Source organism: Fictibacillus nanhaiensis (assembly GCF_023715445.1).
GTDB lineage: Bacteria > Bacillota > Bacilli > Bacillales > Fictibacillaceae > Fictibacillus > Fictibacillus nanhaiensis_D.
Map to the genome: position 1 here is coordinate 113939 of NZ_JAMBOD010000006.1, position 57671 is coordinate 171609.

Sequence of the window (57671 nt, forward strand, 5' to 3'; positions counted from 1 at the left end):
GAGGAAAATGATTCTTCGGATAGCTGATATGCAGCTTGTCACCAACTTTCATATTTTGATGCCAATAACGTGAACCGCCCCTGGAAGAATCGCTTAAACGGACACCGATTTGATAGTGTTTGGTATTATCGGGACTGCTAGTTAACGAGTATTGTCTGACAAGCAAATCTCCATCCTCAATATATGTTGAAATATGAGCACCCCCGCTAAACTTCGGGAGTGGCTTGCCATCAACTGAAGCAAGCGTGAACCTTTTTACAAATTCAGTTTCCTTCTTTATATCTTTTATCATTACAGGGATCGTTTTTTCTTTATACAAAGCATCCACTCCTAAAGTTTTGCCACATACCCTAAGACGGCGTTATGATAAACCGAGTAATGGTCCGAAACGGATAGCTCCAGTCCGCATTGATTACACAAAATTTCTTCCTCAAAGTTTTTCGCTTCGTTTATTCCATGACACCGGCAGCAAAAAATCCTTTTAAGTTCTTCGCCATACCCAATGAACTGCGTTTCTTCTTCTGTTAAGCCTGCTTCTTCAGCTGTTTTTTCAACTCTCTTAAGCTCAGTATGCGATAACGCAACATAAAGATAAGTCCCCATCTTTTGTTTCTTTAAAAAATCAGATAGCTGCAGACTTTCCTGAATGTCATCAATTACGACTATTTCATAAGGGTGCCCCTCTTCTTTCACCCGCTCTATTACCGCGAACAACAGCTTCATGCCCTCTTGGGCGCCACAAAACAGATACTTTCTTTTACCGGAAACAAAAATGGCTTTCCTCATAAAACTTTCCCGCTTTCTAACTGCTCACATAAGTATTCCAGAACTTCATTTTTATATAGAGAAATACCCTTGTAATCGGTAATATGCGGTGGAAGTTCAGATAGAATCTCATAAAACTGCTTCAACCATTCCGGGTTAGAAGCTAGTTTTTCAAGAGACAGCAAATGGGTATGAATCGTAAAAAGAATGCCGTTTGTTCGGGGCAAACGGAATAACTTTTGTACTTCTACACGGATATGGACAAGCTCACCAGCATTCTTCTTTGTTACCTGTTTACGAAGTTTCCCCCACTGATCAAACGTTTCAAGGGATGTATCCAGCCTGTCACCAGCCATCAGTGACCAGTTCTTCCGCTCCCACGGGTTGCCTGCCTCAAGCCTCATAAGGAATTGGAGGATTCGATCATCAAGTCCTTCCTCCTTAAACCCTGGAATCGGATGATGGATACTTTTAAACTTCATACCTAGGTTAAACGCTAACGACCAATTAGCTGGAAAACAAAGCTGTCCTGCATCGAGAAACAAATCACCGTCACGCTGCATCATAAAAATCAGATCCTCTTGCACATGCTTGCTTATAAAGGCTAGAGGCTCATCTGGCAAAGTGGTTTCATCACCAAATGTAAAATCGTGCTTTTCTTCCAAAATTTTATTATGAAATCTCCATTGCCGGCCTTTTTTTTCTAATGAAAATTGGTTTGGATACTGTTCAGCAAGATGATCCATAACTAGTTCAACAATCTCCCACTGCCCTGTTAACGTATGCGGAAGTGATTGATAGCAGCGTTCGGGATGATGCGTTAAAAGATCACGTTTCAGTTTCATCTCTTCTAAATAATCTGGGGTGACTTCTATACAAAATGGTTTTTTCATGGGTACAGAGTTGTTTGAATAGCGGTAGGTTGAACCTTTAAACGGATATGGAAAATTTTCAAGATTATCAGTCCACTTCATCTTTTCACCCTTTACAGAATATTCTTATAACTTTAATTGTATAGATTTTAAATGTGAAAGACTAGGAATTTACGAAATACGCTGATTCATTATCAGCACATGTACTCTTCGTGTTAATCCCATGTAAAAAAACGATTAATAATCCATATTTATCCCATGAATTAAATATTATCCTACGAAAACTTTTATTAAATTATCTGAATTTTAGGGAAAATTTCCTGTCGTTACAAAATAATAAAAAAGGAGAAAAAAATGAAGAAATTAATATTACGTAGCTACATACTGAAATTATTCTTATGCTCTGGATTAATATCATCGTTCTTTCCAGCTATGAGCATAGAAGCCGCATCGCCTCCGCCTTCTAGCTCAAGCTATTACATGGACACGATCGATACCGTCACTCTCTACGACATGGGTTACCAAAAAGGACGTGCAGATCTTAGAAAAGCTGGGACACAGGAAAGTATCGTCATTCTTGACTTTGGCGGTCAGCCTTCACCAACTACAGTTTCACTCAGGGGAATGCCTGATGCTACCCTCGATCAAGTGAAAAATGCCGTACAAGCCTACTCCCGTGGTTATTGGAAAGGAACGGGATCTGATAACTATTCGACGGTTCAAGTGATCGTTGGAACGAATAATTCGTATACCGTAACAAATGAAGGCGGACAAAACTTTGCAAATATGATTGATGCCATCAATGCCCATAACACCGCAAATTCCTATTCTGACCAGGTAGAAGTAGATGGCGGGAACGATATGGAACCTGGCTATGATGATACGGTCAGCACGAAAGACTGGGTAAAAGGTTATGATGCTGTTAATAGCTATTCTCTTTACAATTATGGAAGTGCCGACGGATGCTACCATGCTAACACGACATCCGGAACGACCAATTATTCTTGTAATAACGGATGGACCTATAACGATATTTATTACATTTCATGGGGAGCATCTCCTTCTTGGCCACTTCCACAAATTTATGATAATAGCGGCGATATGGCAGAGCAGTGGCAAAACATCAACAAGTACTCCGCTGTTTCGCAAAACAACCGGATGAAATTTGGAGCTTCCTTAACCCAAGCCGGAGCCTGCCAGGACGTTGGCTGTCATTGGGAACTTGACAATACACCAAGCCAGGGCTGGACACAATTAATCAATGAGCTCAACAGTGATGCCATTACAGCCGAATCAACTAAATTTCCTATTCTATCAACAGATATTCAGTGGCACTAATATATAGGTAAAGGAGTGAAGGAAATGAATAAAATTTGGATCGCATTACTAACTGTAGGAGTACTATCTTGTGCGGGAATAAGCTATTATCATGTTTCTGCTTCTAATACGGAATATGGCGCATTGCCAAAAGAAAAAAGAGAGATCCAGGAACGACAAGACAAAAATAAGATCAAAGCAAAAAATGACAGTATTACAAAAAAAGACACGAATGATGGTCCGCTTGTTATCCAAAAAGACCGTACCGTTACACCTCAAATCCTCGATCATATAGAAGATTCAGTAAATGACCAACGTATTCAGTTCACGAATGGCTGGGTCAGTCCGGTTAACCATCAAGAAATGAATGCACGCGTGGTGACTGTAGAGACTGGAGCTCTTAAGTCAGACCCATCCCAAGGAATCGTCGTAGTCTTAACAGATGGAGAAAAAAGAAAGTTTGTCGATTCCAAGGAATATAAGACACCTGCCAAACATGGAGAAGTTAGAGTTATAGATTATGATGGATTTGATCTCACTTTAGAGGCAGAAGACAAAACTAGATGGACTTTTAATGTTCCGACAGGGACCTTTAAATAGGGATATTTTATAAGGACTGATTTTTTCCCAAAAGAAAGGGACCCAGGAATGTATTTTCCTGGGTCTTTTTTCTCATAAAATAACATTTTTCAATTTATTCAACTAAAGAAACATAATCACATAGTTCAATAATCTGCCCTTGTGAATGAACCGGATTCATATAAATCAATCTGCGGCCATAGGGGTTAATCCGGTATGTGTCTTTTAAGAAAGTGTATCCTCTGCTCTCAAAATCTTTTATCGTTTCAAGCAAATCATCGACTTCGTATGCCAAATGATGTACACCTTTACCGTTCTGCCTGATAAAACGCTCAATCGGCGAGGTCCTGCTCGTAGGTTCCAGAAGCTCAATGACCTGATTCTCCATCTCGATTACGGCAATATGCGTTTCGACACCGGGTTTTTCGCTCGTATAACGTTCAGTCAATTTCCCGCCCAGCACATTAGTATAAAATTCGATCGCCTCATCTATTCTTCTTACGGCAATGCCTGTATGATCCAGTCGCATTACAGTCACCTCTTCTCTTGTTGACTAGAATTATAGAGTGTAACCAGATTTTTCGCAAAAAAGGTGTCTTCTTTAAAAAAACCGCCGCATTGAATTATTTTATTCTTATTTTCTCGTTACCTTTTATCCAGGACGGATAATAACTAATTTTAAGTTTTATAGGTTCTTTGCGGCTTGAAAGACCAGGTATATAAACTCCACTTTCTTGCACGTTATCGGATGAAGTAGTTATATAGTTTGAACCTACCTCTATCTTTTCACCTGACATTTCTAAGACCTCACTAAACATACCAAAAGGAAACTCCTCAACTTTGAGGGTAATTGCTAGATCATTACCTGCTGCTCTAATATCCTTAATCATATTTCCTTCAGGCTGTTTTAGTATCTTTTGTCGTTCTGGATCAACTACTACATACAACTCTTCTTTATTCACGGCCTGAGCCTTATTTAGTTGTAAGTAAAGTTCTTTCGGTTCATGAAAGTAGTTACTTTGCAGATAAATCTCCTGCTTTTCATCGTAGGATCCTTTTCCTGTAACACCATTTGAAATCTTCCCCCAAACCCCACCTTTTTCATCGACAATTCGAAGGTCATCAAGATGAAGAACCTGTTTTTTATTATCAGGGTCTGTCTCTAAATACACAGCAATTCTTAAGGGATAAACAATTACTTTTTCTATATTTATTTTTTGTCCTTCCAGCTCTAGAGTTTTATTAAGAAAGTATTCCTTCTTCTTTTTAAAATCATTTAGAGTAAAAGGCAATGAGAATTCCTTTCCTTGAACTTCGATATCAATTACATAATCCTTTGCGGTTAAAGGAGCCTCAAAATAATAATCAATTTCCCCACTGTAAGAATGCTGCCCTTTCTCGGATTCATGAGGAGCGCCATAGGAAATGGATGCCTCGTCAAGTGCAGTACCATCTTTTGCTCTTAATTTTACTTTTTCCACCATCATTGATTTCTGCTTTTCTTCAGAGTGTAGGGTATAGTAAAGAACAATTCCCATTTCATCAGCGATTGTTCCGTCCAAAGTAACATTCACACCATCTTTAACTTCAGAAGAGACTTCTAGTTCTTGATAATATTTATTTTCTATTGCAGCTAATCTTCCTTTATCATCCCGGATGAGTTCAACGATTTTTTCCATTCCGGGAATCTCGGAAATATAACTAGCAAATACAGGAGAAATTCGAATAGTTGAAAATAATCCAATGAGTAAAAGAGCTGCTGCTATGAAACTATATATACTTCTCTTTTTCCGAATAGACTTCCGTTCTTCTGTTTTCGCTTTATTGAAGCCTGACAAAATGGCTTGATCTAATGATTCAAGTGATACTGGAATGTTGTCAAATTCATTCTTATAACCGTTTAGTTGTTCTTCTTCTCTTTTAAACATTCAGATTACCTCCTTTCTCCTCAAGCTTTTCCCTTAGTGCCTTCAACGCTTTGTTCAACCAAGTCTTCACTGTTCCTTCTGGACACTGCATCGTCCCAGCAATATCTTTTATCTTCAAGTCATGGAAATATTTTAAAGTGAGAATCTCACGAGATCGGTCGTCGAGGCCAAGCATCGCGTCTCGGAGTTCCATCTCTGAGTGATTCTCTGACACTCCTATTGATTCCAGCATCTCATCATTAATAACTACTCTCTTTTGTTTTTTGAGCTGATCATTGCAATAGTTAATCATGATCCGAATGAGCCACGTCTTGAAATAAGAAGCTTCTTTAAGCTTTCGAATTCCTTTGTATGCTCGATACGTAACTTCCTGAATAGCTTCGAGAGCTTCCTCTTCGTTTCGTAAAAAAGAGATCGCCGTTTTATATAAATCCACTTTAAATATGTGAATAAGCTGCAAAAACGCATCATCATTGCCTTTTATCGCTTGTTTCACTAACTGTTCTGTATCCAACCTCTCGCCTCCTAACCCCTTACCTATATATTAGACCTTGGAATGTGGAAAAAGTTTTTGAAAAACTAAAAAAGAATAGAAATTTTATAGATAATGAATCCACAAAAAAACTCAGCCTAGTTCTAAGGCTGAGATTAAATTATAAAATATTCTTGTTAGCTTTTGGCACAAGGTATGGAGGCATATCCTCATTTAATTTCCAAGTAATGCTCATTGGTTTACTTCCATAGTGACTTACATGTTCGACTGTACCTAAAAAAATAAAAGGTGACGTATATCCATTTTCTTTTTTATACTCTCGAACGAACAAAGCTATTTGATGGTTATTTTTCCGATGGTTAATGTAACGGTCTGCTGTTTTGGTTCCTTCTGCTACAGTACTTTGTGTTTGCCAATGGAACAACCTTTCATTAATTGCATAATCATCATAAAGAGTTGATGGTGAGAAATCCTTTTCAGACTTATTTAATGTCGTAAAAAAGATATCAAGATTTTTATCAGTAAAATGTTTCACACCCTCACGAAACGCAGGGCTTTTTTCTTCGTCAAAATATCCAAGTGCTGCAAGCACTTGAGATGTAGAATATTTACCATGAACACGTAATGGACATTCAAATGGGAAATCATTTTCATGTTCCAGAGTTTCTAAGGAATGATAAAGAAATTTGAGAATCTCTAGGATTTCATTTTTGAATTCAGGTGTTGAAATAATTTTCTGTATTCCTTCTTCAATTGAGGATAATTCTTCTTTTTCAGGATTTGATTTATAAAATGAATAATAGAACATAGCTAGCATTAGTCGTTCTTCCTCATTTTTAGCAGTTTCTCCATCTATGTATTTAATTAAGAACTTGAGTAGATAGCTAGAATTTAAATGTAAAAGAGAAGGCAGACGTTTTGTTATCATTTTTTCAACATCAGATTTTAATTCAGTTCTAACACCTGCTTCAACTAATAATCTACTAAATGTTCGATCGGCATTTTTCCCATAAAAATCATTTAACGTTAAATGATGATGAGTTAAAAAATTCCCTAAAGTTAAACTCAATCCAGTATCTTGTTCGAAGTGCTTTAACTTTGCGATTAAATTACCTCTTGTGTTAGTGGATGATTTTATATTTCTTAGAATATATTCTTTTGCTTGTTTTTCAAGCTGAACAAAACAACCTTTTGGAAGATTGAAGAAACCATTCTCAACATAATATTGGACTGAATGTTTCGTTCTTCCGATCAGTGCACGAAACTTTTCTTCAAAATTATAATTTTGATGAGCTTGTCCTACAAAATCCAAAACCGTTAAACAATCTTTCCCTTCACTTAGACGTAAACCACGTCCTAACTGTTGCAAAAATACCGTTAAACTTTCGGTTGGTCTAAGGAAGAGTACAGTGTTTACCTGGGGTATATCAATCCCCTCATTGTATAAATCAACGACAAAAATAAATTTCACTTCACCAGTTACAAGCTTACTCTGAGCTTCTCTTCTTATCGTACGATCTACATTTCCATGTAAGGAAATTGAAGGAATACCTACCTGATTGAAAAAGTTAGACATGTACCTTGCATGTTCTACAGATACACAAAACCCTAGTCCCTTTACATCATCTATATCAGTTACATATTTTTTGATTGCTTTAACAATTAAATTGCTTCGAATTGTGCTTGAGGTATACACATTTTCTAATTCTTTCGTTTCATAACCTTTACGGCTCCACTTTAATTTCGAAAGATCAACAGAGTCACTTACACAGAAGTATTGAAATGGACTTAATAATTTTTTATCAACAGCTTCAGTTAAGCGCATTTCCGCAGCAATTGTTTCATCAAAATAGGATAAGATACTTTTTCCATCCATACGTTCGGGAGTAGCTGTTAAACCTAGTAAAATTTTTGGTTTGTAATGCTTTAACAGTCTTTGATAAGAATCTGCTGCAGCATGATGAAATTCATCTACAATAATAAAATCATAGTAATCATTGGTTGTTGTTTCATAGAGCTTCTTACTGTTGAAACTTTGAATGCTCACAAAAAGGTGATCGATTGAAGATGGCATATTAGAGCCAACTAGCATCTCACCAAAGTTTGCATCTTTTAATATTGCTCTAAAGGTATCTCGACTTTGTTTTAGAATCTCTTCACGATGTGCAACAAAAAGTAGTTTTGCAGAACCCCTATTTTGTAACTTATACCTTTTGTAATCAAATGCTGAAATAACCGTTTTACCTACGCCTGTAGCTGCTACAACTAGGTTCTTAAATCGTCCATGAATGGTTCTCTCAACCTCAAGTTTATCTAACATTTCTTTTTGATAATAAAACGGCTGAATGTCAAACATAAAAGTTATATCCAGCTCATTTCGCAACTTTTCTCTAGAAAGAGCAAGTTTTAATCGTTCTTGATCACTCTGGTTGTCTATATTAAATAATTTAAATTCACTATCATTCCAATAACTTTCAAAAGTTGCCTCAAACTTTTTAAGAATGTCAAAAGAATCTTTCTCGGTAACTTTAAGATTCCATTCCAATCCAGAAGTTAGGGCAGGATTTGAAAGATTAGAAGAGCCTATATAAGCAGTGCTAAACCCTGTATCCCGTTTAAAAAGATATGCTTTAGCATGAAGTCGAGTACGTTCTACATCATATGATATCTTCACTTCAGTATTTGATAGTTTACTTAACTCAATAATAGCTTTGTAATCAGTAGCTTCCATGTATGAGGTGGTAATTACACGCAATTTCTTGCCTTGTTTAGTAAATGTTTTTAACTCTTCTAAAATACAACGCAATCCACTCCATTTAATAAAAGAGACAAGCATATCAATTGAATCCGCTGATAAAATTTCCTTCTTTAGTTCTCCCAGCATGTTAGGTTCATAGTTGGATCCTGTAAAAAGAGAGCTTTGCGAAATAGGTGTTACTGGTCTTATCGTTTCACCTTTTTTCAGACTTCTAACTGAATTTATTTTTGAATAAATCGAATGTAAAACTTCTCCTTCTTCCTCTATTTTCATTGCTTTAAATTCTTCATCATCCAAACGTTCGCTTAAAATGGTAATAATATCGTTACATGTTCGAATTTGCTGAAGGAGTGCAGTTTTATCATCTTTTTCATTATCACGTACAAATTTTAAAGCTCTTCTTGTAACAGTCGAGATATAAGAAGAGAGCATTTTCCTCGCTTCTTCAACATCTAAGGTATCCTTTTCGATATCAAATGAATTCTGTCCAATTTCAGAGAGTTCATGTTTTATCTTTTGAGTAATTATCTCTTCATAAATTCCTTGCTTAAGCATAATACACCTCAGTAATATGTCTTTTAATTTAAGTTTAATTGATAAAAATACCAAGTTTTCACTCTAAGCCCCTCGACTAACAAAACGGCATTTCGGATAATTGCTGCATCCTTTAAAGTAACCGTACTTTCCTTTTCGATTAACCAAAGCACTCCCGCATGTGGGGCAGATATCTTGAAGGATTTGTTGTTTCTTTTCACTAAGGTCGGCTTTAATTGCCTGAACATGCTCTTTTCTAATTCTTCTATCCTTGGTATTTTCTTTCCTTAGTAATTCCGCAATGGAATACATTTGTGAATGGGTTATAACAGGTTGAAAATGACTACGAATAATTGTTGATATATATTTTATATACACAACTTTTGTTTCTGTTTATTCTAACTTCAACTTACAATTATTGCTAAATGCAATAATGGATTTAACAGGTACAGAGGGGTCTGAAATAAGTTCATTTATTGCCTTTACATGTCCTTTATTTTGTTTAATTGGATTATAAAACTTAGTTTTTTCTTATATATTACTTGTGTCCAATACTGACTTTTCTCACTACCAAAAATCAAACCTTGGTAGTTCTTTGTCTCAATTACAAAAATCCCAAATATTGAAACAATGATGTGATCAACTTGAGTAGTTTGACCGTTATTTTTTGTTAAAAGAACATCCCTTAATAAAATATAATTCGCTGGATCTAGCTTTTTAAGCTGGATGTTAACAAGTACTTCACCAATATACCCTTTAACAGATGGGGACTTAAGAGTAAGTGCAATAACCAAAACAGTAGCTAATAAAAAATAACTCATTCTTGATTCCTCCAAACTGGTAATCATTTATGAGTTAAATTTTACCATTTAACAACTAAAAAAGTTTATATTTTTACAAAATAGTTTAATTATAGACAAAAAAGAACCCATAAATGAGCTCTTTTTTTAAACAGTTGTTTAATTAAAACATCCCCAACGCCTTCTTCGTCGCTGGTCCTACAATTCCATCTACTGTTAGCTTCTTCGCTTTTTGGAACTTTCGTACGGCTGCATCTGTATTAGCTCCGAATACGCCATCGATTCCTTTAGTACTATACCCTAAGTTAGTCAGTCTACGTTGAAGCTCCATGACTTCAGCTCCGCGGCTGCCCTTTTTCAGATTCACAATCGAAAATACTGGTACTGTTGAACCGTTTGTCACTTTATATCCATTGGCTGCTGCAAGTGCTGGAAACGTCTTACTTGAAGTCGTAATCACAACTGGTGTATTTACAGGAATTCTCGCGTACAGCCATTGAACGTCGTTATTGTACATACGGATACAGCCTGCACTTACGTATTTTCCAATGGAATCTGAGTTATTGTTTCCGTGAATAGCGTATGTGGTCCCCCACGTTCCTCTAGCATTCAATCCGAGCCATCTGTTGCCCAGCGGATTCCTTGGATCTCCACCTGGTATATTACCGGTATAATAAGGCCTGTTTGTAATCTTGTTTACAATTTTAAACTTACCTTCTGGTGTGTAGGACGGCAGTTTTCCCGTTGCCACCTTAAACACTTTAGACAATTTATTATGCTCAAAATACGCAAGCTGGTTAGTGGACTTATTTATAACGATAAAAGAAGAAGCTGCTGCTTTTGCCGGCTGCACTAAAAAGAACATAAAACAAAACACGAGCAAGCCAATAATCATTTTTTTCGTTTTCATTACTTCTCTCCTATTCCTTCTGAAATATAAAATCCTCATATTCTATGCGAAGGAAAAGGAGTTGCATTACCTTTTTGTAAAAATTTTAATAAAAAAATCATGAATATTAGGGTTGTACCATGAATAGAATGATAGGTTATATTTAACTTACAATCTTTAAGTGAAAGAAGCTGAAATAGATGCACAACGTTATCCTAAAAAACAATATAGAAGTGACGATAAGAGAAGCAACGAAAGAAGATGCCCAAAACATGATCGACTTTTATAATATAGTTGGCGGTGAAACGGATTTCCTTTCCTTCGGAGTAAACGAATTTAAACGTGAGCTTCAGGAATACGAAGAGTACATCACTTCAACTTCAAAAGAACCAAATTCGATTATGTTACTGGCTCTCATTGATTCAGAAATTATCAGTATTGCTACCATTAATTCCTCACAAAAAGAGCGAACCAAACACGTAGGGACACTTGGAATCGTCATTTCTAAAACGTACACTGGACTAGGATTAGGGAAAATCTTAATGAATGACCTTATTGATTGGGCTAAACAAAATGGGGTAACCAAAAAGGTTAGTCTCGTTACAAATGAAAGTAATACAATTGCGGTTGAGCTTTATAAGAAGTTAGGATTTGAAGTGGAAGGATTGTTGAAGAAAGATAATTGTATTAGAGGTGCTTATAGCAACACCGTTATGATGGGCTTAATTTTATAGCATAGTAAAATACCCTTAATCAAATTTCAGAAATTCATATTGACTTCTTTATTTCTTGATGCTAAATTTACTATTAATATTAAAATCAATGACGAGAAAGAGTAAGATATGATCCCTGTTCCCCAGAGAATCGGTGCTTGGTGAAAGCCGATGTTCAGGCCTTATCCGAAAATCATCTCTGAGATGCAAAGCTGAACATGTAAGCTTTGACGGGTCGTCCGCCGTTACAATGGAACACGTATGATCGTACGTTGACTGAGTGCCGCAAGCTTTTTTATTAAGCTGCGGAATTAGGGTGGTAACGCGAGCAATAACTCGTCCCTGCTATAGGGACGGGTTTTTTTATGTTCAAAAACAAAAAAAGGAGAGATTACTTATGAGAAAGATGGACATCGTTTTTATTGGACTTATGTTATTTTCAATGTTTTTTGGAGCAGGAAACCTAATCTTCCCGCCATTTTTGGGAGCAGAAGCAGGATCATCTTACTGGCTCGCCATGGCTGGTTTTATCGTTACAGGCGTTGGACTTCCTTTTGCCGTCTTATTTGCCGTTTCCCTTGTAAAAGGAGGCGTTCAAACGATTGGCAATCGAGTCCATCCGGTTTTCAGCACAGTCTTCATGGTAGTGATCTATTTAAGTATCGGACCATTCCTGGCCATACCTAGAAACGCAAACGTCGCTTATGAAATGGGTCTTAAACCGTTCTTGAGCAATAATTCTAACGCAGCACTTATTCTTTTTTTATTCACGGTTACCTTTTTCGCACTTGTTTATGCGGTCAGCCTGAATCCATCAAAAATGGAGAAGTATATGGGACGCTGGATTACGCCTACCTTACTTTTAGCGATGGTTGTACTATGTGCAGTAGGATTTGTTAAACTTGATGCTACACTTCAGTCACCATCTGCTACCTATCAATCCGGAGCCTTTTCGACAGGGTTCATTGAAGGATATAACACGATGGATGCCCTTGCTGCACTGGCTTTTGGGATTGTCATTCTTACAGCGATCCAGCAAAGAGGCGTTCGGGATCGAAAGCAATTAACAAGCTACACATTAAAAGCAGGTTTGATTGCGGGAACATTACTTGCACTGGTTTATGTCAGCTTGGGATTAATCGGCGGAAAGATGGCCGCAGCAGGTTCTTTTGAAAATGGAACGGATATTCTTTCATCAGCTTCCACTCTTTTATTAGGTGAAAGCGGAACAGCCTTACTTGGTTTTATTTTTACATTAGCTTGTTTTACTACAGTTGTTGGATTAACAACAGCTTGCGGCCAGTACTTCTCAAATCTGATCCCGAAAGTCAGCTACAAGACGGTAGTCTTACTTGTTACACTAGTAAGCTTTACTCTATCTAACCTTGGACTGAACCAGATCCTTAAAGTGTCGGTTCCGTTTTTGGTCACAGCATATCCATTAACAATCGTATTAATTGCCCTTACGTTTTTTAACCGTTTCTTCAAAAATCCAAAAAAAGTGTACGGCAGTGCAGTTCTTTTCACAGGTGTATTTGCCTTGATGGACGGTTTACTTGCATATGGTATCGATTTAGGTCCGGTTCAAGTTTTAAAAGACATCCTTCCTCTATCCTCTATGGGATTACAATGGATTCTTCCAGCTATTGTTGGTACGGGTGTCGGAATAGTTATAAGCAGCTTCAGCAATAAACCTTCAGCATTAGATGAGGTAGAAGTGAAAGCTTCGTAAGTTAAAGAGGATTCGACTCAAACGTATATTGATACTTTGAGTCGGTTCTTTCTATTAGGGTCTAGAGAATTTTTTTACATGGTGCGTTTTACGGTAAGTGTTCTTATATTTATTACACGTTCGCTCAGACTCATTGAGGTTTCGCTCAAAAACGCCGAGTTACGCTCAAGATTTTCTCGCTACGCTCAAACTACCTTTAGTTTCGCTCAAAATATCCCTTTTTCGCTCAAATTACCTACATGGCAACAAAGTTTACGCGAAAACGGTTTCACTCCGTGTCTCCTCATTTTCACGCACAAACCTTCCACCTTACAAAATCCTTCAAAAAATTGTCAGTTCATCCACTCTGTCTTAATTTTTTGGCATAAACTCTTAAAAATTATTAAAAAAACAATAGAGGCTGACCAAAAGATCACTTTATGTGTCCTTTTGGCCAACCCCTTCTTTCAATTATTCTCCTTTAATCTCAAGCAGCTTCTGCCTCAATCCAATTTCCATCGTTGCGAGCTCTTCTTCCGCGAGACGGCGTTTCATTCGGCCTTCTTCTTGGATGCGCAGAGTTTCTTCGAGTGTTGATAATAGGTTTTCTTGCGTTTTCTTCAGCGTTTCGATATCGATCAGGCCGCGTTCATTTTCTTTTGCTGTCTCAATCGTGTTGGTTTTAAGCATTTCCGCATTTTTCAATAAAAGTTCATTCGTAGTTTTGGAAACCTGTTTTTGTGCCTCTACTGCATTTCGTTGTCTGATCAGCGTCAGCGCAATCGCTACTTGGTTTTTCCAAAGCGGAATAGCTGTCATAATCGACGACTGAATCTTCTCAACGAGTGCTTGATTCGTGTTTTGGATCAAGCGGATTTGCGGTGCACTTTGAATCGTAATCTCACGGCTTAGTTTTAAATCATGTACACGTTTATCCAAGCGGTCCGCGAACTGAACCATATCGTTTACTTCCTGAAATTTCATCTGGTCATTCGTTTGTTCTGCCACTTTTCTCATCTCAGGAATGGTTACCTGATTTAGTTCATCAAGCTTCAACTCTCCCGCGGCAATATAGACATTTAACGCTTGGAAGTACTCTTTATTGTTCTCATACAGTTTTTCAAGCATCACGATATCAGACATGAGGACATTTTTGCTGCCGTCCAGCTTAACGGATATACGATCAATTTGAGCTCCCGTCTTTTGGTACTTGGAAAGCACTTCTTGAACAGATCCCGAAATTTTACCAAACATACGGCCAATTAGCGTTGGCTTTGTGGACTTCAGTTCTTCCGGGTTTACATCTTGAAGCTTCCTCATCAAGTCCCCGATGATTTCGCCGATCTGACCGGTATCCTTTTTCTTCACATGTTCCAGCATCGTGTTTGAAAAAGAATGCAGCTTCGCTTGTGCAGGTGCTCCGTACGTAATCATCGTCTGGTGATTCGTCGGGTCGATCTGTTTTGCAAGCTGATACGCTTTTTCTTTATTTTCTTCAGGCAGAACATCTATCAGTCTGATTTGCTTATTTTCTTCAGCAGTTATATTTGACTCTTTATTCTCACCAAAAGGATTAGCCAGCAAGTCATCCATCAAATTTGCGGGTTCATCTGTATTGTTAAAAAGCGGCGCATTATTTTCTTTCATGTATATCTCCTGCCTTTTTAATGGATTGTGATTCTTTCAATGATTTAATCGAATACTTCGCTACATCGATCTCATAATGTAGGTCTTCTATATCATTTGACAAAACTTGGTATAAATCCTTTTCGATGTATTCTTTTAACTCATCGAGTGTTCTTTTCGTTTCAACAAGCGATGTCGTCAGTTCTTTACTTTTCCTAGGCTGTGACGATAAAAACATATATTTTTCCGTAAGTTCCACGGCAGAATCCAAATGCGAAAAATAAAACTGTTCCGCAAGATAGAAACGGCGAGGTTCTTTTTGAGTTAAACTTTGTATCTTTCTGACAACGCGAACCAGCTCAGCTCTTTGCTTCAAAGTAGGAAGATCACGAACGGAAAGTAATGCTTTTGAAAGTCTGAAAATCTTAGGTCTGGCTTCATCTAAATTTTTCTTGATGTATTTATATTCTCTTCTCGATAATTGTTGGCTATTAAGAAACCGCTGCTTCTGAAGAAGCCCGGTTGCTGTATATGCAGCCGCTCCCCCGGCAACGGCGATACCTGATGACATGAGATATGTTTGGTCATACGCAATAATACTTGCCAGCCAAACCCCAATGGAGGATGGGATAGCAACAAACATGCGGATAAAAAAGGCTAAAAATCCGTTCATTGTAATCGACTCCTGACATAAACTCTTTTTTATTTATACGAAAGTACAAGTTTCAGAGTTTCGTTTTCCAATAAAAAAGTTTACCTATAATATGTTTCTAGTATTACCTTATAGAAACCTTCCTAAAATAACCATAGCTCCAAGGTGTAATGTGTTCTAAGACTTGAGGCGTATATTTATAAAAAAACCCACCTCGTATAAAAGACGAGGTGAGTTACAATTACTTTATTTTGCTCAGCTCATCGATAAAAGCTGGACGTTGCTTAAATTTTACCTGCAGTTCACTTTTTATTTCATTAACTTTTTCCATTCCACAAGCTTTTTTATAAACCTTTAATTCTTTGCATACTCTTCTATACCCTCGACGATCAGACACTCCGTCTGCCATGATGTTTAAATACTCTCTAAATAAAGAGGATACTGCATCAAAATGTTCTTTAATGATATAGGGGTACAAACTTATAATTTCATAAGGGTTTTCTTTACAGTATTCTAACAACAAATCTGTTTGATTTTCATCGATTAAAATTTCCACATATATTCGTGAGTTTTTCAAATCCGAAAGAATTTTTTGAAAAAGTTTTTTCCACTGTTGTTGAGGTGTTAAACGTTTTAAAATTTCAAAATATCTATATTCACCTTGAAGCAAAAGTTCTTTAGCGAGTTTACTTTGTCTTATTGTCTCACCCATTTTTTCATAAGCTTCATATCTGTAATTTTTCCATTTTATTATTAACCCCGTTTTGCTCTTGTCTTCCTTCTCTCCATCTAAACAAAGCTGCACAGCTTTATCGTACTGAGATTTTTGCAAGTAATTCTTAATAGCTTTTTCTCTAAACTCACTTATTTGAATGTTATCAAAAATAAATTTTTCAACGTCTTCATTGCTATTATTCTGTTCAATAACCTCTAATTGAATTGATTTAATATATTCGTAGTTCCAACTATTTTTTGACATGGAATTCAGGATGTTGGATAGTGCATTTTCAATAATATTTCTATTTTCAATATTACTGCTAAGAGGAATACACGCTCTTATAAGATCATAACTCCATTCATCGTTCACTTCTTGATATCTTTTGTGAAGCGCTTCCTTTAAAATCAATTTTAATAGTTTATTTTGTTCCGATGCAGATAAAAAATCTATTCCATTTTGAACAGCATCTTGAATCGTATATATGGCTTCATGTATTGTTTGTCCGACTGATCCAGCTGAATCATCACAATATGAAATCATATCGACTATATAGGAAAGAACAAGAATGCTCAGCTTTACCGAAAGTTCAATTTCTTGTTTACTTATTTTTTCTTTTGCCTTATACAGAACTTGCTGTGCACCGGCAGTTGCTTCCTCAGTCTGATCATAATGGATAAAACCATGAACTTTAGCTTTTGTTATATATTCTTTAATTAGCTTTTCAGATGTGTTTATTTCATCTGATGGCTTAGCCAACGAAAATAAAAGCTGATTTTTTATATTTTTATTTCCATTTGCTATATCCATAATTAGTTCAATCAGTTCATCCTTTTTAAACCCTTTAAGCTGTATTTTTAAATCTTGTTGTTTCGGTAAATCTTGTTGTTGATTTTTTAAGGCGTAAAATACAGCAACCTGGTGTTTACAAATCTCACTATAATCATAAGGACAATCACAGTAGCTTTCTACAATTTTATTTTCTTCTAATGAAACTTCCACAAAATAATCTTCTGTTCCATTTACTGTCGCTTCATATTGACCTGGGACTATCTCGTCAAGATCTTCTACACGGCCACTTTCATAGTATTGAAGACCGCGATTAAGTATTGTAATATCTATGTATTTTTCAATATTAGAAAGCAGCAAATTTATCTCCCCTAACCGTTGTATGTTTCTATAAAGCCATTGTAACTTATGTATGATCTGAACAAAACAAAGACGCTGAATATGTATATATCACATAAACAGCGCCTTTAGCTTAAACTCACAATATTCACTTAAACTTTCTGTCCTTTCTTACTAATACACAAATGCTAGTTATTTGTCCCATAACTAGACTTCAATTAATTGTTCGTTCAATCAATTGCCTTGCATTAGATCAATATTTTTCCTTCACTCTGGTAGATTCCCACACGCCCACACGCTGCGAAAATAGTTTTCACCGGCTATTTTCATCTGCAACATGATCTTAGCATGCTTCGCTCACATACGTCATTGGAATCATCCTCTTTCCGAATGTGTATTTGCGCGTCCCCACATATCCACACATCTCGAAATCAGTTTTCACGGGCTGATCTCTACCTGGATGTGATTTGATATGCTTCGCTTACTTGCGTCATTGGAATCACGCCTTCCTTGTAAAGGTTGTGTTTTATTTGTTAACTACATATTAACCTATTCTGAAGTTATTTTAAATATTCAGAATAATCAATATTATGTTGTTTGAGGTGTTTTTATTCCCCTTTTGATTGGCATACTTCTTCTTTCGTAAAATTTCTTTTTGTTTCATCATATTTCAACAATTTAATTATTAAACTCTTTTCATAGGCTTTCACCTATTCAAATCCCCTTACATAATATGCCTTTAGAAACACAACTATTCGGAAGAGGAGTGTTTTTAATTGACTGCTAAAACACTAAATTATTACGCGGGCGGGAATACGGCAAGGGGTTTTCATAACTTATTTGATTCTAATCTTAATGGTCTTGAACGTCTTTTTATCCTGAAGGGCGGACCTGGAACAGGCAAGTCTACCCTGATGAAAGCCATCGGGAAAAAGTGGCACGAGGAAGGGTATGATGTTGAATACATTCATTGCGCTTCTGACAATGGTTCCATTGATGGGGTTATCCTTCGTGATTTAAAGGTTGGAATCGTTGATGGGACTTCACCGCATGTGATCGAACCTAAAGCTCCAGGTGCTATTGAAGAGTATGTTAACTTAGGTCAGGCTTGGGATTCTGATAAGTTGGCGGAAAAAAAGAACGAAATCCTACAGCTTTCTGAAGAAATCTCAGCTGATTTTCAAACAGCATATTCTATTTTCCACGAAGCATTACTTGTTCACGACGAATGGGAAAAGATTTATATCGAGAATATGGACTATAATAAGGCGAATGAGCTGACAGATGAACTGATGCACAACTTTTTTTCGAAAAAAGTAAACAAACAAGCAAAGGTTTATCACCGCTTTTTAGGAGCAGCTACTCCAAAGGGTGCCGTCGATTTCGTTCCAAACTTAACGGAAGGCTTGAAAGAAAGATATTTGATTAAAGGGCGTCCAGGATCAGGGAAATCTACTTTATTGAAAAAACTTGCCGCCAATGCAGAAGCATCAGGTTACGATGTTGAAATCTATCATTGCGGATTCGACCCCAATAGTCTTGATATGATTATTGTGAGAGAGTTAGGCTTTGCTATCTTTGACAGCACGGCACCGCATGAATACTTTCCAGAACGTTCTGGTGATTCGATTGTGGATATGTATGCAAAAACAATCACACCTGGTACGGATGAAAAATATGCAGCTGAGTTGAAGGTGATAAGCTGGCGGTATTCAGAAAAAATGAAGGAAGCCATCAGCTTTTTAGCAGAAGCAAAACGAAAGCATGATGAATTAGAGAAATATTATGTGGCAGCCATGGACTTTAAGAAAATCGATGCCATTTTGCAGCAGTTAAATGTGGAAATAGAAAAAAGAGCTGCTGCACGACAAAAATAAATGTATGGATTGGTCACCATTTTTGAATGGTGACTGTTTTTTGTTATGATGAGGGTAAGAAATGAATTTTACATATGGAGGATTGTCTATGAACTCTGCAGAAGGCAAATCTGTTCAAGATCTTTATCACCGTTTTTTGAGTGCTTGGAATGATCGGGATGCACGCGGGATGGCCGATCATTTTACCGGAGATGCTGAGATGATTGGCTATGATGGAAGTCAGGCAATCGGACGGGATGAAATCTATTCACATTTAAGTCCCATATTTGAAAACTTTCCGACTCCCCCTTATTACGGTAAAGTAAAAAGTATTTCTTTTTTAAGTGATAATGCTGTGATCCTCCGAGCCATTGCCGGAATGGTGCCCATTGGAAAAACAGATCTCTCTCCTGAACTGAATACACATCATACGCTTGTTGCGGTAAAAGAAGGGGAAAGCTGGTTTATTAAGCTTTTTCAAAACACACCGGCTCAGTTTCACGGACGCCCAGAACTCGTAGAGAAGATGACAGAAGAACTAAAAGAATTGATCGCAGAATAACAAAACCCGCTGACGTCAGCGGGTTTTGTTTTATATACACTAATGTTTCCCTAATAAGTTCAGTATGCCTTTATAAATCAATACAGCTGCAAACACAAGAACCGTTAGAATAGCGATAATTTTGATCGCCGGACCAAATGCCGCTAAAAATGTTCCGCCTAACGGCAATCCAAGTAGAAAATAACCAGCTAATAAAGCACCAATCAATGTTAACACATTTGTATTAGACATATTGCGCCTCCTCTTAACAGATTTTCCTGCTTGTTATAAGGTATGCGCGAGTGGGGCAAGTGGTTAATCAAGATAATCTGTCGAGTTCTCTAGATAATTTGTCCACTTTTGGATTTTTTTGTCCACTCTCGGATTTTTTCTATCCACTTTCCAGATTAATTTGTCCACTTGCTATTTTAATAGACTCGTATAGTCCTTCTTGGGAACGATGCCCTCTTCCCCGGCTCGGTTCAAGAGCGTTGTAATAGCTTCATAGCCTTTATCTCCAAGATCACCAGTAAAATCATTCACATACAGATTGATGTGGGACTGCGCCACGTCTGGAGAAAGCTCGCTTGCATGCTGCATAACATATTCTCTTGAAGCTTTACTGTTGCGCCAAGCATACTCAACAGATTCTCGAATCCACTTCGTAATAGACTCTAAATCTAGTGAACGGCGTGCGATAATGGCGCCTAATGGAATCGGCAGACCTGTATCTTCTTCCCACCAGCTCCCCATATCTGCTAATAGATTTAATCCATAGTTTTGGTACGTAAAACGTGCTTCATGAATGACAAGGCCAGCATCAATGCGGCCTTCTTTAACTGCAGGCATGATCTCATTAAATGGCATGACGATGATTTCGCCAACACCCCCAGGTACATTTTGGGCTGCCCACAAACGGAACAATAGATAGGCAGTGGAACGTTCGCTCGGAACAGCAACCTTAGCTCCAGATAGCATTTCAGGAGTAACTTCTCCGGACTCGTTCACTAAAACAAGCGGACCGCATCCTCTTCCAAGTGCACCGCCGCATGGAATAAGCGCATACTTATCCAGCACCCATGGCAGTGCTGCATACGAAACTTTTAAAATATCAAGTTTATCTGACCGAGCAGCTAATCCGTTCGTAATATCAATATCTGCATATGTAACATCGAATTCAGGTGCACCCGGAACTAAACCATGAACCAAAGCGTGAAAAACAAACGTGTCATTGGGACAAGGAGAAAAAGCAATACTCATTTTACTCATTACAAAACCTCCACGATAACTTTACTGGCTGATTCCAGTGTAACTAATGCTTCTTTAATCCGCCAAGCAGAACGATCTCGCGGACCGATCGGGTTAGAGATGGAGCGAACCTCTAAAACTGGCACACCAAACTCTTTCGCTGCCATCGCCACTCCGTACCCTTCCATAGCTTCAGCCAATGCACCAGGTTCCCGCAGCTGTAGCTTAGACGTTGTTTCTGCTGTCCCCGTTGCAGTTGATAACGTTAAAATGTTTCCCGCACAAACTGATATTCCTGCTTCTTTTATTGCTTCTAGTAAAACCTCAACCAATTCTCCATCGGTCTTCACACGGGTCGAAGCTCCAAAACCCAGCTCGTCCAATGTGATAAATCCCTCTGGCGATTCCGCACCTAAATCAGCAGAAACGATTTCGTTTGCGACCACGAGTGAACCAACCTCTGCCTTACCTACAAATCCGCCGGCAATCCCCATATTAATGACGAGGTCATATTTGTCCTCTGCCAATGCTATTGTTGTTTGGATACCAGCAGAAATAGGACCAACGCCTGCGAGGATAATATCTATCCTCGAATCCGTTCCGATTCCTCTTAAAATCGCATCCCGTTCAGCTTCCACTGAGGTCATAATCAAAATGCGGCGATGTTTATTCATAGAGATCCCTCCGCGTACTTAACCTAACTTTTTAATAAAGACAACTTTCAGGTAGTTTCCTTCTTTGAACTCTTTATGTGTCTTGAAATCTTGAGGCAGCTTAAAATCTTCTAAGATTTCATAAGTGCCGCCTGTTTGTTCAAAGGCTGAAGCAATAAATTCTTTAAATTTTTTCATACTGAACGTACTGCAGTTAGAAGATGCCACAATAACACCATTGTTCTCGGTAATCTGAATGGCTTGTGCCAATAGCTCTGGATAATCCTTGCCTGCACTGAACGTATGCTTCTTAGACCGGGCAAAGCTAGGCGGGTCCAAGATAACGAGATCAAACGAAAGCTGCTTTCGAACCGCATACTTAAAGTAATTAAATACGTCTTCTACGATAATATCGTGGTCTTCATATTCCAGACCGTTCACACTGAACTGCTCCTGCGTTTTGCTTCTGCTTCTATTTGCCAAGTCCACACTCGTTGTTTTTACAGCACCGCCTAGAGCAGCCGCTACTGAGAATGCCCCTGTATATGAGAATGTATTTAACACTGTCTTTCCTTTTGCATAACGGTCGCGAATCGTTTTCCGAACGTCTCGCTGATCTAAGAAAACCCCGACCATTGCGCCATCATTTAAGTAAACGGCAAAATGGATACCATTCTCTCTGACGATTAAAGGACTTGGTGCTTGTTCACCTTCAACAAAATCATCGTCATCGATATATTTTCCTTTTACGGCAAAACGCTTCTTCTCATACAGGCCTTTTACCTTAACGACGTTTTTAAGAGACTCGATCACTTCATCTTTAAACGCATAGATTCCTTCACTGTACCAAGTAAGAACGTAATAACCGTTGTAATGATCAATCGTCAGTCCGCCGATTCCGTCTCCTTCACCGTTAAAAACACGAAATGCAGTCGTTTCATAATCGTTGTAAAGTGCTTCACGGTAATCGATCGCTTTCTTTATTTTCTTTTCAAAAAAACTTTGATCGATCACTTCTTGAGAATTTTGAGTTAGAACCCAACCTCGGCCTTTGTTTTGCTTTCCATAGTACCCTTTTCCAAGAAACACGTTTTTGTCGTCAAAAAGCTCGATGATTGTTCCTTCTTCTTTCACATTACTGATATTTTGAACAGCGTCCTCTGTAATAAGAGGATAGCCTGCTTTTAAGCCCTTCACATATGAAGGTTTCACTTTTAACCGGACGTTCTTTTTCATAATGTCACCCGTTTCCCATTCTCATTTTGAAGCAAAAACACTTTAATCATAAAATAGCTTACTTCATCAGGAAGCAATTCTTTGATCGGCTTTAACTTTTCTCCGCCAGCCTGTTGGATGGCACTTTCAATTTCGGCGATGTATTCATCTGGAATGAGGTCTTCCATATGAACGTCCATCCCTTCCTGCATGCATTGAATAAGGTGGCTTTCCACCGTACTCACTGCTAAGTTCCGATGTTCTGCTATTTCTTCAACCGACATTTCCTCTTTATAAAACGTGTATGTTTCAAGGTGAGAATTTGGTGTCAGCTTTTTCTTAATGGGGTCTGTCCCGGGGACAGACCCCTTCACTGCATTTTCTTTTCGCTCTGGGTTCTGTACTAAAAACTCCAGAATTGCCTCGATAAACTGTTCACCATACTTCTCCAGTTTATTTTGGCCAACTCCTGTAACTGTTAAAAACTCTTTCTTCGTCTCCGGCAGTTTCATGCACATATCTTTTAACGCCGTATCCGCAAAAATAACAAACGGAGGAACATTTTCTTTTTCTGCGATTGCCTTTCGGACCATTCGAAGCTCTTCAAACAATGGATCGTCGTTTGCCACTTGCTTCGTCTGTACAGCTTCTTTTCGCATTACCGTTTCTTTGCCTAAAAGAACCGCTTTCCCTTTTTCTTTTATATAAAGAGTCGGGAAGGAACCGTGCTCTACCGCAATCAGTTCTTGTGAGATAAAGAATTCAATAAAATCGGTGACCTCTTTAATGCTCTTTTCTTTCATCATTCCGTATGTTGGAAGCCTTTGAAATTGCAGCTCCAGCACTTTTTTATTTTTAGAACCAGTGAGCACTTGAGCGATGATTATTTTGCCGAACCTTTTCTGCCCCATTCGTACGATACAAGACAGTACGATTTGCGCTTCTCTCGTTACTTCAATACTTTCGCGTGAATCGGTACAATTGCCGCAGCGTCCGCATGGCGGTATTTCTTCATCACTGAAATAACGTACAATCATCTTTTGCAGACAGCTCTCCGTATGGCAGTAATCCACCATCAGCTGAAGTTTTTCAAGTTCCTGCGAGATCCGGTCAGCTTCACTCGACTGGTCGATCAAGAATCGCTGCACTTGAACGTCCTGAGAGGAATATAGCAAAATACATTCACTCGGAAGTCCGTCACGGCCAGCACGGCCAGCTTCCTGATAGTAGCTCTCCATATTTTTCGGCAGCTGAAAATGAATAACATATCTGATGTTGGACTTATCGATCCCCATACCAAACGCAGATGTCGCGACCATTACAGAAGATTCATCCTGCAGAAACTGCTCCTGCTGCTCCATCCGCTCGTTGTCGTTCATACCCGCATGATACCGTGAAACGTTGATTCCGCTTTTTTTCAGATGCTCGTACAGCTGATCAACGGTCTTTCTTGTAGCCGCATAGATAATTCCCGCTTCTTTTTCGTTCTTTTTAATAAAATCTTTTAAGAATGATAGACGGTCTTGTCCTTTGATTACCGAAAAAGAAAGATTCTCACGCTCGAATCCTGTTAAAACGGTTTTGTTTTCATCGATATCAAGCGACCAGCAAATATCCTGGCGGACTTTTGGTGTAGCCGTTGCCGTAAGCGCAAGAACAACCGGCCGCTTCGGCAGATACCCTATCATTCTCTGAATGCGCTGGTAGCTCGGCCGGAAATCGTGACCCCATTGCGAGATACAGTGCGCTTCATCCACTGCCACTAAAGGAATATCGATTTGTTTCAAATGATCCATAAAGTCATAGGATTCAAGTCTTTCTGGCGCAATATATAAAAGTTTATACTCTCCGCGCTTCGCCTTCTCGATGCGGTCTCTTGTTTCACCCGCTGAAATTGAACTGTTGATAAAGGCTGCGGAGATTCCTAACTGCAATAATGTATCAACCTGATCTTTCATTAATGAAATTAGAGGAGAGATAACAATTGTTGTTCCTTCAAAAACAAGGGCAGGGATCTGATAGCAGATCGATTTCCCTCCGCCTGTCGGCATGACACAAAGGGTATCGTCACCTGCTAAAACCGATTGTATCGCTTGCTCTTGTCCATTCCGGAATGAAGAATAACCGTAATGCAACTCTAGCATTTGCTTTGCTTTTTGTATCAAAACTTTTCTTGCCTCCCTCAGGTAGAGTCATCTCTTGATTATAAAGGTACAATCCGAACATAGCAAAGACACATCTTACCGTTTAGATGTTATTAAAAGGATGTTTTCGCATACTTGGTTGTTCTTGAAAGAGGTTGATTTCCGTTTCAGGATGCTCGCTTTCCGCGAGGGGTAAGGTGAGCCTCCCTATCGCTTTGCACTGACGGGGTCTCACCTGTCCCACTGTCCCGCAGGAGTCTCACACCTTGCACTTCAATCAACTTGTCAAAGAAGGACTTCTAAAAAAACTATTAAAAGCAACAATCTTTTAGATAAGAGGCTTTAAAAAAGCCAGACTTTATTATGAAATGTGATACATTAGAAAATGGAGAAAACAGAAAGGGAGTTTTTACATATGACAAATCATGAAAACAACAATTTGCCGCCAAAAACGTGTTCGATTGAAAGACTGGTAACGATGCCTGAGGATGTTGCTAAAGTAATCGAAGGCAAGAAGACAGCAACACGCCGTAACGGAAGATATGCTGATGTAGGTGAAATTATGGAATTACAAGGCCACAAGTTTGTAGTGGACAATGTTTACTCACAGTCATTAGGTGAATTAACAGACAAACATGCACAAGATGAAGGTTTCGAAACAGTAGAGGCATATAAAGAAGCGATTTTATCATACCACCCAGGAATGCCTTGGCTCCCTCACATGAGAGTATGGGTGCACGAGTTCAATCCTGTTAAAGGATAACACGCACAAGAATGGATTTATTGTATAGGGGTCTAGTATATATTCATATTCTGAGTGTAATCATCTCAATCGGGCCCTTCTTTATTCTGTTTCCGATTATAAAAAAACTTCGGACAGCTGAAGGTTCAGAGATACATGCACATCTTGATACGTTTCGTTTTATCGTCTGGCTAGCGAAACATGCTGGGCATGTCCTCGTGGGATCCGGGGTTCTCTTATTGATCTTAGGACCGTGGACATGGAGTACACCGTGGGTTTTGGTGACACTTATTATTTTATTTTGCTCGCTGTTCTTTTTGGCTCGTGCATTTTCGCCGACTCTTCGCAAGTTTGAAGAAGAAGGCATTGATCAAAATGTTTTAGCAGACAAATTAAAAAAAGCAGTATGGATCTACCTCATTTTGCTGATGATCATGCTGTGGTTTATGGTAGTGAAGCCGTTTTTGTGGTAGAGAGAATGGAAGCTGGCCGATTATGGTCGGCTTTTTTTGTGTTTTTTGAAGGCTTGTCCGTTTCAGAAGGACACATTATTGAATTTGTGGATTGAGGTCTGAAATTTGTGGATTGAACGTCAAAATTTTTGGATTGAGGGTGCTTTTTTCTGGATTCAATGCTGTTTTTTCTGGATTAACTATTATTCGTGTCTTTTTGAAAAAGAGGAAGACTAAAAATTGGTAGGCTTAAATAAAGACCCATTTCATTCAGTTGAAATGGGATTTTTTATTGTAAACCCTTTCATTTTCAAATTAGAGTAAATATTTTAAAAATTTATATAATTCCTCTTGTTACGCGCTTTTAAAGCTGTTATGATTGTGAACATTATATTTCCAATACACCTGAGAAGGAGCGTAGCATCATGAAAAAAATTCTTATGATCTTATTAATTGCCTTGCCATTTTTAGCCCAACTGGTCGTCTTACCATTCGCAAACAGGATTGACCCCATTATTTTTGGTTTGCCGTTTCTTCAATTTTGGCTGTTTTTATGGATTGTCTTAACTCCTTTTTGCACCTTTGGCATCTATCAACTTCAGAAATCTCAAGGAGGATTGGATTAAATGCAGCAGGGAAATCTTACAGCACTTTCAATCACAATGTTTGTTATTCTCACAGTTGTTCTTATCGGATTTCTTGCAGGCAGAGACAAAGCTACTCGTAGCTCTGTTGAAGAATGGTCTGTTGGCGGAAGACGTTTTGGCGGTCTGTTAGTCTGGTTTTTGGTTGGAGCCGATCTTTATACAGCATATACGTTCCTTGGATTAACAAGCACGGCTTACACAGCAGGAAGTCTAGCGTTCTTTGCGATTCCGTACTCGGTTCTCGCCTACTTTATTTCTTACTTTTTCCTTCCTAAGCTTTGGAAAGTAGCTAATCAACATAAACTGACAACACTTGCGGATTATGCGAGAGAGCGTTTTGATTCTAAGCTGCTTTCCTCTCTAATCGCCATCGTTGGCGTACTTATGCTCATACCCTACATTTGTCTGCAGCTAAGCGGTATTCAAGATACGCTTCAAGTAGCTGGGACAGGCTTTATCAATGTAAAAGTGGTCGTTATCACTTCATTCTTGCTTGTAGCTCTTTATACATTTTTCAGCGGAATCAAGGGACCAACATATACAGCTATTATTAAAGATGTGCTCGTTTGGGCCATTATGTTATTTATGGTTGTTTCTCTGCCAATCATGCACTTTGGCGGCTGGGACCCAATGGTCGATAAGATCGTAACAGAAGCTCCTCAGCTTCTAACGATTCCAAACGAAGGGCCAAAAGGTATTCCATGGTTCATTACAGCATCTTTTGTCTCCGCACTAGCTTTGTTCATGTGGGCACATGCTGCAACAGGCGTCTTCACAGCAAAAAGTGCTGATGCCATTCGTAAAAATGCACTTTTTCTGCCTTTATACAATATCGTTTTAATTCTTGTGGTTTTCTTAGGTTTTATAGCGTTTCTAGTACTGCCAGACGGCACGGATCCACGCTTTGCATTATTAGCTTTGATTCAAACGTCGTATGGCGGAATTGGTCAAGGGTTGGCTTATTCAACCATTGCACTTGCATCGCTCATCCCATGTTCCATTATGGCGATCGGTGCATCGAATCTTTTCGCCAATAACATTTATCGAGATTTGATTAATCCAAAAGTAAAAGGCGCAAAACTAACAATGATTACGCGCGGAATGGTTTTTGTAGTAATCGGACTGGCTTTATTGTTTGGACTTGTGTTCCCGCAAGCGCTAGTATCACTTCAGCTGCTTGGTGTATCAGGTATGGTACAGATCTTCCCTGCAATCGTAATCAGCTTATTCTGGAGAAATCAAACGAGGGAAGCAACAATCATCGGCTTGCTTGTTGGACTGACAGTAACGTTCACCGTTTACTCAACCGGAACATCACTTGGAATCTACGAAGGATTCTGGGGACTGATGGCTAACTTTGCATCGGTCGTAGTGTTGAACCCGCTGTTTGTTAAGAAAGCGAAATTCTCTACAAACGCTGTAAAAGATTACTTGTTCGGAGAAAAATCTAATAAAGTAGATTTAGTACGTAAAGGCGCTTAAAAGGAAAGGGATGACTTTTGATGGTCATCCTTTTTTGTGCCCTTAAATTTCTGAAGACTTATAAAAAAATTTGAGGACTTATAAATTTTTTTGAAGACCTATAAATTTTTATGAAGACCTATAAATCTTTTTGAAGACTTATAAACTTTCATGATGAACACTATCTGCCCTGCTTTTGCTCCCGATAATGAATCATTTTCTGATTAAATCGCATGCCGAGCACTTTAAAGTAAATCGAAAATCCAAAAATACCGCCTAAATAGATTACATGATATAAAATAAGCATGTTATAGAACGTTTTTGTCCCGACCTCAAACCAGTCAAACAGCTGTGACATTCCAAACAGCACTGCCCCTAACAAAAGATATTGCACAAACAGCTTGCCAATCACGGACATTTTCACTTTGTTTTCCTCATCCCAGAACAAATACTGAAGACCCGTTACAAAAATGCTTAAAAAGAAGATTTGCACGATCATCTCAAACGAGATTTCACGAACCCCCAGTATGAATCCGAACACCACATAAATGATAATTCCTGCTGAGAAAAACAATCCCATCATTGTTTTAAATCCAAGTGTAAACTCCATTATTTTTTTCCACATCTTTAACAACCTCCTTTTAGAAACCCAGTTTTTCTTTTAATACAGGTACATATTGACGGGAAACAATCATGTTTTCACCATTCTCAAGCGTAACTTCTACCCTGCCTCCCAGACGAGGCGTAATCGTTTTAATTTTGTCGAGATTCAGGATTGTCGCTTTTGTAGCACGAAAGAAATTCCCGTCTCCAAACAGCTCCTCAATTTGATACAGTCTAAGCGAAACTTCATAAACCGATTGCTTCGTGTAGGCGAAGTTCTTTTTGTCAACTGACTCAAAATAATAAATATCATTTGGCAGGAGCAAATGTATCTTACCGTCTAACGTTCCAAGCACTTTTCGTTCTAGCGTTCGTATTGAAGTTAATACTTTAATTACTTCCTCGTTCATCTCCCTGCACTTTACGATTATCTCCAATTCATCTTGGTCGTCACTTTCATGGATAGTTAACTTCATCTCTCGTCCTCCTTTCCTTAAAGGACTGTTTAGCTTTGTGTCACCAGTATATGTCAGCAAAATCTCCTCGTAAATCCACTTTTAACCGACCTGCAGAAAGAAACCACTAAGTTGCTTCCCATTGCTCTTCACGTGAAAAAAGCATCTGCTTTTTCAAGCGAGTGCTTTTTGTTTAATACCCAAACGCTTCTTTTACAATATCCAGCAATACGGTATTTCTGTCGGTCTGAATTTTTCCTTTGTTCTCCCAATTTACTAAGTAATATGGAAGGTGCAAAACGTCTTGCAGGCGCTCTTCTGTCAGGAAATCAGAAGGAACTTTTAATTTAATATCCTCTGCAGCTACCGGGAGCGTTGTGGCCAAAATATAGCCCCAGTCTTCTCCGTCTTTTATAGAGAAATTGTGGAATGGAATAGTGAAGAATCCTGCTTCTTGCAGAGTGGTTTCAATACTCCACATGTATTCCGGCATCCAGCTGGAAGTAGAACAGGCTATTGAGATAGCGCCTCCTGGATTCAAATGATCTTTTAACTGGTTATAAAATTCCAAAGTAAATAGCCTTGATAGACTCGGGCATTTTGACGTCGGTTCTGGGATATCGACTATGATGACATCCCAAGTTTCTGTACTTTTCTCAACAAAGTTTCTTCCATCCGCTATAACCGTCTCCACTTTTGGATGATTTAGCGATCCTTTGTTGAACTCCACTAAACGGTCTAAATTTTTACCAAAGTTTATCATGACCTCATCAACATCTATTGAAGTTATCTTTTCAATTCCATCATAACGCAACGCTTCACGAGTTGTGATTCCACCCCCGCCGCCAATGATCAAAACATTTTTGACGTTCTTTGCAGCGGCCATTGGAATGTGAACAATCACATCGGCATACTCGTTTTCATCCTGCGTGGTACTGAACATTACATCACCGTTGCCATAGATCCACATCTCACCATTAACATCTACTAAAGCAATCTTCTGTGTGGGCGTTCTAATTTTACGTATTACCTGAAAATCCCCCTCTGGTTTCTGATCTTCATTCATATAACTTTTTATCGAACCTTTTCCCAAATAGCGCCAATAAAGCCAGCCGGCTGCCTCTGTGAAAAGAACGGCTGCTGCACCTAACGCTAGCCAAAACAGTTCATTCAATCTGAACACTCCTTAAATATGAAACAAGCTATAATTTCATTCATATTCACGTGATGGACAAGTGGTGTTTAAAAGCAGAGACAGAGAACAAAAGTTGGGCTTTTGCATAGACTATTGCGACTTTATTTTTTGGAGGTACGCATATGAGCTATACGAATCCGCAACAACAGCAGACAAGCGGCCAGCAGCAAGCTCTACAGCTTTCATTGCAGCTTATTAAAGAAGCCGTTGCTGGAGAAAGAGAAGATCAATTATTTTACGAGTACCTGATCTCAGTGGCACCGACAAACGAGGAAAAGTTAATCATCGCTTCAATCCGGGATGATGAAAGAAGACATAACCGGTTGTTCAGGAAAATTTATAAAGACCTTACTGGTAAAGAGGTTCCACAAGCAGCCGGCGAAGAGTTTCAGCGTCCAAGAACGTATAAAGATGGTCTAGTAAAAGCGCTGTTTGGCGAATTGGCAGCAGTTGAGAAATACCGTGTGATTCGTCAAGGTCTGCCAAACACATATTATCGGGACATCTTGTTCAACATCATTACAGATGAGATTAAACATAGCGCGAAGTACAATTACTTATTCACACTTAACAGCCAGCCAGGTTCATCCCGCAGTCCAGAAACAGAAATTTCGGCTCAAATGCAAACGCAAACAGAAACTCAGACACAAAGTACGGCTGATCAGTGGGTGATGTATATTGATCCGCTTGTAAAAAGAGCTCTTAAAGAGTCAGAAGAAAGGAATAACCGGACATACCTGTTTCAAGAATTTATCCTGTCAGGTGTATTAGTCGGCCAAGGCTTTACGCCAGAAGAAGCCTTCGAAATCGTAGAAAAATGGGAAAAGAACGGTGAATCTCAATTGTTAAAAAGGAGCAAAATGCTGGGAAACCAGAACGAATAAGAAAGGAGGAGAGAAATGGACACTGTATAGGAATATACAAAGCCTTTCATTGGCGATCAGGAGATGCCGGTTCATACAACCCTTGGGGAACTTGTCCTGCCAACAAGCTATCCAGGACATTGGTTTATATTATTTAGTGATAGTAATATGTGAGGCAGCCTAAATGAGGCTGTTCTTTTTTCATTTTCATAAGTAGTATTTGGTAATTTATTTTGATAAGCTACATACTAAACTTAGATAAAGATTTTCTAAAAGAAATCAGGTGTAGAAATGGACATTAAACAATTACAATACTTTATTAAAGTTGCAAAATATAATAGCTTTACCCGTGCTGCTGAGGAATTGTTCATCACTCAGCCCACAATAAGTAAAATGATCAAAAATTTAGAAGATGAATTAGGTTTGATCCTATTTGACCGCTCCAGCAGAAAGAAACTCATTTTAACTGATGCAGGCCGGGTCGTATATGAACAAGCTAAACTCGTTGATAAAGCTTTTAATAATTTAGAATCTGAAATGGATAATTTACTGGGACTTCAAAAAGGGCATATTCGTATCGGATTACCCCCGATTTTTGACTCCCATCTTTTTCCCAAGCTGGTAGGAAGCTTTCATGAAAAGTATCCAGCCATAACCTTTGAATTGATGGAAGATGGCTCAAAGAGAATTGAGGAAGAAGTGGCAAATCATCACCTAGACATAGGGGTTGTTGTACTACCTACAAACAACGATGTCTTTCAATATTTTTCTTTTATGAAGGAAGATTTGCAGCTAATTATTCACCCTGATCATCCACTTGCCCGATATGAAAAAGTTAACCTATCCGATCTCAGCAATGAATCTTTTATACTGTTCAATAAGGATTTTGTTTTGCATGATCGCATCATCTCTTCTTGTAACCATGCCGGCTTTAATCCCCATGTAATCTCCGAAAGTTCACAATGGTCGTTCATCGAAGAAATGGTCGCTTGTAAACTTGGTGTTTCTTTATTACCTGAAAGTATCTGCAGGCATCTTACTACAAAAGTTAGAACGCTCAAGGTTGTGAATCCCTCAATAGGTTGGGAACTCGCACTTATTTGGAGAAAAGATCAATATTTATCTTTTGCTGCAAAAGAATGGCTGCGTTTTGTAAAAGAACAACTATAAAAAAGACGATTCCACTGGGAGTGGTCTTTTTTTATGCAGTTACGGCATAGGTGTAAGCATTTTCATAGATAAAGGCTATGGTACAAATGAAAAATAACCATTTTACTTCATGGTAATTCAGGCGTTACACTTACCTTGTAAATGGAAATTTACATCTTGGAAGGAATGATTCAAATGAACAAAAAGAAAGCGCGAGAAAGCCGCATTATTAATACTGACCAGGTTATGTCTCTGGATTTAAATAATTATAATACCCTTTTCGGCGGAGTTTTGATGAGAAAGCTGGATAACAATGCTACCTTATCTGCACGCAGACACGCCAGAGTAAAAGAATGTGTAACAGCTTCAACGGATTCAATTGACTTTTTACATCCAATCCATCAAACCGACTCTGTCTGCATTGAATCGTTTGTTTCATATACCGGTAAAAGCTCAATGGAGATCTTTTGCAAAGTGATTGCTGAAGACATGATTACAGGCGATAGAAGAATTGCTGCGACAGCCTTCTTAACTTTCGTAGCTTTAGGTGAAGATAAAAAGCCTGTTGACGTTCCACAAGTCATCCCTGAAACAGAAGAAGAGAAATTCTTATATGAAACAGCGAAAGAAAGAGCAGAAGTCCGAAAGCTGAGACGAATGAAGAGTAAAGAATTAGCAGCTGTCATTTCTCTTGATAAACCGTGGGATGTAAAAGAGGAGGTATATGTATGATCACATTATGCAGCCAAAATGAACTAAAATCAGCACAAACTGCACTAAATAAATTAGAGCAATCCTATCCTGTGCTTTTCGAAAAGCTAATCGATGTAATTAACTTAACCCGTGCCATGCAGCTAAAGTATCAGTACATGGGATGCTTAATAATGAATGAGGATCCCGGAAACGCCAAACCTGAATTTGTTATTGGGTCTGTTATCCGTTTGTATAAAAAAGAAATGCAACGATTAACAGGTGATAAAGATATTAATGAAGTAAGAAAAGTATTCACCGCTTATAAACATACTGGATACTCCAGACTTAGCCAGCTTGCTCTAGGGAAAACACCTGAATCGTTAGCAGGCAGCTCTGCGATTATTCAATAAATGCAGAAACCCTGAGTACGTATTTTTGTACTCAGGGTTTTATTTTATACGGTTTTAATCTTGGTTATAAAATAATAGTATTTATACGCAACAATTAGAAGCAGCACTACCTTCACTACCGTACTCTCCGTCATAAAAAAAGCCACAGCAATCATGGCATCAGCAAACAAGTTGATCATGATTTTCTTTTTTCGGGTCATAGATCTTTCTTTGATAAATTCTTCTAAATGATTTTTATATATGGCAGTACCTTTAAACCACAACTCAAACTTTTTAGAACCTTTTACAAAAAAATAAGACGCTAAAAGCAGTAAAGGTGTTGTAGGGATCAGTGGCATAATGATACCCACAATTCCTAATCCAAGAAATAAGAATCCCAGGGATACATAAAACATATTCTTGATTTTCACTGGGATTCTCACTCCTTCCTTCACCATCTATCTTACCTGCTTTAATTATTAAAGGCTATTGATTCACGTTTTTATATAACAGCCTTCGTTCCTTCCTCAACTGAGCATTCTCAAAAAATGATGTTTCCTCTTCTGTTTCCGGTATAACACTCGGAACAGGTGTTGGTTTCCCATCGTTATCAATCGCAACCATCGTAAGTATTGATGTTGTGTTTAACGTTCTGTTCCCTGTCTCTAAGTTTTGGCATTCTACCTTCACATACACTTCCATTGAAGTCCTGCCTGTTGAAATGACGACACCTTCAAGAATTAATATATCGCCCACTTTGGCGGAGGATAAAAAGTTCACATTATCAATGGATGCCGTTACAACAACCTTTCCGCTATGTTTCATTGCAGAGATCGCTGCGATTTCATCGATATACGATAATACCGTTCCCCCGAAAATGGTTCCCATATGATTTGTATCTGGAGGCAATACAAGTTTCGTTTGAATCGTTCTTGAGACATTTGATGATAATTGTTCCATGCCATTCCTCATTCCCGGAGCTTTTATGCCCCTGTTTTTAGTAGCGGGAGTTGGTATGACCACGAGATTCGAAGCTTATCAACTAACAAATAAAAAACCCACCACAAAGGATGGGGAACGCAAGAATATTTAATAAGGAACAAATTTATTAAAATACCCTCGTCTTATCTTCCCAACTCCCGAAGAAGATCAACGCTATAACATGGCAGGTCTCCTGACTTGTGCTTCACTTTACTTTAAGCCCTTCCCGTCCGAAGACAGTGGTTTCGCTTATTTCATCAGCACTTACAGTTGCGGGTACAGCTCTGGATTTTCACCAGATTCCCTTTTAAGTCTGTAACAGACACCATGATTACCGGATTAATCTATAAATGATTAGCTTCTATTTTATTATAGGTTGATGTAACTTTGGTGACAACTACCGCAACTTTATATCCAAAATAATTCTTATCAATTCCTTAACAAATATGGCCTGTACCTTCATATTGCCTTTAAATTCCCGTGATATGCTGAAAAAAAGACTTGGAGGAGGTTATCTTATGCAACGTCCAACAGCTTTAATTCTTACTGCACATTACGGAAGCGGTCATATTCAGGTAGCAAATGTCTTAGCAGATGAACTTCGCAATAACGGTTACGAGCCAATCATATCCGACCTTTTTGGAGAATCCTATCCGCGGATGTCCCAAATTACACAGTCTTTATTCCTGAAAAGCTTTTCGTACGGAACCTCGTTCTACAAATGGTGGTATTACGGGACCAATAAATTAAACGGCAAAGGGATCGCCCAGTTTTCCCGTTACCTTGGCCGAAAGAGGCTTCAAGAGCTGATCACAAAACACCGTCCGCAGTTTGTTATTTCAACTTTCCCTCTTAATTCTGCACCCTTTTTAATAAAAAAAGCAAAATACTCAATACCGACGTATACCGTTATCACAGATTATTGCGCTCATCCATTTTGGATCAACCCGTTAATTGACCACTATTTTGTCGCAGCTGATATTGTGAAGAACGGCTTGGTAGAACATAACGTTGATGAAAAACGAATTACCGTCAGCGGCATTCCTATCGGTTCTGAATTTTATTCTACAGCTGATAAACCATCCATCTTTAGAAAATATCAAATTACTCCAAGCAACAGAGTGGTTACGGTGCTTGCTGGGGCCCAAGGTGTATTGAAGAATGTAAAGGACCTTGCAAAGCTCTTGCTAAAGAACCCTTCACTTCAAGTAATAGTGGTCTGCGGTAAAAATAAAGCACTTTATGAAAAGCTTCTGCCCCTTGCAATCCAACATCCGGGATCCTTTCGATTATTCGGTTATGTAGATAACATCCATGAAGTTTTTCAAATCTCTCATTGCCTCATTACAAAACCCGGGGGCATTACAATTTCGGAAGCAGCTGCTTTACACCTTCCTTTAATCTTTTATAAGCCAGTACCTGGTCAAGAAGCTGAAAATGCTCAATATTTCAGCCAGAAAGGTGCCGCAGTCGTCTGTCATTCAGCAAATGAGATCTATGACAGCGTTCAGGAGCTGTTTGATAATGAAAAACTCATGAACACGATGAGACAGCAGCTGCATCATATTCACAAAGGACACTCATCAAAAATGATCACGGATTATGCGATCAACCAATCCGAACAGCAATCATTAATTTTACCATAAGGGAGGCAGCACCAATGGATACAACTTCTCATATTGTCATCGGGTTAGGATTAGGTTCTCTTGCACAAATAGATCCGGTTGTGGCAGAAAATTCATTGTCTCAAGCCGTAATCTTAGGAACCGTTATCGGTTCAAACGCGCCTGATGCAGACTGTGTATATAAGCTTAAAGGGAAAGGGAGCTACTTCCGAAATCACCGGGCATGGTCACACTCTTTACCTGCGCTTCCATTGTGGGGTCTCGCCGTTTCAGGAATCATTCATCCTTTTTTCGCTGATTCATCTTTTCTGCATCTATTTATGTGGACGTTTCTGGCTGTTATTCTACATGTGGTATTTGATCTTTTTAATGTATATGGGACACAAGCTGTACGACCCATCTCATCCAAGTGGATCTCCTTTGATTCCATTCCATTAGTTGATCCGTTTATATTGGGGCTGCATGCAGTTGGTTTTGCTTTAATCCCTTTCTTTGAACCGGGAATCATCTTTTCTTTTGTTTATCTAATTATCCTTTTGCACATATTATTTCGGACTTTTTATGCAGGAAGAATCAAAAAACATCTGCGTTTATATTATCCTGAGCCCATCCGGATAAAACTTATTCCTAGATCCGATCTGCTGACATGGGACTTTTTAATCGATCATGAGGATGAATGGATCTTCGGCGTCTATTCTGCAGCGAAGATTAAAATTGAACACAAACTGCCCAAACAATCAGACCATCAGGATTTAATAGAAAAGAGCAAAAACGAAACAGATATCACCGACTTTCTTGCTTCAACACAATTTGCCTATCCCTTTGTGAAGAAAAGAAAAAGCGGTTACTTTGTGATGTGGAAGGACCTGCGTTTCCGAGTAAACAAAACGTATTTTCCCTACCATGCCATTATGTATATAACAAATGATCATAAGTTTAAGAGCACTTACACAGATAAAATTTATACGTTAAAAAACTATAAGAAGATCATGCGGGAATTAGAAGGTAACTGCACAACAGAAACAAACCAATCGGCAAAAAAACTCAAGCATGTTTCAGCTTGAGTTTTCTTTATTTTTGGATTGAATTTTCAGCGTTTATATAGCCAGCACCATAAACATTCGGATCTCTGTCTCTCCATAAATCAGCGCCATTCATCAAAAGGGACTTTACTTCCTGTGGAGTAAGATTTGGATTTTGCTGCAAAATGAGAGCCACGATTCCTGCACAGATCGGTGTTGCCATCGATGTTCCTGAGAGCATGAAATACTGAGATCCGACTCTGCTGGATTTTTGCAGCTTGTCCAAATAGGAGTTCGGCGAACGTAATGACACGATGTTTACACCAGGAGCTAATATATCAGGTTTTACATTCCCGTAAAGTGTAGGTCCTCTGCTTGAAAAGCTTGCTACATCATCATCTGCTTTATTTCCAGCCGTGTTTCTATCATCTAGAGCCCCAACTGTAATGACTTGATCACTTATACCTGGGCTCGCGACTGTACCAGCTTCTGGTCCTTCGTTTCCAGCAGCAACAACTACGACAATTCCACTTTCCCATGCTGCTTCTACGATTTGAACCATTGGATCATCATTTTCTTTATTATACTGTTGGGCAGCTGCACCTAAGGACATGCTAATAATATCTATTTTATTTTCTGGATTTTGTTGATTATAATCTATGCACCATTGTACGCCTTGCATAACTGTTTCTAATGAACCGGATCCTAGCTGATCCAATACTTTTACTCCAATTACATTTGCTTTTGAGGCAGGTCCACTATAGACGCCCGCGGAAGCTGATCCAGCAGCAGCAGCATCACCTGCACAATGTGTTCCATGTCCATTATCATCATATGGATCTGTCCTTTGATTGATGAAATCAACGAATCCTGTAATTCTCCCCGAAAGATCCTGATGTGGATATATACCTGTATCAATAATGGCTATTGTAATACCTTCACCCGTTAATGCTGTACCGTTACGAATTACATTTTTGGCGTTCGCTGAGGGTACAGCAACATCCAACAAGGTTTTCACTTCACGGTTTAAATATACTTTTTTAACGTGACTGCAGCCTGTTAGCAGCTCTTCCAATATTGATGGTGTTATATCAGCACTGCAGCAGGAAACAGCAGAAAAACGATTCCTGATCTTACATTTTCTTTGATTTGAAAAAAGATGGTGAATTTCAGAGCACCCTTCTTCAAAACAATTTTCTTCCAACTCGATAATGACAGACAATCTCTTATTCTTTTTAATTAAACCTTCTAACAGATTGTGCAAAAAACAAGGTGTCCATTTAAATGGTTTATACAAGTTAAGTACGATATCACGTAAAGATTTATCTAATTTATGAGAATGTGAACGTACAATCTGTACCATAGAATATCCAAACATAAAAAAACCTCCTTCATTCAAGTTCTAATATTCTATGAAATTGACGAGGTATAGGAACGGTACTTGTCCACATTCTATTAAATTTGTGCCCTAAACATTAAAAAAACCCATCATACAAGATGGGTTCAATCAACGGTTACGATATCTTTATTTATTCTTTCACCAAGCTTTTGAAACAATTCTTCTAATTTTTCTTTAGGGATTGCAGCGTAATGATCTCCCATGCTTACTTCATAAAAGCATGTATCTTTATCTATTTCTTTAACATACCCTGATAACCCAATCCCAACATCGTTATATACCCCAATTAAAATTGACTCTATCTTTTCTTTCGGCAAATCAAAATAAACATGAAACATATTCGATATAGGTATTTCAGGAACTGTTTTAACACTTGAACATTGATTATAATATGCTGCGAGCTCTTTCGCATTTTCATAATACTGACCCATTTTATGTACTCTCTGGTCAAAGTAATAATCTGCGCTGATAATATAAGGATAAAGGCTGATCAAGTCACCGCCATGGCGTCTTTTCCATACCTTTGATTCCTCTGTAAAATCTTTTGGACCAGCAAGAATTGCACCAGCTACCCCGCCGACTCCTTTATAAAAGGAAACATAGACACTGTCAAAAAGGGCACAAACTTCAGCTGCTGACTTTTGGTAGAAAGGAAGAATTTCAAACAATCTCGCGCCATCCAAATGCAGTTTTATTCCTTTATTCCGACAGTAGTTTGAAATAGCCACAAGTTCATCGTATTCGGGAAGCTGACCTCCAATTTCACGCTGTGGCAGTTCCAGAAGCAAACAGGAGATCTCCTGGTTCATACTTGTAACATCTTCTAGTGTAATCACTCTGTTTTTATCTGCTAACAAAACAGGTTCTACTCCGTGCAATTTCTTTAAACCATCTTCTTCATGAATTTCCAAATGACACAATGGATGATAAGCGACTCTTTTTAAATCTTTTTGATCACACCAGATTCTTAAAGCAATCTGCTGCGCCATTGTACCGCTCGGGAAAAAGACAGATGATTCTTTCCCTAAGTATTTTGCCATCTTTTCCTGAAAGTCTTCAATGATCTTGCCACTGCCATAAACATCACTTTCAAGGTTGCCATCCATACTGCTCAGTGCGTCTTTCAACACCTGAATTTCCCGTTTTCCATGTCCGGGAATGTGGTACTTCGTTTGTTTAAACGCCTCTAACAAAGGATTCTTTTGACTCATTAAACTCACTCCTTTTCGTACGACAAATAATAGATAAGAAACTTTTCATACGGGTTTTGCTCGTACAGTTTTGGTAAAACAATCTCTTCTTTTAACTCAAATGCTGTTTGATTCTCTAGAAAGTAGACATATTCCTCTGGTGCATAATATAAAATGATTTCTATTTGCCTTGGTGTTTTCTCTACGGAACGTAATATGTTATTAACCGTTCTCATAAAAATTTGCAGAGAAAACGGATTAAAGAAATAAAAACGATTATCTTTTGAATCAATTTTGTATTCTTCTGCCAAGCAGCATTGAAAATGAATCTGATTGTTTCCCTTTCTGTGTTTCTTTATATAATTCCTCTTATTTTCGAGTGCTTCATCCAAAAACGACTGATCCATCTCAACTCCTACTGCAGATGCGTCAAACATGTGATGGACAAAAAAGTTTAGCCGCCCTTTTCCGCATCCAAAGTCTACAATCTGGTCATTGCTCTTTAATACATACTGATCAAAGAGTGTCTCCAGTGCCTGATATGGTGTAGGTTCGTACCGATTATAATGAATCGATGGATGGAACCCTTTTTGGGGTCCTTGTGTATGGATGTTTAGCACTCGGTCATAATACTGTTCTTTCATGGTAAAAACTCCTATACATAAGCTTATATCACTATAATAGCAAAACCATTTCTTCACTCTCACTTAAAAGGGCATGTTTTATTCTTTCTTTGCATATATTTTTATGGCTTTTCCTCATGCACAAATTAAGAGTTGTAATTTTCTGAAAAGAGAATTGACATTTTCAAGATTTGTACTAAACTTGTAGAAAGTTTAACCACTCTCCTGCTTCAGGATTCTCACAAAAAAGGATTGGAGGGCACCACATGTTATTTCTTATTTTATTGATTGGCGTACTTTTCGTTGTAATCGCAACCACAAAGTTTAAGCTGCATCCGTTTTTATCTTTAATTTTAGGAACATTCTTTGTTGGAATCGCTTCTGGCATGCCTATGATGAAGATTGTTGAAAACGTTAACACCGGATTCGGTGGCTTGATGGGAGGAATCGGTCTCGTTATCGTTTTTGGAACGATTATCGGTACCATACTTGAAAAGTCAGGAGCCGCACTTCGTATGGCAGAGGTCGTTCTTCGACTCGTAGGACCGAAAAGACCTCAGCTTGCTATGAGTATGATTGGTTACATTGTTTCTATACCTGTTTTCTGTGATTCTGGATTCGTTATCTTATCCTCTTTAAGAAAAGCACTCGCCAAACGGGCAAAAGTGGCTGTAGCATCCATGTCTGTCGCACTTGCTACAGGATTATACGCAACACATACGCTCGTCCCGCCAACTCCTGGGCCTATTGCTGCCGCTGGTAACATCGGCGCAAATAACTTTTTAGGAACCATCATTATCATTGGACTTATCGTAGCCATTCCAGCGACCATTGCCGGTTATTTATGGGCTGTGAAAGTCGCAAGTAAAATTGAAGTTGAAGACGATGGTGAAGAGTTAAATTATGACGAAATCGTCTCTTCTTTTGGAAAAATGCCTTCCACGTTCCTATCCTTTTTACCGATTTTATTGCCAATTGTTTTGATTGGAATCGGTTCGATCGTTACGTATCAAGGAGCAAAAGGAAATATGGCAAACTTCTTTCTGTTCTTAGGAAGTCCGCTTGTGGCTTTACTGGCAGGTGTAATTGCTGCATTCTTCCTCCTTCCTAAATACAACGAAGAAACGATGACGAAATGGGTAGGAGAAGCTTTATTAGATGCTGCTCCCATTTTATTAATTACCGGAGCTGGCGGGGCTTTTGGAGGAGTTATTAAAAATACAGGTATAGCTGATGTCATTCAAAGCTGGTCGCTTGGTGATATTTTCAGCGGAGCTTTATTCCTGCTCATTCCATTCCTGATTGCAGCTGCTCTAAAAACAGCACAAGGATCTTCGACTGCGTCACTTGTTATTACTTCTTCACTCATAGCCCCGCTGCTTCCGGGTCTTGGAATTGAAGGAGCAGTACCACTTGCTCTAGTGGTTATGGCTATCGGAGCAGGTGCGATGACCGTCAGCCATGTAAACGATAGCTTCTACTGGGTAGTTACAGAGTTCACAGGAATGAAAGTGACGGATGCATATAAAGCACAGACGATGGCTACGCTTCTCCAAGGTATTGTGACGATTGTCTTCACGATGATCTTGTGGGTGATTTTAGTATAAATATTAAAGACAGAGCAGCCATTTTTGGCACTCTGTCTTTTTACATGTTACTCTTCTTTTGCTCCGTCTTCTGCAATCGCTCTTAAGTCTGTGTAGAAAAAATCGTCATTACATAATGGGGAATGTTCTTCTTTGTCATATTTATTTACGATTTCTTTTAATTCTCCTGTATCGCCTTTTGCATTAATGATTTCAACAAGTTCATTCAATCCTTCAGAGGTTTCTTGGTTTTCTTTTTCATTTTTATCTTTCATGACTTATCCCTCCTATGATTTTTATGTTCCCCAAAATAGTAATATTTAACACGAAAAAGCCCCCTCTAACCGCAGGGACCCTTTGTGTCCGAATGTAACTTTTATTTCTGCCTTATCTCTGATACTGCCTCACACATCACATTGTACATCTTTTCAACGCCAACCTCTGATGCCTCAAAGTCGAATGCATTTTCCTTACTGATTCCCAAACTCTCGGCTTCTTCTGCAGCGTCAATATTTGCTCCCATGAATATAAACTCCCAGCTGTATTTCTCCTGCTGATGCTTGATCAGTTCTTTTACTTTTTTGTAAGTGAACTCATTGCTGGCATTCTCCATGCCATCTGTTGTGATTACAAAAATGACTTGGCCAGGTCTTTGCTTCTCATCTGTTGTTGATAATCGGTGACCTACATCTAAAATGGTTTTCCCTACTGCGTCTAATAATGCTGTTGTGCCCCTTACGTAATATTCTTTAGATGTTAATTTTACTTCCGTCGCATCTTTTCCGTTCCACAATACTTCATATTGGTCATCAAAAAGAACTGCTGTGAGGAGCGTATCTCCTTCCAACTGGCATTGCCGTTCAATAAATGAATTAAAACCTCCGATTGTGTCACTCTCAAGACCAGACATTGACCCACTTCTATCCAGCAAAAATATAATCTCCGTTAAATTCTTATCCATCTTCATCATCCTCCACGTTTGTTTGTCATGCTATAATAATAGCTACATTTATCCATCATTTGGTCGCCTGTAAAGCGACATTTTGGAGGCTGATCTTATGCTCGATCAAAAAATAATTAAAGAACTAGAAGCTTATATACAGGACCACTTAATTATTGAATTACAAGACCGTATGTACTCCGATATGAAGGAAGAGTGTATTTCCGAAAGCCTTCATATTGAACTTGATCATTTTATTAAAAATAATCAAAAACCAACTCTTCAGGAAGTATTGTTTCGTTTCATTGATCAAAAAGATGCAAGTGACACAGAGATTTACAAAAGAGCTGGCATTGACCGAAGACATTTTTCAAAAATTAGATCCAGTTCGGATTATCGCCCTAAAAAGAGTACTGTGATTGCACTTGCGTTAGCACTTGAGCTAGATGAGGAAGAATTCCACCAACTGCTTGAGTCAGGCGGATATTCACTTTCCGATAGCGAAACTGCTGATTTGGTTATCAAATTCTGTTTAGAAAAAAAGATTTATGATGTTATTCAAGTTAATGAGTACTTGGATTACTTTAGCCAAAAAACATTGGCGTAGGATAGGACAGTTTTGGGAAATGAAATCCGGATACCCCCTTCGGTATTGTCCTAAGGAATCCCACGAAAAATGGGAATAATCCCACGTTAATTCATTTTTTCCCACGTTAGATCCTATTAATCCCACGTTAATTTGAATATAACCACGAGTCGACATCTCGCGACAAGTTTCGTGATCTTTATACCCCCAACCATAACTTAAAAAGACAACCCTAAAGTTGTCTTTTTACCTTCTATTTGAGATCTTTAAGTGCTCCTGCTACATCATAGCTGCTTATGTTAATTTCGGTTTGTTGATTGAGAGCAAGCTTTGCAAGTTCCGCACCAAGGTACGGGCCACTAGTCAGTCCTGATGCTCCTAACCCATTAGCGAGAAGGATGTTTTCATAATTTGGCAAAGCACCGATCACTGGTAAGAATCCAGGTGTAAACGGTCTGAACCCAACTCGGATCTCAAGTATAGTACTGTCTGCTAAACCAGGCGCAACAGCTAAAGATTTGGTTAAAATCTCATTGACTCCACCTGCCGTGACTCGGTGATCAAATACCGCTTCATCCTCATGTGTTGCACCGACAACTACTCTGCCATCTTCGAATGTGAGGATATATTGATTGGTTGGAGGCATCACAACCGGCCAAGAGCTTGTCTCGGTTTGAAGCAATTCTAGATGAACAATTTGAGCCTTTTGCGGTGTTACTGTGAAGTTAATACCTAGTGGCTCCATTAACTCGTGTGACCATGCTCCTGCGGTAACGACTACTTTGTCAGCAAGCAGCGTTTTACCCTCTAGGATTATTCCAAGGGCTCTGTTGTTTTCATGAACAATTGCTGCGTTACCGTTTAATAGACTAGCTCCGTTCTTTACAGCTGCACTTACTAAAGCATTTCGCAGTGCCCTTCCATTCACACGAGCCCCGCCGCTAACAAAAACAGATCCATATTCTTCTGAAATAGGAGGAAATAATCGTTTTGTTTCAGCAGGTGATAGTATCGTAACTTCACCAATTTCAGGAGCGTCTTCTCTCCGTTTTATTGCTCTTTCAGCCATCTTTTCCAGCCTTTCGGGGTCTGAATGAAGACTTATCGCACCTACCCGTTTATATCCCGTTTCCATTTCACCGTCAGCTTCCAATTGAGCAATCAATTCCGGATAGTAGCGGGCACCGCCTTTTACTAGCTGATACCAGGCTTTGTTCCGGCGCTGCGAAAGCCAAGGACACACAATTCCAGCTGCAGCATCCGTAGCCTGCCCTTTGTCCCCGCGATCCACCAATGTCACATCAGCACCTGATTTAGCCAGGTAATAAGCGGCAGATGCACCAAGGATTCCAGCTCCAATTACAATGATTTTTTGCATAAAAAAACACCTTTTTTCTTGTTTAACTTAAACAATAAATAAAAACTACACTTCTCTGCTAACATTTAGGATATGTAGAAGTTTTTGCCGGAGTCTCCTTTCTTCTTCACTTCCAGTTGTTTTCATTCTTATTATAGGAATACCGTATTTCTCTAAAATTCCATCTTTTAATTTATCTCGCTTTAATTGAGTTGGATTATTTGCATGATATTCATGACCATCCACTTCAACGACTAAAACAGGAGATTTATCGAGCTTATTAAAGATGACAAAATCAGTATGAGTTAATATATTTGATGCGTACTTTCGTTCTTCTTCTGTAAGTTTATAATGGTTTTTTATTAGCATCCTTAAAGGCTGGTGTAGTATATGATTTAGATTTTTAAATTCCGGCATACTTAATACCTTTTCTATTACTGCATTCATTAGGTTTTCTGATTTATATGCAGAAACATTCCTACTACTCACCATAATATCTAACAATTTTTCGGAATAACTGCTATAAAGCAAGTCAAACACCGAATAAATTTGGCTTTCAATTATTTCAAAGTTATTATATTTGATATATTTTATTAAATCACCAATATGTGTACCTTCCCATTTATCGCTACCTTCTGATACAACAATTACTAATTTTTCTACTGCACGGGAAACCGCAACATTAATAAGGTTTGGATTATCTACAAAATCATTAATTTTTATTTCGTTTGCAACTGTAGTTAAAATAATAATATCTCTCTCTTGACCTTGATATTTATGAACCGTGTCAGAATCTATATTGTTACCTTTTATAACCTTCTTTAACTCATCTGCTTGTAAACGAAATGGTGAAATAATTCCAACTGATTTTTTTTCATTATTTAGTTTTTGTTCAGGAATAATTTCATTAAAGACAACATCAATTTGTCGTTGATTTACTTTGCCTCTAGCGTGATTTCCTTTTACGGTTTTGTAAATGGTTAGTGGTTTCAGAGTTTGTTCTGCATTTGTTAATATAATAAGTTCGTTATTATAAAACTTTTGATTGCAAAATCCTATAATTTTAGGATGGCACCGATAATGTTCTTTTAAGAGAGTTTTAGGGATATTTTTAAACAAACTTAGCATAGAAGATAATAAACTATGATCCGCATAATTAAATGCGCTATCTAACTCAAAAGAATCAAATATTCTTCTTGTAGTATTTGCAACTTCATTTGAGATTACATTAGGAAGTTGTTTAACATCACCAACAATTACGGCATTTTTAGCGCTTGATAAAGCCAAAGCACCCGTAACTAAATCAACTTGTGAAGACTCATCAATTATTACATAATCAAACAAGTAGTTATTGACTGCACAATTACGCAATGAATGAGTCGTACTTAAAATCACAGGATATTCTTTAATAAAAGATTTAAATTCTTTATTTTTCCAAAGAGCTTCATCAGTAAAAATCTTCCTTCTATTCAAATAATTACATTTTTCGGCTAACTTAGCTTTAAATAACTCCATAGATTTACTACTGAATTCTTTTATTTCTCTTTCAAAGTTGTAGTTATTGAGCTTTTCAGATAGTATATCAATTTGGATTTGCATCTCATTAATTTTTGTAATGTAATAAGTTCTTTGCAAAAGTGAAACGACAACCTCCGGTGAAAAGTTATAAATTTTAAAGTTATATATGCCATATGCCAAAAGGTTGTATAACTTATTTCTTAATGGGATTTTTCCTTTAACTGCAATTCGCTTATAATTTAGCAATATTTTTAAAATCTTGTCGGAACTAATTCGAGAAAAAGAATTTAAATTAAATGACTTATAATTAGATTCGGTATAGTATTTATTAAAATATTCAAATTCAGTTTGCAAGTTAGATATTTTATGCTTTAATACAGCTTGTTCATTTTGATAACCAAGCATTTCATTTAGTTTCTGCTGAGACTCTATTAACTGTTTCTTAATCGTTTGCTGATCTGTTTTTGCTAGAACCCAATTATTCATATTTGGAAATATTTCATTTTGCTCAGCAAAGAATTTAGACTGATTTTCTTTATTACCTAGATAAGCTGCAATAAAATCAACATTATATTTTTGCAGTTTTTCAAAAACATTTGCAGTTGCAGAATTATTATTTGATACAACTGCTACTGTTTTATCATTAATAACTGCATTGGCAATTATATTTAGTATAGTTTGAGTTTTCCCAGTACCTGGAGGGCCTTCAATAATACTGATTTGTTTAGCCAATGCGTTTTCAGTCGCTAGTTTTTGACTTAAGTTAAAGCCAAAGGGAAATATAGGATGTGTTAGTTTATCCCCTTTGTTTGTAGATTTTTTCTCCAAATAAACAGATAAAACACTTCTTGGGCTGATTGTAGTTAATTTGCTGTACTGCTTACTTAAAAAGCTAATTTTTCCTTTTAAATCTTCATCAACACTTACCACATTTGCAAGTGTTTTTAAATACTCAAAACATAGATTTGCATCTTTATTGGTTAATCTAGAATCCTCAATAATTATTTCAGATTTCGAATAAATTTTACTAAATCCAGACTTAAAGACAAGCTTTATATAAAACTCAAAATCCAATATTTTTATAATTCCTGATAATGGTTGATTATTTTCAAACACAATATTAGTTTTTGAATCTATTACTTTTGAAATTTTATACCTTACCACATTTTCATAATTATATTTATAAATCTTATCACTACCGGAATATCTAACTTGCCATTTCCCAAAATCATACTTACAAAAAACATTTTACAAGCCGTTTCCATAACATTGCCAGCTTCTCTTCCATCTTCTCCAATGACATAAATCGAGTCAGCGACACATTTATCGCCTTCTTCCCAGTACTTACAATTCTCTACATTGCATAATACTTCAGTAGCCATTTAGAGTCACCTCCTTAAAGGTTTTGTAGTTTATTACCCTTTTTAGAGATAACGAAACTATTACCTAAATGGCAAGTGCTGTCCTATCTTAATATCCACCAACCGCTACATTCTGATTTTGCAAAATAAAACGATCGTTTTTCCACCCTAAAGTATTCAAAACATATCCTAGAGCATCCGCATTATATCTGCCGGCGATCTTTTGATAGGCTAATAGTTCATAGACTTTATTAGAGTCAAAATCAACCGGATATAACCCGCTTAATGGGTTAACGAAGCCCTCAATGGGACTTTTTAACTTTCCGTTAGCATTATAAATTTCACTCAAGTACTCTGGATCTCTCAAAGAAATATCTATTAAATACGTTAGATGATTAATCTTACTGATCACTTTCACTTTATAGTTGTCTTGGTAACTAACGTCATATTGGAATTGCTCGTTATACACATTGATATCGAATAACAGCTGCGGGTTATTATTCACAAAAGAATAAACATAGTCATATGTGAATGCACCGCTACCACCAGAGTCAATACGTATTAAAATATCATCCACGCCGTTACCTGTGAAATCTCCTAAAAATAACGTGGGGTTGTAACCAGCATTTTCACTTAATTGTACATTTCTTGTTCTCCCTGTTCTTCCGTCCTGAACGACAAGCGTAATATTTTGAATAAAAGGACTTTCAGGTGTTTTTGTTCCGGTTAAATACACATTGTCAGAAACCTTATCCCCCGTAACATCTCCTCTGGCAACAGAAACAATACTTGGATTCACTCTTGAATAGTTATACATAAAACTGCTCCTTGCCTAACTGCACTTTATTCATATCCTATGGGCTGTTAAGAGAATTGTTACATCTGTTAAAAATGCTTAAATTATTTATCAGATACGTTTTTCTTAAAATAATTAAAAAGCCAACACAGAATGTTGACCTTGATAACCTAGCATTTTTTTTATTGATTTTGAGATTCATATCCCATTTGTGTTAAAAGCTGTTTAGCTGAAGTTAAAGTTCGTTCTGCTTGTTGCTGCCATCTGATTATGGTTTCAACAAACGGTTTGTACTCATCAGGGGTATCGTCTCTCATGATAGGCAGCCATTTCATTACTTCCTGATCTTCTTTTAGTCCATTGTTCACACATGAAACCAAAATTTGAATAATCGTCTCATGTGTTTCACCATTTTGCAGACGTATTGCACTTCCCACGGCTGTCACCCGATGATAAGAAGCTGGAACAAGATGATTATGCATTTCAGCATTTCCTTTTAGGTCTGCTGTAGCTGGGATGACAAATAATTGTGTACTCATGGAACAAACCATTTCTTCAGCGTATAAGCTTTGATTTAAAAGCTGTAAAACGGCAGTCCAATCTTGTCTAAAAATATAAGGATTCAACACCTTCACCCACTTTTAGAAAATTCCTTATATCCTATGTGGTATAGACGTTTTTGTTTCAATAATTATGAACGGATCCCGATTCACACGCCTACTCCTCTAAAGGCAGTTTAAATAATTTATCATCACCTTCCCGTGGAGTTCCTCTCCCGTCACGGTTATTCGTAATCGTATATAATGCATCATCTTCAATCAGTACGTCCCGCATTCTCCCCGCGTTTTCAAAAAAAGGATTAACCGTTTTATCAGTCAAATTAAACACTAGAATACTCTCACCACGTAAATTTGCCACATAGATTTTATTCTCTTTAATAGCGATTCCTGATGGAGCCCATGTGACATTCCCTGAATGAAATAAGGGAGAAACCATATCGGGTGCTTGTTCATCGCCCTCCATGACCGGCCAGCCGTAGTTTTTTCCAGGTTCTATTAAGTTAATCTCATCATGAGCCTGCAGACCATGCTCTGAGCTATAGAAATTTCCGGCATCATCCCAAGCTAACCCTTGTGGATTTCGATGGCCATACGAATAAACATAAGAATTGGTAAATGGATTATCGCTTGGTACAGTACCATCTAATTCCATACGCAATATTTTGCCTGCTAGACTTTGAATGTTTTGAGCATTTTCTGGATTCCCAGCATCACCAGCAGTTGCAAACAATTTCCCATCGTATCCAATTTTAATTCGTCCACCGTTATGAATGCTTCCTCCAGGGATCCCTTCTAGGATAGTTCTTCTTTCCGTCCATGTATTGTCTTGAAGTTTAAGCACGATAATACGGTTATAAACAGCACCATCCTGTCTATAGGTATGGTATGCAATCGCTTCTTGGGAAGTATCAAAGTCAGGAGCAAGAATAAAGCCTAGCAATCCTCCTTCCCCACTATGCAGGACTTTCTTTGTAACTTCTACATTTTGAACTGTTTTTGAACCGCTATTACCATCCACTTTAATGACATAACCTGGCCGTTGGCTCATATAAAAGGTGTTATCCTGCTTGTTGATATTCCAAGGTATTTCTAGATCTGTTGCGATTACCTCCGCTTGTCTGGCAAGCACATCCACTGCGTCCTTCTCTCTTTTTTCGGATGTGTTTTTATCCTCATTGAAACAACCAGAAAGAAAGAGAACCGAAATTAGCGGAAAGATGAATCTTTTCAATATAAACACCTCATTTTTTCTATTTTAAGACTAAAAATAGTTTAGCCATAACTTTAATAGAATTAACAAATTTCTAAATTAACAAAACCTTTTTGTAGTTAATCATAACATTCAAAATTAATCTGTTCCTAAACAACGACAAAAAGGAGCTCAATTTAATGAACTCCACCTTATACATCAAAAAACATTTCACGATCACACACTAATGACGACTTTCCCTTGGGCGTGTCCTTCTTCAAAATACCTAAAGGCTTCTGGAACTTCACTCAATTTATAACTTCTATCAATAACAGGCTTTACTTTTCCCGACTCAAGAAGTTCTTTCATAAAAACCAGATCTTTTTGGTTTTGCCTTTGTAAAAAGCTGCTCATTGTCCTACTCCCAGTCAATGAAATCCAAGGACCCAGGAGCATAGTCTGAAACATTTGAGCTCCAGAACCTCCGACATGAACAAAAATGCCATTGGGATGTAACGTACGCTTATAAGCAGAAATCGGTTTTGATCCGTTAACTCCTAGAATCAAATCATAACGCTGTGTTCGTTTAGTAAAATCATCTCTCGTATAATCGATGGCATGGTCTGCGCCAATCACTCGTGCATTGTTTACATTTCTCGTACTGCACACAGCCGTTACCTCAGCTCCGAATGATTTGGCAATCTGTACTGCGAAAGTTCCCACACCGCCAGAGGCACCATTAATTAAAACCTTTTGACCCGATCGAATCTTGCCTTTATCCCGAATAGCCTGAAGAGCTGTGACTGCAGCCATAGGAACCGCAGCTGCTTCCTCGAAGGATAAATTGGCTGGTTTTAGTGCTAGGGCACTTTCGGGAACAGTTACATATTCGGCAAAGCCACCCCAGCCACAAGACGATAAATCTCCGAAGACCTCATCTCCAGGTTGAAACTGCTTAACATCTTTACCAACTGCTTCAATCCGACCTGCTATGTCACCTCCAGGTATAGGATATTTTGGTTTTGTAAGACCGAAAGCCAAGCGGGCTAAGAACGGTTCTCCTTTTAAAAGAACTAGATTGCCATAATTTAAGGATGCTGCATGAACCTTCACTAGTACTTGTTTGTCCTTAGGAATCTGTTTTTCAATTTCGATTAATTGTAAAACATCAGGTGGACCATATTTGTTATTAACGATCGCTTTCATCTAATTCCTCCTAATGAATAAAGACAACTAAAGACCCATTAATTAAAGATATTCAATTAAAAATATTAAAGACTTAATGCTCAAAAATCATTTGGAATCAGGCGTTTTTACGGAATTCATTCCATTATCGCCACTGCTTTATATCCTGGAGCTTCAATGACAAATGAGCAGCTGGTGTCAAAAAAGTTTTATGACTGGGCATTTAAACAAGCAAAATCTATTTGAAAAGCATTAATGATAGAAGGGGAAACTGTTTAAAAAGGAGATTAAACTATTTGGAGTTAGAAAAATTTGTTGATGCTCTTCCGATTCCTTCAATAATTACACCAAAGGAAATCTATAAAGGGAAGCCGCTTTATCATGTACGCATGATTGAGACACTGCATAAATTTCATAGAGATTTACCGAACACAAAGGTATGGGGATATAATGGGTTAGTACCGGGGCCAACATTTAATGTCGAAAGAAATAAGCCTATCTATGTGAGATGGACCAACCATTTACCCACAAAACATTTTTTACCTGTAGATCAAACCATTCACGGAGCTCATCACAATCCAGAGGTACGTACTGTTGTACACCTGCACGGAAGTCCATCAGAACCAGCTAGCGATGGTCATCCTGAAGCATGGTTTACGAGAAACTTCCAGCAAACAGGTCCTCACTTTATAAAAGAAATCTATCATTATACAAATCGGGAGCGAGCAGCTGCCCTTTGGTATCATGACCATGCACTGGGAATAACCCGTCTGAATGTGTATGCGGGTCTGTCAGGTCTTTACTTCGTTCGCGATAAACACGAAAGATCACTTCCGCTTCCAAAAGGGAAATACGAGATACCGCTTGTCGTACAAGATAAGTCCTTTAACCCAGACGGTTCTCTCCTCTATCCTGATCAGCCTGAAAATCCGTCCCCTGATTTACCATACCCTTCTATCGTTCCATCGTTTTTAGGAGATACCATTACAGTTAACGGTAAAGTTTGGCCATATATAAAAGTCGAGCCCCGTAAATACAGATTCCGACTTTTGAACGCTTCCAATACTCGAACATACAAGTTCCAATTAAGCGACCTGCGTTCTTTCTATTTGATCGGAACGGATGGAGGCCTGCTTGAACGGCCAATTCAAGTAGAAAGTCTGGATGTTTCACCAGCTGAACGCATCGACATTGTTGTTGATTTCTCAGAATTAATGGGACAAAAAATTAAATTGCAAGATGGTTTTGAATTAGGAAACCCAACCGGTGATATCATGGAATTCCAAGTAAGTAAGCCGTTATCTTACCCTGATCACAGCAGGATCCCTTCACATTTAAGTTACTTTGAACCTATTCCATTAAACAAAGTAAGAAAGGTAAGACGAATAACATTAAACGACTCACAAGATGAATATGGACGTCTAATGCTTTTATTTGATGATAAAGAATGGATGGACCCACCAACAGAAACGCCATTACTTAATTCTGTTGAAATCTGGGAGTTAGTCAATCAAACACCTGGCATTCATCCTATTCATGTACATCTGGTTAATTTCCGGGTTCTTGACCGCTTTGATCAGAATGGAAATTTGTTACCACCTCTTCCAGCTGATTTCGGTTTAAAAGATACTGTCCTTATAGCTGGCGGGGAAACCGTTCGTATCATCATGAAGTTTCAGCCTTATTGTGGAGATTATGTGTGGCACTGTCACCGGTTAGAACACGAAGATCATGACATGATGCGACCGTTAATAATCATACCTTCTCACCATTCCAAACCTTCCAATTCAAACGGACACCATTAAAACTGATTACTTTTATATAAATGTAAAAAGGCAACACCCAATAGGGGCGATTGCCTTCTTTACTAATTGGACTCTATTTTGCATTCTCATCAGGCTGATGGATTCCAAAAATATTTCCTTCTGTATCTATGTAATATCCCTGCCACGCCATTCCTGGAAGAGCATATTTAGGCATGGCTACCTTGCCACCATGCTCAAGAATTTTAGTTTCTGTTTGATCATAGTCTCCAACGCTCATTGTACACGCATAACCATTTAATGCTTGGTTTGCTTGAGGTGGAGGACTTTGACGCTTCATTAGAGCTCCATTGATCCCAGGTTCATTCGCATCACCAGTAACTGCCCCAAAGTAAGGCATTCCTGCGAACTCGCTCCAATCTTCAAATGACCAGCCGAATACCTCTCCATAAAACTTCTTTGCCCGTTCCATGTCATCTACATGAATTTCAAAATGAACTAATCTTCCCATCATGAATTACCTCCAATTTTAATAGTCTAATTATTCAGTTAAATTAACCCGCTTCTTTATAATAAACTATTATCATTATGGGTACAAAATTTTCCAACTTACCGTTCCACTTAAAAAAGGTGCCTGTCCCATTAACCATTAACACACAGGACTGACACCTTATTTCTTCAGGATTTTAAATATCTAATTACTGAATTCCTACCGCATCAAATCCAGATTGAACGGCAGCCTCTTCTTCACTGCCTTCACCATAAAGATCGATTGCAGATTGTACGATGGCCTGTCGTGCCTCGCTAAAATTGGAATTTGAGGTTAAATACACAGATAAAGCTCGATAATAGATTTTCCCTAGTTTTTCCCTTCCAATTTCTTGACCAATCAGGTATGCAGCGTGGTTGGTAATAGAGGAGTTAACATGAACACCGCCATTATCTACATTAAGTGGCATATTATAAAATTCATCCATATGATCAGGATAGACTCCACTGCCATACGCTGCTCTTTGCGGATTACTTACGATAACACTGTTTGGATTACTTAAGCTGCGCAATCTTGTTACACCATCCGCCTTAGCAGCTGGCGCCATAATGTCCTCACCCATTTCCCAATCACTATCGTCAACGAGTGCACCAAAAACGTCAGCGAAAGATTCGTTCAGTGCTCCAGATTGATTTCGATATGCCAGGTTCGCAGTATGAGAGATCACACCATGAGTCATTTCATGGGCAGCAACGTCAAGACCGGCTGATAATGGAATGAAAAACTCACCGTCTCCATCTCCATAGGCCATATAACGCCCATTCCAGAATGCATTATTATAATCGACTCCCATGTGTACATACGAATTAATAGCCATTCCTTCCCCATCTAGAGAATTACGGCCGTGTTCGTTTAAATAATACTCATAAACCTTCTCAGAATTATAGTGGGCATCAACAGCAGCTCGATCATAGTCGCTTATAAAGGCAGCAGAGTTCCCCATATATAGAGTGTCGTTACTGGAATCCCAATCACTTGTAGCATCATACGTGAAAATCCCTTCAAGATTTTCATGAGAGTAATCTGCTAAAGCAAACTTCGTTCCAGAGTTCTCTTCCTTCACTCGGGTAATATGTAATTCCCTGTGGTCACCATGTACACCTTTTCCAGAACCTGTTTGTGTTTTATGTTCATCCGCATGCATCAAACCATTAAACTTATCAATCACTTTCCCTGACTTTGCATCCACGTACACAAACCAGTTTCCCGGTTCATCACCCATGAAGTTAACATTCACTTTATAAGCTGTATGATTTTTCTTTTCAAAAGGATAGACGACAAACTCAGCAGTTGGCTCATATGTCAGCTCTTCTGGAGCGTTAACAGATGATAATGCAGCTTGAAGTGCTGCTTCCCTGCTGATGGAAGCAGTTGTATCCACTGCCTCAAAGGCAAGAGTCTGATTTGTTCTCCCGTTCACAGATACTAATTCATGGTTCTTATTAAAATGTGCAATAACCTCAGATCCTTCTACGTTCACTCCATTGATGGCTTGAGTAAAGCGGACATGAGTCATACCAAGTTCATCTTTTTGTATACTTTTCACTTTTAAATGTTTGTCCGGATTTTTAATTCCGGTTTTATCTTCGTTTTTCTTCAAATAATTTAAGGCATTGGAAGAGCTGCTAGAAGAGAACTTCTCTGCAACTTTCTCCTTCACAAAAAAAGGAACACTTGCTTTCTCATTCCACTCTTTAGAAGCTTGTACACTACTAATCTCACTTGAATTAACGGGCTGTGCAAAAACATTCACTGGAATAGAACCTACTAACAACGCTGACGACAGAAGTACAGGTGCAATAAGCTTTTTCTTCACTACTTAATACCTCCTATTAATTGGATGATTTAATTATAGAGAATAACGAGTCTATTTAAATGAATAATAAGAATTATCTTAATTTTATAAATAGTAAAAATTAAAGTTAATTAATAGGTTTTCATAGGTAGAATCTACCAATAGAAAAAGTAAAGATCGTATAAAATGAGAACTGAATGCAGGCCCGATATCATAAAAAAAGAAGGAGTCTGCAGGCTTTTGCTCCGCTTTCTCCTTCTTTATTTATTCTGACTTTATTTTAGTAAGTGTGTATTACGGTCTATATTACTTTAGCACCAACTTTGCTACACATTCTACGTGTATGGAGTGTATGTGGCAACATATAGGTGGTGAGAAAACAGTCTTTATCAAAAAAGTTGCCGGCTGTAATGGAACTTGATGCTAATAAAATAAGTACACATGAATTTTTCTAACTTTTTGAGAATTACATCATTTTCACTGTCCAGTCCCATAAATAATCTTCTCAAAGTTGTCAAGCAATGCACGCACTTCATCTGTTGATTTCGTGTTCATCAATTGATTTCGTAATTCAGCAGCTCCAGGGAATCCTTTGACATAGATTTTGAAAAAACGATGAAGGCCTGTGATTGAACGCGGTACTGCTTCCGCATATTGATCCTGAAGGTCAAGCTGAAGTCTTAAAAGATCAAGGTATTCTTTACTGCTGTGCTCTTTTGGCTCTTTTTCAAAAGCAAAAGGATTTTTAAAAATCCCTCGCCCGATCATTACGCCATCAATACCATATTGTTCAGCAAGCTGCAGCCCAACTTGACGGTCAGGGATGTCTCCATTTATTGTTAGCAGCGTATCTGGTGCGATACGATCACGTAATTTTTTTATTTCGGGGATAAGCTCCCAATGCGCATCTACTTGGCTCATTTCCTCTCTTGTGCGTAAATGAATAGAAAGGTTCGCAATATCCTGTTTTAAAATATGCGTAAGCCACTCCTCCCATTCATTTACCTCCTTGTAGCCAAGTCGTGTTTTCACGCTGACAGGCAGTCCGCCCGCTTTTGCTGCTTGAATAAGTTCTGCCGCAACGTCTGGACGCAGAATAAGGCCACTCCCTTTCCCTCTTGAAGCGACATTTGGTACAGGGCAGCCCATATTTATATCAATGCCTTTAAATCCCATCTCTTTCATGCCAATACTCATTTGGCGGAAGTATTCTGGATTATCACCCCAAATATGTGCCACCATCGGCTGTTCATCTTCTGTAAACGTCAAACGGCCGCGGACACTTTTCATGCCCTCCGGATGACAATAGCTATCCGAGTTTGTAAACTCTGTGAAAAATACATCCGGCCGACCGGCTGCACTTACTACATGACGAAAAACAACATCTGTCACATCTTCCATTGGTGCAAGTACAAAAAATGGACGCGGTAAATCACGCCAAAAATTATCTATCATTTTATGTTCAAATCCTCTCACTATGAATACAACTTCAAAATATCGGTAAAAAATATTCTTTAACACTTATATCATGACCGCTAACTAATTATCAAACACTGTACATTTATAATTTATGGAAAATTATGATACAGAGCGAAATGTTTATTTGGTTCTGAATGGTATTTTCACAAACAAAAAAGCAGAGGATATAGAATTTTTCTATCTGAGCTCTTTCCTATTATACTAACTTCAAATACACGACTGCTTCACACCTATTTACTTTTTTGTAATAAAGAAATAAAAGTAAACAAAAAAGCCTCATCCACCAAGGAATAAGGCTCTTACAATTATGATGGACATCGCTAAAATTCCCTACCGATTTCACCCCACTCAAACCCGCATTCCTTCGTTCGCTGTCATAA

At 38.2% G+C, this 57671-nt stretch carries 58 protein-coding genes, 1 riboswitch and 1 other annotated feature (1 of these 60 cut by a window edge); of the genes, 19 read left to right on the forward strand and 39 right to left on the reverse strand.

What is annotated here, in order from left to right; genetic code table 11:
* The 3 genes in view from M3196_RS22010 to M3196_RS15935 are tightly spaced (at most 11 nt apart) and all read right to left on the reverse strand, a layout consistent with a single transcriptional unit that may run on beyond the window.
* On the reverse strand, positions 1–319 hold the 5' portion of the coding sequence (locus tag M3196_RS22010) for a PDR/VanB family oxidoreductase (RefSeq protein WP_276531401.1). Its footprint begins 635 nt before the window's first position; the window shows 319 of its 954 coding nt (coding positions 1–319); it begins with the start codon at positions 317–319; its stop codon lies off the left edge, out of view.
* Between the two features lie 11 nt (positions 320–330).
* Positions 331–786: a dimethylamine monooxygenase subunit DmmA family protein gene (locus M3196_RS15930; protein WP_251323305.1), complete on the reverse strand. Its 456-nt coding sequence runs from the start codon at positions 784–786 to the stop codon at positions 331–333.
* Positions 783–1739, reverse strand: a complete 957-nt coding sequence (locus M3196_RS15935; RefSeq protein ID WP_251323306.1) for a heme-dependent oxidative N-demethylase family protein — start codon at positions 1737–1739, stop codon at positions 783–785. The genes M3196_RS15930 and M3196_RS15935 overlap by 4 nt, the downstream gene beginning before the upstream one ends.
* A gap of 252 nt (positions 1740–1991) precedes the next feature.
* Between M3196_RS15935 and M3196_RS15940 the strand changes: the two genes are divergently transcribed.
* Positions 1992–2975, forward strand: coding sequence for a hypothetical protein (locus M3196_RS15940; RefSeq protein WP_251323307.1), 984 nt, complete (start codon positions 1992–1994; stop codon positions 2973–2975).
* Between the two features lie 24 nt (positions 2976–2999).
* Positions 3000–3554, forward strand: coding sequence for a hypothetical protein (locus tag M3196_RS15945; protein ID WP_251323308.1), 555 nt, complete (start codon positions 3000–3002; stop codon positions 3552–3554).
* Between the two features lie 94 nt (positions 3555–3648).
* Here M3196_RS15945 and M3196_RS15950 read toward each other — a convergent pair whose 3' ends face one another.
* The 8 genes from M3196_RS15950 to M3196_RS15975 form a co-directional block, all read right to left on the reverse strand.
* Positions 3649–4062 (reverse strand): VOC family protein, encoded by a 414-nt coding sequence (locus M3196_RS15950; protein ID WP_251323309.1) that lies wholly within the window; start codon positions 4060–4062, stop codon positions 3649–3651.
* Positions 4063–4156: 94 nt separating this feature from the next.
* Positions 4157–5461 carry a DUF4179 domain-containing protein gene (locus M3196_RS15955; protein WP_251323310.1) on the reverse strand — a complete coding sequence of 435 codons (1305 nt, stop codon included), beginning with the start codon at positions 5459–5461 and terminating at the stop codon, positions 4157–4159.
* Complete coding sequence (locus M3196_RS15960) at positions 5454–5975, reverse strand: sigma-70 family RNA polymerase sigma factor (protein ID WP_251323311.1); 522 nt, start codon at positions 5973–5975, stop codon at positions 5454–5456. Before M3196_RS15960 ends, M3196_RS15955 begins: the two co-directional genes overlap by 8 nt.
* Before the next feature lie 139 nt (positions 5976–6114).
* On the reverse strand, positions 6115–9267 hold the full coding sequence (locus M3196_RS15965; RefSeq protein WP_251323312.1) for a DUF3427 domain-containing protein: 3153 nt from the start codon (positions 9265–9267) through the stop codon (positions 6115–6117).
* 63 nt (positions 9268–9330) lie between these two features.
* The gene (locus M3196_RS22250; RefSeq protein WP_425311018.1) at positions 9331–9558 is read right to left on the reverse strand and encodes a topoisomerase DNA-binding C4 zinc finger domain-containing protein; all 228 of its coding nucleotides are present in this window, start codon (positions 9556–9558) and stop codon (positions 9331–9333) included.
* Between the two features lie 81 nt (positions 9559–9639).
* Positions 9640–9753, reverse strand: coding sequence for a hypothetical protein (locus tag M3196_RS22255; protein WP_425311019.1), 114 nt, complete (start codon positions 9751–9753; stop codon positions 9640–9642).
* Positions 9729–10067, reverse strand: a complete 339-nt coding sequence (locus M3196_RS15970) for a nuclease-related domain-containing protein (RefSeq protein WP_251323313.1) — start codon at positions 10065–10067, stop codon at positions 9729–9731. The genes M3196_RS22255 and M3196_RS15970 overlap by 25 nt, the downstream gene beginning before the upstream one ends.
* A 142-nt stretch (positions 10068–10209) precedes the next feature.
* The gene (locus tag M3196_RS15975) at positions 10210–10956 is read right to left on the reverse strand and encodes a L,D-transpeptidase family protein (protein WP_251323314.1); all 747 of its coding nucleotides are present in this window, start codon (positions 10954–10956) and stop codon (positions 10210–10212) included.
* 179 nt (positions 10957–11135) lie between these two features.
* On the opposite strand from M3196_RS15975, the gene M3196_RS15980 reads away from it, so the two are divergent.
* Together M3196_RS15980 and brnQ are read left to right on the forward strand one after the other, a co-directional pair.
* Positions 11136–11669: a GNAT family N-acetyltransferase gene (locus M3196_RS15980; protein WP_251323315.1), complete on the forward strand. Its 534-nt coding sequence runs from the start codon at positions 11136–11138 to the stop codon at positions 11667–11669.
* A gap of 79 nt (positions 11670–11748) precedes the next feature.
* Positions 11749–11995, forward strand: a binding site (T-box leader).
* Positions 11996–12045: 50 nt separating this feature from the next.
* A complete protein-coding gene (brnQ, locus tag M3196_RS15985; protein WP_251323316.1) occupies positions 12046–13380 on the forward strand; it encodes a branched-chain amino acid transport system II carrier protein in 1335 nt (444 codons plus the stop codon).
* A gap of 450 nt (positions 13381–13830) precedes the next feature.
* Here the strand turns inward: brnQ and M3196_RS15990 are convergent, their stop codons facing one another.
* The 3 genes from M3196_RS15990 to M3196_RS16000 all read right to left on the reverse strand — a co-directional run bounded on the left by M3196_RS15990 (position 13831) and on the right by M3196_RS16000 (position 17501).
* Positions 13831–15006, reverse strand: a complete 1176-nt coding sequence (locus M3196_RS15990) for a toxic anion resistance protein (RefSeq protein ID WP_251323317.1) — start codon at positions 15004–15006, stop codon at positions 13831–13833.
* Complete coding sequence (locus M3196_RS15995) at positions 14993–15658, reverse strand: 5-bromo-4-chloroindolyl phosphate hydrolysis family protein (RefSeq protein ID WP_251323318.1); 666 nt, start codon at positions 15656–15658, stop codon at positions 14993–14995. The genes M3196_RS15990 and M3196_RS15995 overlap by 14 nt, the downstream gene beginning before the upstream one ends.
* A gap of 220 nt (positions 15659–15878) precedes the next feature.
* Positions 15879–17501, reverse strand: a complete 1623-nt coding sequence (locus M3196_RS16000) for an SWIM zinc finger family protein (protein WP_251323319.1) — start codon at positions 17499–17501, stop codon at positions 15879–15881.
* A gap of 755 nt (positions 17502–18256) precedes the next feature.
* Here M3196_RS16000 and M3196_RS16005 point away from each other — a divergent pair.
* Both M3196_RS16005 and M3196_RS16010 read left to right on the forward strand, forming a co-directional pair.
* Complete coding sequence (locus M3196_RS16005) at positions 18257–19357, forward strand: PRK06851 family protein (RefSeq protein ID WP_251323320.1); 1101 nt, start codon at positions 18257–18259, stop codon at positions 19355–19357.
* Between the two features lie 88 nt (positions 19358–19445).
* The gene (locus M3196_RS16010; protein ID WP_425311020.1) at positions 19446–19898 is read left to right on the forward strand and encodes an SgcJ/EcaC family oxidoreductase; all 453 of its coding nucleotides are present in this window, start codon (positions 19446–19448) and stop codon (positions 19896–19898) included.
* Positions 19899–19937: 39 nt separating this feature from the next.
* Here M3196_RS16010 and M3196_RS16015 read toward each other — a convergent pair whose 3' ends face one another.
* From M3196_RS16015 to recQ, 5 genes are all read right to left on the reverse strand, one after another.
* Positions 19938–20129 carry a hypothetical protein gene (locus tag M3196_RS16015; protein WP_226537081.1) on the reverse strand — a complete coding sequence of 64 codons (192 nt, stop codon included), beginning with the start codon at positions 20127–20129 and terminating at the stop codon, positions 19938–19940.
* A gap of 171 nt (positions 20130–20300) precedes the next feature.
* Positions 20301–21137: a 1,4-dihydroxy-6-naphthoate synthase gene (locus M3196_RS16020; protein WP_251323401.1), complete on the reverse strand. Its 837-nt coding sequence runs from the start codon at positions 21135–21137 to the stop codon at positions 20301–20303.
* Positions 21138–21145: 8 nt separating this feature from the next.
* Complete coding sequence (locus M3196_RS16025; RefSeq protein WP_251323322.1) at positions 21146–21799, reverse strand: futalosine hydrolase; 654 nt, start codon at positions 21797–21799, stop codon at positions 21146–21148.
* An 18-nt stretch (positions 21800–21817) separates the two neighbouring features.
* Positions 21818–23014 carry a class I SAM-dependent rRNA methyltransferase gene (locus M3196_RS16030; protein WP_251323323.1) on the reverse strand — a complete coding sequence of 399 codons (1197 nt, stop codon included), beginning with the start codon at positions 23012–23014 and terminating at the stop codon, positions 21818–21820.
* Complete coding sequence (recQ, locus tag M3196_RS16035; protein ID WP_251323324.1) at positions 23011–25158, reverse strand: DNA helicase RecQ; 2148 nt, start codon at positions 25156–25158, stop codon at positions 23011–23013. Before recQ ends, M3196_RS16030 begins: the two co-directional genes overlap by 4 nt.
* A 394-nt stretch (positions 25159–25552) precedes the next feature.
* On the opposite strand from recQ, the gene M3196_RS16040 reads away from it, so the two are divergent.
* The 4 genes from M3196_RS16040 to M3196_RS16055 all read left to right on the forward strand — a co-directional run bounded on the left by M3196_RS16040 (position 25553) and on the right by M3196_RS16055 (position 28460).
* The gene (locus tag M3196_RS16040; protein WP_251323325.1) at positions 25553–25900 is read left to right on the forward strand and encodes an ASCH domain-containing protein; all 348 of its coding nucleotides are present in this window, start codon (positions 25553–25555) and stop codon (positions 25898–25900) included.
* Positions 25901–25911: 11 nt separating this feature from the next.
* Positions 25912–26352 (forward strand): hypothetical protein, encoded by a 441-nt coding sequence (locus tag M3196_RS16045; protein WP_251323326.1) that lies wholly within the window; start codon positions 25912–25914, stop codon positions 26350–26352.
* Positions 26353–26756: 404 nt separating this feature from the next.
* Positions 26757–26957, forward strand: a complete 201-nt coding sequence (locus tag M3196_RS16050) for a DUF3311 domain-containing protein (RefSeq protein ID WP_276531402.1) — start codon at positions 26757–26759, stop codon at positions 26955–26957.
* The gene (locus M3196_RS16055) at positions 26958–28460 is read left to right on the forward strand and encodes a sodium:solute symporter family protein (protein WP_251323327.1); all 1503 of its coding nucleotides are present in this window, start codon (positions 26958–26960) and stop codon (positions 28458–28460) included.
* A gap of 160 nt (positions 28461–28620) precedes the next feature.
* On the opposite strand, the gene M3196_RS16060 is transcribed toward M3196_RS16055, so the two are convergent.
* From M3196_RS16060 to M3196_RS16070, 3 genes are all read right to left on the reverse strand, one after another.
* Complete coding sequence (locus M3196_RS16060; RefSeq protein WP_251323328.1) at positions 28621–29064, reverse strand: hypothetical protein; 444 nt, start codon at positions 29062–29064, stop codon at positions 28621–28623.
* Positions 29065–29080: 16 nt separating this feature from the next.
* Positions 29081–29518 (reverse strand): LytTR family DNA-binding domain-containing protein, encoded by a 438-nt coding sequence (locus tag M3196_RS16065; protein ID WP_251323329.1) that lies wholly within the window; start codon positions 29516–29518, stop codon positions 29081–29083.
* A 172-nt stretch (positions 29519–29690) separates the two neighbouring features.
* Positions 29691–30680: a spermidine synthase gene (locus M3196_RS16070; protein WP_251323330.1), complete on the reverse strand. Its 990-nt coding sequence runs from the start codon at positions 30678–30680 to the stop codon at positions 29691–29693.
* 134 nt (positions 30681–30814) lie between these two features.
* Here M3196_RS16070 and M3196_RS16075 point away from each other — a divergent pair, with 134 nt between their 5' ends.
* The 4 genes from M3196_RS16075 to M3196_RS16090 all read left to right on the forward strand — a co-directional run bounded on the left by M3196_RS16075 (position 30815) and on the right by M3196_RS16090 (position 33807).
* Entirely contained in the window at positions 30815–31576 is a 762-nt protein-coding gene (locus M3196_RS16075) for a ferritin-like domain-containing protein (RefSeq protein WP_251323331.1), read from the forward strand.
* 270 nt (positions 31577–31846) lie between these two features.
* Entirely contained in the window at positions 31847–32725 is an 879-nt protein-coding gene (gene cidR / locus M3196_RS16080; protein WP_251323332.1) for a cidABC operon transcriptional activator CidR, read from the forward strand.
* A gap of 174 nt (positions 32726–32899) precedes the next feature.
* Positions 32900–33436 carry an acyl-CoA thioesterase gene (locus tag M3196_RS16085; protein ID WP_251323333.1) on the forward strand — a complete coding sequence of 179 codons (537 nt, stop codon included), beginning with the start codon at positions 32900–32902 and terminating at the stop codon, positions 33434–33436.
* Complete coding sequence (locus tag M3196_RS16090) at positions 33433–33807, forward strand: hypothetical protein (RefSeq protein WP_251323334.1); 375 nt, start codon at positions 33433–33435, stop codon at positions 33805–33807. The genes M3196_RS16085 and M3196_RS16090 overlap by 4 nt, the downstream gene beginning before the upstream one ends.
* Positions 33808–33851: 44 nt before the next feature.
* On the opposite strand, the gene M3196_RS16095 is transcribed toward M3196_RS16090, so the two are convergent.
* Together M3196_RS16095 and M3196_RS16100 are read right to left on the reverse strand one after the other, a co-directional pair.
* Entirely contained in the window at positions 33852–34217 is a 366-nt protein-coding gene (locus M3196_RS16095; protein ID WP_251323335.1) for a YbaN family protein, read from the reverse strand.
* A 55-nt stretch (positions 34218–34272) separates the two neighbouring features.
* Entirely contained in the window at positions 34273–34746 is a 474-nt protein-coding gene (locus M3196_RS16100) for an acyl-CoA thioesterase (RefSeq protein WP_251323336.1), read from the reverse strand.
* 187 nt (positions 34747–34933) lie between these two features.
* A riboswitch (cobalamin riboswitch) is annotated at positions 34934–35111 on the reverse strand.
* Between the two features lie 174 nt (positions 35112–35285).
* On the opposite strand from M3196_RS16100, the gene M3196_RS16105 reads away from it, so the two are divergent.
* Positions 35286–36413, forward strand: a complete 1128-nt coding sequence (locus tag M3196_RS16105) for an MGDG synthase family glycosyltransferase (protein ID WP_251323337.1) — start codon at positions 35286–35288, stop codon at positions 36411–36413.
* Between the two features lie 14 nt (positions 36414–36427).
* Complete coding sequence (locus M3196_RS16110; RefSeq protein WP_251323338.1) at positions 36428–37456, forward strand: metal-dependent hydrolase; 1029 nt, start codon at positions 36428–36430, stop codon at positions 37454–37456.
* A gap of 7 nt (positions 37457–37463) precedes the next feature.
* On the opposite strand, the gene M3196_RS16115 is transcribed toward M3196_RS16110, so the two are convergent.
* The 3 genes from M3196_RS16115 to M3196_RS16125 all read right to left on the reverse strand — a co-directional run bounded on the left by M3196_RS16115 (position 37464) and on the right by M3196_RS16125 (position 40647).
* Positions 37464–38792 carry a S8 family peptidase gene (locus tag M3196_RS16115; RefSeq protein ID WP_251323339.1) on the reverse strand — a complete coding sequence of 443 codons (1329 nt, stop codon included), beginning with the start codon at positions 38790–38792 and terminating at the stop codon, positions 37464–37466.
* A 125-nt stretch (positions 38793–38917) separates the two neighbouring features.
* Positions 38918–40024, reverse strand: coding sequence for a threonine aldolase family protein (locus tag M3196_RS16120; protein ID WP_251323340.1), 1107 nt, complete (start codon positions 40022–40024; stop codon positions 38918–38920).
* A gap of 5 nt (positions 40025–40029) precedes the next feature.
* Positions 40030–40647 carry a class I SAM-dependent methyltransferase gene (locus M3196_RS16125; RefSeq protein ID WP_251323341.1) on the reverse strand — a complete coding sequence of 206 codons (618 nt, stop codon included), beginning with the start codon at positions 40645–40647 and terminating at the stop codon, positions 40030–40032.
* A 245-nt stretch (positions 40648–40892) separates the two neighbouring features.
* Here M3196_RS16125 and M3196_RS16130 point away from each other — a divergent pair, with 245 nt between their 5' ends.
* Complete coding sequence (locus tag M3196_RS16130; protein ID WP_251323342.1) at positions 40893–42233, forward strand: GntP family permease; 1341 nt, start codon at positions 40893–40895, stop codon at positions 42231–42233.
* A gap of 47 nt (positions 42234–42280) precedes the next feature.
* Here M3196_RS16130 and M3196_RS16135 read toward each other — a convergent pair whose 3' ends face one another.
* Positions 42281–42487, reverse strand: coding sequence for a hypothetical protein (locus M3196_RS16135; protein WP_251323343.1), 207 nt, complete (start codon positions 42485–42487; stop codon positions 42281–42283).
* Positions 42488–42588: 101 nt separating this feature from the next.
* On the reverse strand, positions 42589–43173 hold the full coding sequence (locus M3196_RS16140; RefSeq protein ID WP_251323344.1) for a vWA domain-containing protein: 585 nt from the start codon (positions 43171–43173) through the stop codon (positions 42589–42591).
* A gap of 97 nt (positions 43174–43270) precedes the next feature.
* On the opposite strand from M3196_RS16140, the gene M3196_RS16145 reads away from it, so the two are divergent.
* Positions 43271–43759 (forward strand): hypothetical protein, encoded by a 489-nt coding sequence (locus tag M3196_RS16145; RefSeq protein WP_251323345.1) that lies wholly within the window; start codon positions 43271–43273, stop codon positions 43757–43759.
* 232 nt (positions 43760–43991) lie between these two features.
* On the opposite strand, the gene M3196_RS16150 is transcribed toward M3196_RS16145, so the two are convergent.
* The 7 genes from M3196_RS16150 to M3196_RS16180 all read right to left on the reverse strand — a co-directional run bounded on the left by M3196_RS16150 (position 43992) and on the right by M3196_RS16180 (position 51725).
* On the reverse strand, positions 43992–45116 hold the full coding sequence (locus tag M3196_RS16150; RefSeq protein WP_251323346.1) for an NAD(P)/FAD-dependent oxidoreductase: 1125 nt from the start codon (positions 45114–45116) through the stop codon (positions 43992–43994).
* 45 nt (positions 45117–45161) lie between these two features.
* Positions 45162–47687, reverse strand: a complete 2526-nt coding sequence (locus M3196_RS16155; protein ID WP_251323347.1) for an AAA domain-containing protein — start codon at positions 47685–47687, stop codon at positions 45162–45164.
* A gap of 83 nt (positions 47688–47770) precedes the next feature.
* Positions 47771–47995, reverse strand: coding sequence for a DUF1540 domain-containing protein (locus tag M3196_RS22260; protein ID WP_425311016.1), 225 nt, complete (start codon positions 47993–47995; stop codon positions 47771–47773).
* An 88-nt stretch (positions 47996–48083) separates the two neighbouring features.
* Positions 48084–48791 carry a VCBS repeat-containing protein gene (locus M3196_RS16165; protein ID WP_251323348.1) on the reverse strand — a complete coding sequence of 236 codons (708 nt, stop codon included), beginning with the start codon at positions 48789–48791 and terminating at the stop codon, positions 48084–48086.
* Between the two features lie 161 nt (positions 48792–48952).
* Positions 48953–49399, reverse strand: a complete 447-nt coding sequence (locus M3196_RS16170) for a hypothetical protein (RefSeq protein ID WP_251323349.1) — start codon at positions 49397–49399, stop codon at positions 48953–48955.
* Positions 49400–49487: 88 nt separating this feature from the next.
* A complete protein-coding gene (locus M3196_RS16175) occupies positions 49488–50570 on the reverse strand; it encodes a PQQ-dependent sugar dehydrogenase (protein WP_338082958.1) in 1083 nt (360 codons plus the stop codon).
* A gap of 186 nt (positions 50571–50756) precedes the next feature.
* On the reverse strand, positions 50757–51725 hold the full coding sequence (locus M3196_RS16180; protein ID WP_251323351.1) for an NAD(P)-dependent alcohol dehydrogenase: 969 nt from the start codon (positions 51723–51725) through the stop codon (positions 50757–50759).
* A gap of 275 nt (positions 51726–52000) precedes the next feature.
* Here M3196_RS16180 and M3196_RS16185 point away from each other — a divergent pair, with 275 nt between their 5' ends.
* Entirely contained in the window at positions 52001–53509 is a 1509-nt protein-coding gene (locus M3196_RS16185) for a multicopper oxidase family protein (RefSeq protein WP_251323352.1), read from the forward strand.
* 73 nt (positions 53510–53582) lie between these two features.
* Here M3196_RS16185 and M3196_RS16190 read toward each other — a convergent pair whose 3' ends face one another.
* From M3196_RS16190 to M3196_RS16200, 3 genes are all read right to left on the reverse strand, one after another.
* On the reverse strand, positions 53583–53978 hold the full coding sequence (locus tag M3196_RS16190) for a VOC family protein (protein ID WP_251323403.1): 396 nt from the start codon (positions 53976–53978) through the stop codon (positions 53583–53585).
* 187 nt (positions 53979–54165) lie between these two features.
* Positions 54166–55833, reverse strand: a complete 1668-nt coding sequence (locus M3196_RS16195; RefSeq protein WP_251323353.1) for a M4 family metallopeptidase — start codon at positions 55831–55833, stop codon at positions 54166–54168.
* A 456-nt stretch (positions 55834–56289) separates the two neighbouring features.
* Positions 56290–57288 carry a tRNA dihydrouridine synthase gene (locus M3196_RS16200; protein WP_251323404.1) on the reverse strand — a complete coding sequence of 333 codons (999 nt, stop codon included), beginning with the start codon at positions 57286–57288 and terminating at the stop codon, positions 56290–56292.
* Positions 57289–57671: the final 383 nt, after the last annotated feature.

Coding starts and splice junctions, on each gene's coding strand:
- M3196_RS15955 (WP_251323310.1), bottom strand. CDS start 5,461: ATGTTTAAAAGAGAAGAAGAACAACTAAACGGTTATAAGAATGAATTT.
- M3196_RS15995 (WP_251323318.1), bottom strand. CDS start 15,658: ATGAACGGATTTTTAGCCTTTTTTATCCGCATGTTTGTTGCTATCCCA.
- M3196_RS16020 (WP_251323401.1), bottom strand. CDS start 21,137: ATGAGTATTGCTTTTTCTCCTTGTCCCAATGACACGTTTGTTTTTCAC.
- M3196_RS16100 (WP_251323336.1), bottom strand. CDS start 34,746: ATGGAACAATTATCATCAAATGTCTCAAGAACGATTCAAACGAAACTT.
- M3196_RS16090 (WP_251323334.1), top strand. CDS start 33,433: ATGATCACATTATGCAGCCAAAATGAACTAAAATCAGCACAAACTGCA.
- M3196_RS16065 (WP_251323329.1), bottom strand. CDS start 29,518: ATGAAGTTAACTATCCATGAAAGTGACGACCAAGATGAATTGGAGATA.
- M3196_RS16045 (WP_251323326.1), top strand. CDS start 25,912: ATGGATTTATTGTATAGGGGTCTAGTATATATTCATATTCTGAGTGTA.
- M3196_RS16060 (WP_251323328.1), bottom strand. CDS start 29,064: ATGTGGAAAAAAATAATGGAGTTTACACTTGGATTTAAAACAATGATG.
- M3196_RS22250 (WP_425311018.1), bottom strand. CDS start 9,558: ATGTATTCCATTGCGGAATTACTAAGGAAAGAAAATACCAAGGATAGA.
- brnQ (WP_251323316.1), top strand. CDS start 12,046: ATGAGAAAGATGGACATCGTTTTTATTGGACTTATGTTATTTTCAATG.
- M3196_RS16025 (WP_251323322.1), bottom strand. CDS start 21,799: ATGAATAAACATCGCCGCATTTTGATTATGACCTCAGTGGAAGCTGAA.
- M3196_RS16165 (WP_251323348.1), bottom strand. CDS start 48,791: ATGTATAACTATTCAAGAGTGAATCCAAGTATTGTTTCTGTTGCCAGA.
- M3196_RS16130 (WP_251323342.1), top strand. CDS start 40,893: ATGTTATTTCTTATTTTATTGATTGGCGTACTTTTCGTTGTAATCGCA.
- M3196_RS16015 (WP_226537081.1), bottom strand. CDS start 20,129: ATGTCTAATACAAATGTGTTAACATTGATTGGTGCTTTATTAGCTGGT.
- M3196_RS15990 (WP_251323317.1), bottom strand. CDS start 15,006: ATGAAAGAAAATAATGCGCCGCTTTTTAACAATACAGATGAACCCGCA.
- M3196_RS16010 (WP_425311020.1), top strand. CDS start 19,446: ATGAACTCTGCAGAAGGCAAATCTGTTCAAGATCTTTATCACCGTTTT.
- M3196_RS16150 (WP_251323346.1), bottom strand. CDS start 45,116: ATGCAAAAAATCATTGTAATTGGAGCTGGAATCCTTGGTGCATCTGCC.
- cidR (WP_251323332.1), top strand. CDS start 31,847: ATGGACATTAAACAATTACAATACTTTATTAAAGTTGCAAAATATAAT.
- M3196_RS16125 (WP_251323341.1), bottom strand. CDS start 40,647: ATGAAAGAACAGTATTATGACCGAGTGCTAAACATCCATACACAAGGA.
- M3196_RS15980 (WP_251323315.1), top strand. CDS start 11,136: ATGCACAACGTTATCCTAAAAAACAATATAGAAGTGACGATAAGAGAA.
- M3196_RS16085 (WP_251323333.1), top strand. CDS start 32,900: ATGAACAAAAAGAAAGCGCGAGAAAGCCGCATTATTAATACTGACCAG.
- M3196_RS16050 (WP_276531402.1), top strand. CDS start 26,757: ATGAAAAAAATTCTTATGATCTTATTAATTGCCTTGCCATTTTTAGCC.
- M3196_RS16040 (WP_251323325.1), top strand. CDS start 25,553: ATGACAAATCATGAAAACAACAATTTGCCGCCAAAAACGTGTTCGATT.
- M3196_RS15950 (WP_251323309.1), bottom strand. CDS start 4,062: ATGCGACTGGATCATACAGGCATTGCCGTAAGAAGAATAGATGAGGCG.
- M3196_RS16115 (WP_251323339.1), bottom strand. CDS start 38,792: ATGTTTGGATATTCTATGGTACAGATTGTACGTTCACATTCTCATAAA.
- M3196_RS16145 (WP_251323345.1), top strand. CDS start 43,271: ATGCTCGATCAAAAAATAATTAAAGAACTAGAAGCTTATATACAGGAC.
- M3196_RS16075 (WP_251323331.1), top strand. CDS start 30,815: ATGAGCTATACGAATCCGCAACAACAGCAGACAAGCGGCCAGCAGCAA.
- M3196_RS16180 (WP_251323351.1), bottom strand. CDS start 51,725: ATGAAAGCGATCGTTAATAACAAATATGGTCCACCTGATGTTTTACAA.
- M3196_RS22260 (WP_425311016.1), bottom strand. CDS start 47,995: ATGGCTACTGAAGTATTATGCAATGTAGAGAATTGTAAGTACTGGGAA.
- M3196_RS16135 (WP_251323343.1), bottom strand. CDS start 42,487: ATGAAAGATAAAAATGAAAAAGAAAACCAAGAAACCTCTGAAGGATTG.
- M3196_RS16140 (WP_251323344.1), bottom strand. CDS start 43,173: ATGGATAAGAATTTAACGGAGATTATATTTTTGCTGGATAGAAGTGGG.
- M3196_RS15970 (WP_251323313.1), bottom strand. CDS start 10,067: ATGAGTTATTTTTTATTAGCTACTGTTTTGGTTATTGCACTTACTCTT.
- M3196_RS15945 (WP_251323308.1), top strand. CDS start 3,000: ATGAATAAAATTTGGATCGCATTACTAACTGTAGGAGTACTATCTTGT.
- M3196_RS16110 (WP_251323338.1), top strand. CDS start 36,428: ATGGATACAACTTCTCATATTGTCATCGGGTTAGGATTAGGTTCTCTT.
- M3196_RS15965 (WP_251323312.1), bottom strand. CDS start 9,267: ATGCTTAAGCAAGGAATTTATGAAGAGATAATTACTCAAAAGATAAAA.
- M3196_RS16190 (WP_251323403.1), bottom strand. CDS start 53,978: ATGGGAAGATTAGTTCATTTTGAAATTCATGTAGATGACATGGAACGG.
- M3196_RS16120 (WP_251323340.1), bottom strand. CDS start 40,024: ATGAGTCAAAAGAATCCTTTGTTAGAGGCGTTTAAACAAACGAAGTAC.
- M3196_RS16030 (WP_251323323.1), bottom strand. CDS start 23,014: ATGAAAAAGAACGTCCGGTTAAAAGTGAAACCTTCATATGTGAAGGGC.
- M3196_RS15930 (WP_251323305.1), bottom strand. CDS start 786: ATGAGGAAAGCCATTTTTGTTTCCGGTAAAAGAAAGTATCTGTTTTGT.
- M3196_RS15940 (WP_251323307.1), top strand. CDS start 1,992: ATGAAGAAATTAATATTACGTAGCTACATACTGAAATTATTCTTATGC.
- M3196_RS15975 (WP_251323314.1), bottom strand. CDS start 10,956: ATGAAAACGAAAAAAATGATTATTGGCTTGCTCGTGTTTTGTTTTATG.
- M3196_RS16105 (WP_251323337.1), top strand. CDS start 35,286: ATGCAACGTCCAACAGCTTTAATTCTTACTGCACATTACGGAAGCGGT.
- M3196_RS15935 (WP_251323306.1), bottom strand. CDS start 1,739: ATGAAGTGGACTGATAATCTTGAAAATTTTCCATATCCGTTTAAAGGT.
- M3196_RS16055 (WP_251323327.1), top strand. CDS start 26,958: ATGCAGCAGGGAAATCTTACAGCACTTTCAATCACAATGTTTGTTATT.